The 57671-nt window shown below is 72.3% G+C and carries 36 protein-coding genes and 2 pseudogenes (1 of these 38 running past the window's edge); 16 read left to right on the forward strand and 22 right to left on the reverse strand.

The genetic code is table 11. The features are described from left to right. Positions 1-326: 326 nt before the first annotated feature. Complete coding sequence (locus ACIGO8_RS30655) at positions 327-716, reverse strand: hypothetical protein (protein ID WP_399737447.1); 390 nt, start codon at positions 714-716, stop codon at positions 327-329. Between the two features lie 404 nt (positions 717-1120). Next, the gene (locus ACIGO8_RS30660) at positions 1121-1558 is read right to left on the reverse strand and encodes a hypothetical protein (RefSeq protein ID WP_399737449.1); all 438 of its coding nucleotides are present in this window, start codon (positions 1556-1558) and stop codon (positions 1121-1123) included. 323 nt (positions 1559-1881) lie between these two features. Here ACIGO8_RS30660 and ACIGO8_RS30665 point away from each other — a divergent pair, with 323 nt between their 5' ends. From ACIGO8_RS30665 to ACIGO8_RS30675, 3 genes are read left to right on the forward strand one after another with little or no spacing between them, the layout of a single operon-like run. Next, entirely contained in the window at positions 1882-4392 is a 2511-nt protein-coding gene (locus tag ACIGO8_RS30665; protein WP_399737451.1) for a Helicase associated domain protein, read from the forward strand. Then, a complete protein-coding gene (locus tag ACIGO8_RS30670) occupies positions 4383-4697 on the forward strand; it encodes a hypothetical protein (RefSeq protein ID WP_399737453.1) in 315 nt (104 codons plus the stop codon). The genes ACIGO8_RS30665 and ACIGO8_RS30670 overlap by 10 nt, the downstream gene beginning before the upstream one ends. A gap of 26 nt (positions 4698-4723) precedes the next feature. Next, positions 4724-4966 carry a hypothetical protein gene (locus ACIGO8_RS30675; protein ID WP_399737455.1) on the forward strand — a complete coding sequence of 81 codons (243 nt, stop codon included), beginning with the start codon at positions 4724-4726 and terminating at the stop codon, positions 4964-4966. A gap of 168 nt (positions 4967-5134) precedes the next feature. Here ACIGO8_RS30675 and ACIGO8_RS30680 read toward each other — a convergent pair whose 3' ends face one another. Next, positions 5135-5629 (reverse strand): MarR family winged helix-turn-helix transcriptional regulator, encoded by a 495-nt coding sequence (locus ACIGO8_RS30680; RefSeq protein WP_399737457.1) that lies wholly within the window; start codon positions 5627-5629, stop codon positions 5135-5137. A gap of 106 nt (positions 5630-5735) precedes the next feature. Here ACIGO8_RS30680 and ACIGO8_RS30685 point away from each other — a divergent pair, with 106 nt between their 5' ends. Then, entirely contained in the window at positions 5736-7811 is a 2076-nt protein-coding gene (locus ACIGO8_RS30685) for an MMPL family transporter (protein ID WP_399737605.1), read from the forward strand. Between the two features lie 464 nt (positions 7812-8275). Continuing rightward, positions 8276-8830 (forward strand): annotated as a pseudogene (locus tag ACIGO8_RS30690) (transposase); the annotation flags it as partial. Positions 8831-8857: 27 nt separating this feature from the next. Here the strand turns inward: ACIGO8_RS30690 and ACIGO8_RS30695 are convergent. Then, entirely contained in the window at positions 8858-9310 is a 453-nt protein-coding gene (locus ACIGO8_RS30695; protein WP_399737459.1) for a GNAT family N-acetyltransferase, read from the reverse strand. Between the two features lie 343 nt (positions 9311-9653). Between ACIGO8_RS30695 and ACIGO8_RS30700 the strand changes: the two genes are divergently transcribed. Then, positions 9654-9821: a hypothetical protein gene (locus tag ACIGO8_RS30700; RefSeq protein WP_399737461.1), complete on the forward strand. Its 168-nt coding sequence runs from the start codon at positions 9654-9656 to the stop codon at positions 9819-9821. Positions 9822-9941: 120 nt separating this feature from the next. On the opposite strand, the gene ACIGO8_RS30705 is transcribed toward ACIGO8_RS30700, so the two are convergent. Beyond that, positions 9942-10904, reverse strand: a complete 963-nt coding sequence (locus ACIGO8_RS30705; RefSeq protein WP_399737463.1) for a quinone oxidoreductase family protein — start codon at positions 10902-10904, stop codon at positions 9942-9944. Between the two features lie 790 nt (positions 10905-11694). On the opposite strand from ACIGO8_RS30705, the pseudogene ACIGO8_RS30710 reads away from it, so the two are divergent. Both ACIGO8_RS30710 and ACIGO8_RS30715 read left to right on the forward strand, forming a co-directional pair. Beyond that, positions 11695-11873, forward strand: a pseudogene (locus tag ACIGO8_RS30710) (N-acyl homoserine lactonase family protein); the annotation flags it as partial. 57 nt (positions 11874-11930) lie between these two features. After that, on the forward strand, positions 11931-12242 hold the full coding sequence (locus ACIGO8_RS30715; RefSeq protein ID WP_399737607.1) for a nuclear transport factor 2 family protein: 312 nt from the start codon (positions 11931-11933) through the stop codon (positions 12240-12242). A 589-nt stretch (positions 12243-12831) separates the two neighbouring features. On the opposite strand, the gene ACIGO8_RS30720 is transcribed toward ACIGO8_RS30715, so the two are convergent. The 4 genes from ACIGO8_RS30720 to ACIGO8_RS30735 form a co-directional block, all read right to left on the reverse strand. After that, positions 12832-13281 carry an SUKH-3 domain-containing protein gene (locus ACIGO8_RS30720; protein WP_399737465.1) on the reverse strand — a complete coding sequence of 150 codons (450 nt, stop codon included), beginning with the start codon at positions 13279-13281 and terminating at the stop codon, positions 12832-12834. Positions 13282-13654: 373 nt separating this feature from the next. Then, a complete protein-coding gene (locus ACIGO8_RS30725; RefSeq protein ID WP_399737468.1) occupies positions 13655-14002 on the reverse strand; it encodes a PRC-barrel domain-containing protein in 348 nt (115 codons plus the stop codon). A gap of 497 nt (positions 14003-14499) precedes the next feature. Further along, positions 14500-14703 carry a hypothetical protein gene (locus tag ACIGO8_RS30730; RefSeq protein ID WP_399737470.1) on the reverse strand — a complete coding sequence of 68 codons (204 nt, stop codon included), beginning with the start codon at positions 14701-14703 and terminating at the stop codon, positions 14500-14502. Between the two features lie 59 nt (positions 14704-14762). Next, positions 14763-14918 (reverse strand): hypothetical protein, encoded by a 156-nt coding sequence (locus tag ACIGO8_RS30735; RefSeq protein WP_399737472.1) that lies wholly within the window; start codon positions 14916-14918, stop codon positions 14763-14765. A 194-nt stretch (positions 14919-15112) separates the two neighbouring features. Here ACIGO8_RS30735 and ACIGO8_RS30740 point away from each other — a divergent pair, with 194 nt between their 5' ends. Together ACIGO8_RS30740 and ACIGO8_RS30745 are read left to right on the forward strand one after the other, a co-directional pair. Next, positions 15113-15829, forward strand: a complete 717-nt coding sequence (locus tag ACIGO8_RS30740) for a DsbA family protein (RefSeq protein WP_399737474.1) — start codon at positions 15113-15115, stop codon at positions 15827-15829. A gap of 287 nt (positions 15830-16116) precedes the next feature. Beyond that, on the forward strand, positions 16117-20070 hold the full coding sequence (locus tag ACIGO8_RS30745) for a hypothetical protein (protein ID WP_399737476.1): 3954 nt from the start codon (positions 16117-16119) through the stop codon (positions 20068-20070). Between the two features lie 57 nt (positions 20071-20127). Here ACIGO8_RS30745 and ACIGO8_RS30750 read toward each other — a convergent pair whose 3' ends face one another. The 3 genes from ACIGO8_RS30750 to ACIGO8_RS30760 form a co-directional block, all read right to left on the reverse strand. Then, a complete protein-coding gene (locus ACIGO8_RS30750; RefSeq protein ID WP_399737478.1) occupies positions 20128-21414 on the reverse strand; it encodes a hypothetical protein in 1287 nt (428 codons plus the stop codon). Positions 21415-21794: 380 nt separating this feature from the next. Continuing rightward, complete coding sequence (locus ACIGO8_RS30755; protein WP_399737480.1) at positions 21795-22103, reverse strand: hypothetical protein; 309 nt, start codon at positions 22101-22103, stop codon at positions 21795-21797. Positions 22104-22420: 317 nt separating this feature from the next. Beyond that, a complete protein-coding gene (locus ACIGO8_RS30760) occupies positions 22421-23026 on the reverse strand; it encodes a DUF6461 domain-containing protein (RefSeq protein ID WP_399737482.1) in 606 nt (201 codons plus the stop codon). Positions 23027-23148: 122 nt separating this feature from the next. Between ACIGO8_RS30760 and ACIGO8_RS30765 the strand changes: the two genes are divergently transcribed. From ACIGO8_RS30765 to ACIGO8_RS30790, 6 genes are all read left to right on the forward strand, one after another. Beyond that, a complete protein-coding gene (locus ACIGO8_RS30765; RefSeq protein ID WP_399737484.1) occupies positions 23149-23418 on the forward strand; it encodes a hypothetical protein in 270 nt (89 codons plus the stop codon). Positions 23419-23473: 55 nt separating this feature from the next. After that, positions 23474-23689, forward strand: a complete 216-nt coding sequence (locus ACIGO8_RS30770; RefSeq protein ID WP_399737485.1) for a hypothetical protein — start codon at positions 23474-23476, stop codon at positions 23687-23689. A gap of 1403 nt (positions 23690-25092) precedes the next feature. Continuing rightward, positions 25093-25311 carry an MbtH family protein gene (locus ACIGO8_RS30775; protein ID WP_399737487.1) on the forward strand — a complete coding sequence of 73 codons (219 nt, stop codon included), beginning with the start codon at positions 25093-25095 and terminating at the stop codon, positions 25309-25311. Positions 25312-25695: 384 nt separating this feature from the next. Further along, positions 25696-40734 (forward strand): amino acid adenylation domain-containing protein, encoded by a 15039-nt coding sequence (locus ACIGO8_RS30780; RefSeq protein WP_399737489.1) that lies wholly within the window; start codon positions 25696-25698, stop codon positions 40732-40734. Then, a complete protein-coding gene (locus ACIGO8_RS30785; RefSeq protein WP_399737491.1) occupies positions 40731-48545 on the forward strand; it encodes an amino acid adenylation domain-containing protein in 7815 nt (2604 codons plus the stop codon). Before ACIGO8_RS30780 ends, ACIGO8_RS30785 begins: the two co-directional genes overlap by 4 nt. Before the next feature lie 125 nt (positions 48546-48670). After that, the gene (locus ACIGO8_RS30790; RefSeq protein ID WP_010358257.1) at positions 48671-48952 is read left to right on the forward strand and encodes a metal-sensitive transcriptional regulator; all 282 of its coding nucleotides are present in this window, start codon (positions 48671-48673) and stop codon (positions 48950-48952) included. 114 nt (positions 48953-49066) lie between these two features. Here the strand turns inward: ACIGO8_RS30790 and ACIGO8_RS30795 are convergent, their stop codons facing one another. The 10 genes from ACIGO8_RS30795 to ACIGO8_RS30840 form a co-directional block, all read right to left on the reverse strand. Then, positions 49067-49642, reverse strand: coding sequence for a rhodanese-like domain-containing protein (locus ACIGO8_RS30795; RefSeq protein ID WP_399737494.1), 576 nt, complete (start codon positions 49640-49642; stop codon positions 49067-49069). Between the two features lie 136 nt (positions 49643-49778). Beyond that, entirely contained in the window at positions 49779-50522 is a 744-nt protein-coding gene (locus ACIGO8_RS30800) for a sulfite exporter TauE/SafE family protein (protein ID WP_399737496.1), read from the reverse strand. Then, positions 50519-50884, reverse strand: coding sequence for a rhodanese-like domain-containing protein (locus tag ACIGO8_RS30805; RefSeq protein ID WP_399737498.1), 366 nt, complete (start codon positions 50882-50884; stop codon positions 50519-50521). The genes ACIGO8_RS30800 and ACIGO8_RS30805 overlap by 4 nt, the downstream gene beginning before the upstream one ends. 38 nt (positions 50885-50922) lie before the next feature. Further along, a complete protein-coding gene (locus ACIGO8_RS30810; RefSeq protein WP_399737500.1) occupies positions 50923-52287 on the reverse strand; it encodes a rhodanese-like domain-containing protein in 1365 nt (454 codons plus the stop codon). A gap of 624 nt (positions 52288-52911) precedes the next feature. After that, entirely contained in the window at positions 52912-54159 is a 1248-nt protein-coding gene (locus ACIGO8_RS30815; RefSeq protein ID WP_399737502.1) for an MFS transporter, read from the reverse strand. Then, the gene (locus ACIGO8_RS30820; RefSeq protein WP_399737504.1) at positions 54156-54695 is read right to left on the reverse strand and encodes an ArsR/SmtB family transcription factor; all 540 of its coding nucleotides are present in this window, start codon (positions 54693-54695) and stop codon (positions 54156-54158) included. Before ACIGO8_RS30820 ends, ACIGO8_RS30815 begins: the two co-directional genes overlap by 4 nt. Positions 54696-54848: 153 nt before the next feature. Further along, a complete protein-coding gene (locus tag ACIGO8_RS30825) occupies positions 54849-55160 on the reverse strand; it encodes a hypothetical protein (RefSeq protein ID WP_399737609.1) in 312 nt (103 codons plus the stop codon). A 106-nt stretch (positions 55161-55266) separates the two neighbouring features. Beyond that, on the reverse strand, positions 55267-56517 hold the full coding sequence (locus ACIGO8_RS30830) for an MFS transporter (RefSeq protein ID WP_399737506.1): 1251 nt from the start codon (positions 56515-56517) through the stop codon (positions 55267-55269). Positions 56518-56665: 148 nt separating this feature from the next. Beyond that, on the reverse strand, positions 56666-57034 hold the full coding sequence (locus tag ACIGO8_RS30835) for an STAS domain-containing protein (protein WP_399737508.1): 369 nt from the start codon (positions 57032-57034) through the stop codon (positions 56666-56668). Next, positions 57031-57671, reverse strand: partial view of a PP2C family protein-serine/threonine phosphatase gene (locus tag ACIGO8_RS30840; protein WP_399737510.1) — the final stretch only. 736 nt of this gene lie beyond the right edge of the window; 641 of the gene's 1377 nt are visible here — the last part of the coding sequence; the start codon falls outside the window, past its right edge — the gene reads right to left on this strand; the stop codon is at positions 57031-57033. Before ACIGO8_RS30840 ends, ACIGO8_RS30835 begins: the two co-directional genes overlap by 4 nt.

A 57671-nucleotide genomic window follows, 5' to 3' on the forward strand; every position in this document is an offset into this window, starting at 1 on the left:
CCCGCGGAGCGGGTACCACATCGCTGCGCGATGTGCAAGCGAACCACCGCGCTGCGCGCGGTGGTTGCGCTCCCGCTCCGCGGGAGCGGAGCTGCAGGCTGCGCCTGCAGCTCACCCGGCCTGCGCAGCAGGCCGGGTGACGCTCCGTCCGCTGCGCTCCCGGAGCGGCTCAGTTGCGCCTCGCAGGCCCTGCTTCCGCTTCGCTCCAGCTGGGCCTGGGCGAGTCCGCTGCGCTCCCTCGCCCTGACGGGCCTTCCGGCTTCGCCTTCAGTCCCCTGAGGCCCGCTAGCGCGGGCCGGGCTGGCTGTGAGGGAGGCCAGCGGGGGCTATTCGGGCTGGGTGACCGTCAGGGCCCAGCGGATGGTGTCATCGGAGGCGTCGACCCCGATGCTGAAGGACCCGGGCCGTACGACGCCCGGTTCCATGGTCACCGAACCCGTACCTGCGGTACCGGTGGGACAGTCCACGGTGAAATCGGCGACCTGATAGCCCTGCGAGTCCATCGTCACATGCACAGTGCCGTCACCCTCGCACGCCACCGTCAGCACCGTCGGCAGGCCATCCCACGCCCCACCGGAAGCCACTCCCCCATCCCCGACCATCTCCTCCACCCACACCAGACCGTCCGGACCCGGATGCGGAAGCAGACCACCAGCCGCCACTGCCGGACCGGCACCCACCGCAGCCATCACGCCGGCAGCCAACAACGCGATCATGGACACACTCCTCGTACGCATTGCGTACTCCCTCCCCTATGAACACCTGTCACGACAACACCACCCTGCCCGCGAACAGACACACGCGCATGAGTACGCCTACTCACGGCCTCCTGAGTGAGGGCCCGGCGTAGGCCGGACCGGCAGGGTGGGTGGCCGGTGTCGACCTCTTCCTCACTGAGCACGCACGAGACCAGTGACAATCCACCGCGACCAGGGATGACGATCGAGCCGGCTATCGGACCACCGAGGCCGCCAGCTTGGGTCGAGGCCGGGCAGATAGGCGCGGTCGGACGGTTTTCCAGCCGAAGGCCAGGTACGCAAGAGATGTGGAACGGAGTCGGAGCCGGCGTCTTGGGTGCGGCTGGGTCTGACGGCTCCGACGCCGACGAAATGCGGGACAGTCAGATTCGATCGGTCTTGCCTTCGGGTGTCCAGGACCAGGGCTTCGGTGCAGGCACTGGGCCCTCCATGGCGCTGCGGAGCTTTTCCTTCAGGCTCTTCGACGGTGCTTCCTTCTCTTCTCGCGTGTGCACGAGCCGGGCCGTGGTCACCCGTATGTGGCATTCGCGGTGACGTTGCTTCACGAGCACTATCCACGCCCCGTCTTGAGTGAGCAGGACATGGCGGGCGGGTTCGTCTCCTGGGCGCGCGTGCCGGGCCAGAATGCCTGGCAGATGGTTGAGGGCCGCATCCTCGGCGGCCGCGACCGCCTCCGCCCGGTCCGGGCCGACGCGGTGCGTGCCGGTGAGCATCCACCGATGCAGCTTGAGGTCCGTGCCGTCGGCACGCTGGGTGGTGCGGGTGTCCTCTTCGATGAGGACGTACCAGTCATCGGTCACAGTCGGCGTCTGCCTGTCTTCCGGAGCCTCGCATGCCCGCTGTCCTGCAGCAGGTGTGCGGAGAGCGGAAGCCCCCCGTCGGGAAAATATCATGACTCCGCTTACAGACCCACAGTGCTTCATTTTTTACCCCTGATAGAGTCTGGAATGAACACCGACTGCCGGCATTTTTCGCCCCGCGGATTCTACGGCCGTCCGTTTCACTGGGCCGGCACCACCCAGTGGGTGGTTTGGTGCCGTCAGATGTACGCGAAACCGCTGGTGGTAAGGGTACTTCGACTCATGTCCTTCGCAGGCTGACAGACAGCAGGAGGCCGAACGGCATGGCATTGAAACACCTCCGCCCGCACCAGCGGGAGGCCGTCGATTCGGCACTTCGGACACTCAAATTGCCTGCAAGATCCACTGTGCCCGAGCAAGGGCTGCGGACGCAGGTGGTCATGGCCACCGGGTCGGGCAAAACCCTGGTCGCCGTGCGCAGCGCGGAGGAGCTGCAGGCAGGCCGTGTGCTGGTGCTCGTGCCCTCGCTGGACCTGCTCGCACAGACCGAGGCCGCCTGGCAGGAAGGAGGCCGAACGGGCCCGATGATCGGAATCTCGTCCCTGCGGGGCGAGGAGGCGGGTTTCCCGAACACCACGGACGTGGCAGAGCTGGTCAACTGGGTTCGGCCGTTCGACAAGGTCACCGTGTTCGCCACGTACGCCTCCCTCGGGCTCGGCACCCTGGAACGCGCGCACCAGGACGGCCTGCCGGGCTGGGACCTGATCGTGGTCGATGAGGCGCACCGGACCTCCGGCCGGATCGGAAAGCCGTGGGCGGTCGTCCACGACAACACCCGCATCCCAGCCCTGCGCCGCCTCTACATGACCGCCACGCCCCGCCTGTGGCAGCTGGACGAGGACTCCGAGGGTGCGCCGGGCGAGCTGGTCGCCTCGATGGAAGACGACCCCGAGGGCCCCTTCGGCAGCAGGGCGTTCACCCTGACTCTGTCGGAGGCGATCGACCGGGGAATCTGTGCCCCCTACCAGGTGGTGTGCGTGGACATCACCGACACCCAGCTCCAGGCCGCTCAGCTCCTGGGCGCCGAGAACCGCTCGGACGAGGTCCGCGGGGCCCGACTCGCAGCCCTCCAGACCGCGCTGCTCAAGGCGTCGGCCGAGGAAGGCTTCCGCCGCACGCTCGTCTTCCACCACGTGGTAAAAGAGGCCGAGGCGTTCGCGGCCGGCCTGCCCGACGTCGCCGCGCAGCTGCACGCCGCCGACCCCGAGCTGTACCCGCGCACGATCTGGGCGGACTGGCTCTGCGGCGACCACAAGCCGGGCCACCGGCGCCGGGTTCTCGGGGAGTTCGCCGACGGCATCGCCACGGACGGCACGGTCGTGGAAAAAGGCTGCCTGGGCTCGGTGAAGGTCCTAGGCGAGGGCGTCGACACCAAGAACTGCGACTCCGTCTACTGGGCCGACGTCCGCGGCTCCATGCCCGACCTCGTCCAGGCCGTCGGCCGCGCACTGCGGATGCACCCCGGCGAAGGCAAGGTCGCCTCCCTCGTAGTGCCGGTCCTGCTCGGGCCCGGCGAGACACCGGACAACATGCTCACCAGCCGGGCCTACGGCGGGCTGGCGAAGCTACTGGAAGCTCTCCGGGCGCACGACACCCGGGTCGTGGAGCAGCTCGCCGAGCAGCAGGCCCAGAGCCGTGTCAGAGGCGTCCAGAGCCGCAGTGGGGACCTGGAGAGCCGGGGCGAAGGGAACGAGTCCGGCGGCCCGTCGAAGCCCGCCCGGCAGCTGCTGAAGTTCTCCACACCGCGCGACCCGACGCAGCTGGCGACGTTCATCAACCTGCGCGTCCTCAACCCCGAACACGAACACTGGCGACGCGGAGTGGAGGCCGCCGCCATCTACGCCCGAGAGCACGACGACCTCCGCGTGCCGTTCACCTACCGCGTGCCCGCCGCCGACGACCAGGAGGCGGAGGAGATCGGGTGGCCGGCCTCGCTCGCAAACTTCCCCCTCGGGCAGTGGATCGCCGACAACCGCCGCTTCTACGCCCGCGGCGACATGGACACCGGCCGCATCGCCCAGCTGGAGAAGCTCGGCATGATCTGGTCGCACTACGACGTCGCGTGGGAGGAAGGACTCGCGGCCGCGCGCGGGTGGGCCGAGGTGAACGGGCACCTCCTGGCCCCGCTCGACGCCACCCACCAGGGCTACCGGGTGGGCATCTGGCTGAAGAACGCCCGCGCCGCCGCCCGGCGCGCTCTGGAGCTCGAGCAGCGCCAGGCCGAAGGGCTGCCGGTGGAGTCGTCGGCCGGTGCCCTGTCGCCGGAGCGGCGCGAGCAGCTGGAGGACATCGACCCCTCCTGGTGCCCGGCCTGGCCGGTGGAGTGGCAGCGCGCCTTCCACCTCGTCCGGCTCCACCTCGATGAGGCCGGCGGCACGCTGCCGACCCAGCCCGGCAAGGTCATGCACCAGGGCGAAGACCTCGGACGATGGGTACGGGCCCAGCGCCTCGGCTGGGACAAACTCACCACCGTGCAGCAATGGATGTGCGAGCAGGTCCTCGGCATCACACCCGCCACCGAGGAAGAGAAGCCGCCCCCGCGCCGTACACAGGCCGACAAATGGGCACTGAACTACCAGGCCGCCCGCCAATACTACGAACGCGAGGGCCACCTCCAGGTCCCCAGGAAGCACGTCGAACGGATCGCCGGCGAGGACCAGAAGGAGCGGGAGCTCCGACTCGGGGCGTGGATCAGCAACCAACGCAGCAGGGCCGCGACACTGACGCCGGAACGGGTGGAGCTGCTCTCCGCCATCGGAATGCGATGGTCCTGATCGCGGGCGTCGTCGCCACCGCGGCCGCCGCGCTCGCGGCCAGCGACCAGCCCGGGCGACTGCGCCCGTGGCGACGCCTGGGCGACTGGGCAGCCGATCAGCTCCGCCACGCCGTCACCGCGCCGCGCACCAGCTGGCGCACCATGCACGCCCCGGCCACCGACACCACGGTGCCGGTACCAGAGAAGGCCGACAGTCGATCCGCCCGCCTACGCAAAAGCTCACGCGGCGGGCGACCACCGGGCTTCGATGAACAGCGGTACAAGAAGCGCAACACCGTCGAACGGGCTCGCGACCCGGTATGACAAACGCGGATATCCTCCGCGGTTTCGTGGGGCAGTTGTCGACCTCGATGAACAGCAGCGGCACCCGGTCGTGCGGGGCGGTCAGGACGATGTCGGCCTGGGCGCCGCCCTTGCCGGGCGCGTTCCACGTGCCGGTGGCGGGCAGCGGGACTTCGGTCCAGTACGAGGCGATGGTGCCCACCCCGCGCGGTCCGTCGATGGCGGCCTGGACGTGCGGCGGGTCGACGGCGAGGCTGCTCGACGGCTGCGGTGCCCGCAGCTGCCGGTAGGCACCCTCTCCACGTCCGCGAACAGCGGCTGCAGGTAGGCGGACTTGAACTCAGACCGTGTCATCACGCCAGGGTAAAAACGACCCTGAGGTTGATCCCTGGGAGTGGACACCGGGTTTCTTTCCGTACCCGGCGAGCGCGCACCGACCGGTGGTGGCTGGTGGGTGATCAGCGGTGTACGCGGGCGAGCTGGGTGTTCATCTCGGTCAGGAACCGCACCACGGTGTGCAGCTCGTCCGGGCTGAAGTGGGCGCGTGCGGCATCGGTGGACTGGGCCAGCGGCCGGAAGTACTCGCGTGCGGCCTGGCGGCCGGCGGGTGCGTAGTGGAGGTTGACCACGCGCCGGTCGTCGGCGGCTCGGACCCGGTGGATGTGGCCGGCCTTCTCCAGCCGGTCCAGGCAGGCGGTCACCGCACCGGTGGTGAGGTTCATGTGGGTGGCCAGCCGCCCGGGGGTCATAGGGCCGTCGCCGTGTCCAGGGTCGGCGTCCAGGATGGCGATCAGAGCTTGGACGTCGGTCAGGTGCAGGCCCTGCGCCTGGGCGAATTCCTGGGCGATCCGGTTGAACTCCGCGTTCATCGCCCGTAGGAGCACGGCGAAGGACTGCATCCCGATCGGGTCGTCGGACGGAAGAACGGTGGGATCGGTGTCATCGCTGCGCATGCACACAGCATATTATCTCTCAATCATTGAGATACTTTTCTATTGAGTGAATAAAGGGGTGTCCGTGAGAGGCGCAAGTCGATGGATCCGCTGGCTGGTGCCCGTGATGCTGCTGGTGGTCTGGCTGGGGATCGGCGGGACGCTCGGTCCCTACGCGGGAAAGCTGGGCGAGGTCTCAACGAACGACCAGGCGGCCTTCCTGCCGCGGGGTGCAGAGTCCACTGAGGTCCTCAGGGCAGGCAGGGCCTTCCAACAGTCCGCATCGGTGCCCGCGATCATCGTCTGGCAGGCCACGGACGGCCGACAGGTCACCGAAGGCCAGCAGCAGGAGGTGACGCGGGCCGTCACGGCCCTGGCCGGGCAGCGCGGCATCCAGGCCCCGCCGTCGCCAGCCGTCCGCTCTGAGGACGGCCTGGCCCTGCAGGTGGTCGTCCCACTGGCCCCCGACCTTGGCGAACAGCTGCCGACCGTCCTCAATGAGGTGCGTTCGAGGACGGCCTCGGTGGCGGGGCTGAGCGTGCAGATCGCCGGTCCCGCAGCCACGCAGGCCGATCTCACGGATGCCTTTTCCGGCATCGACGGGCTCCTGCTGGGCGTCGCACTCGGAGCGGTGCTGCTGATCCTGCTGCTGGTCTACCGCAGCCTGCTGCTTCCTCTTGTGATCATCATCAGTGCGGTGTTCGCCCTGGGGCTCGCGTGCGCGGTCGTCTACGTGCTGGCCGACCGCGGCCTCGTGCGGGTCGACGGCCAGGTCCAGGGGATCTTGTCCATCCTGGTCATCGGCGCGTCGACGGACTACGCACTGCTGCTGGCCGCACGGTTCAGGGAGGAACTCGGAGCGCGGAGAGACCGGATGGCCGCAGCGCTCGCCGCCGTCCGCCGCTCGGCTGGCGCGATCACCGCCAGCGCCGCGACCGTCGCTCTGGGCCTGCTCGCCCTGCTCGCCAGCGATCTGACCAACAACAGGGCCCTGGGCCCGGTCGGCGCGATCGGCATCGCCGCCTCCGTCCTGAGCACCCTCACCTTCCTGCCCGCAGTCCTGGTCCTCCTCGGCCGCGCCGCGTTCTGGCCCGCAATACCCACGGCCGACGACGCCACGGTCCAGGGCCACACCGTGTGGCGCCGTATCGCGGCCGCCATCGACCGGGCACCGCGCCGCATCTGGGTCTCCACGACGCTACTCCTCCTCGTCCTGGCCGCGTTCTCGCCGAGCCTCTCCTCCAAAGGGGTGCCGCTGGAGGAGATCTTCGTCAAGGAAGCCCCCTCCGTCGCCGCACAGGAAATCCTCGGCCGGCACTTCCCCGGCGGATCCGGACAACCAGTGGTGATCATCGCGAGCGCCGCGAAGGCCTCCGAGGTCCAGACCGCAGCCCGGGCAGCGAACGGTGTCGCCGCAACAGCGGTCACCGACGCAGGATCGCCTGGCGGCGGCGAGCCGACGGCCGTCGACGGCCGGGTACGTATAGATGCCACTCTCGAGGCCGCCGCCGACAGCGACGCCGCGAAGAACACGGTCGCCGAACTGCGCGAACGCCTGCACGCCGTTGCGGGCGCGGAGGCGATCGTGGGCGGCTACACGGCCCAGCAGTACGACACCGAGCAGACCGCGGCTCGCGACCGCATGGTCATCGTCCCGGTCGTCCTCGCCATCATCTTGCTCATCCTCGTCCTGCTCCTGCGCTCGATCCTGGTGCCGGTGCTGCTCGTGGCCACCGTCGCCCTGAACTTCCTCGCAACTCTGGGCGTGTCCGCTCTCGTATTCGAGCATCTGCTCGGATTCAGCGGCACCGACGCCTCCGTTCCTCTCTACGGATTCGTCTTCCTAGTGGCGCTCGGCGTCGACTACAACATCTTCCTCATGTCCCGCGTCCGCGAGGAGTCCCTCATCCATGGCGTCCGCCGCGGTGTACTGCGCGGACTGACGACGACCGGCGGGGTCATCACCTCAGCCGGGGTGGTCTTGGCGGCCACCTTCGCCGCGCTGATGGTCATCCCCCTCGCCTTCCTCGTCCAGATCGCCTTCATCGTCGCCTTCGGCGTCCTCCTCGACACCCTCGTCGTACGGTCCCTCCTCGTTCCTGCACTCGTCATCGACATCGGCCCCCGCAGCTGGTGGCCCAGCAGTCTGGCCCGTGGACGGCAGCTGGACCCGGAGGCCGGCGAACCTCACCGCAAGCCGTAGCCGTCGGGCCCGGTTCCGGACGGGGCCGCTTGCCGGGCTGTTGTGGCCCGCGGGCGCCCAAGGCCGCGCCTGATCGTGAAGGCGCGGCCCTGGAACAGCCATGGGGTGTCCTGCCGTGGCAGCGGTGACGGATGTGCCGGACCGGCTTGCCGCCGGTCTCAGTTCTTGGTGAGGGTGCAGGTGTAGGCGGCGGCGCCAGAGCCGCTGTAGGCCTCGAGTTCACTGACCACCGCGGGCTGCGCGCCTCATCCACACCTCCGAGCACATCAACACCCACCGGCCAGCGCATCAGAACTCACGAAACTGAGACAGCCTCACCCCTCACGCGATAACGCTCCACGACAACGATGCCCCGCGGATCTCTCACCCCTAAGACAGTGACCTCTCAGCGCGAAAACAACCCGTGACCAGCATCAACACCTCTAAACATCGCTGTCCCTCACTCCACTGTCACCAAACCGAGAGATCGCAACAAGCCCTACCTGGAACGACGCTTCGCCGAGGGATGTACCAGCGTCACCCGACTGCACGGCCAGCTGGTCTCCGAGCACGCTCCAGTCACCTACGGAATGGTCCGGGCCCACATCGCTACCTTGCGCGGGGCTCCGTCCGCCACATCGCCGCGGCCGCCGACGGTACGGCAGGTGACCGGCTGGCTCACCCGCCACCCTGCCGCACTGACCGAGGAGGACCGGGCCGGTCTGAAAGACGTCCTGGCCCGCTGCCCCGAACTGGACACGGCAGCCGGACACGTCCGCGACTTCGGCGAGATGCTCGCCGGCCGCCTCGGCTCCACACTTCCCACCTGGATCGACGCCGTCGACGCCAGCCAGCTGCCCGGCCTCACCGGCTTCGCACTGCACCTGCTTCGAGACCTCGACGCCGTGACCGCCGGCCTCACTCTCGACTGGAGCTCCGGCAGAATCGAGGGCGCCGTCAACCGCATCAAGAAGATCAAGAGACAGCTCTACGGCCGAGCCGGATTCGATCTACTCCGCAAGATGATCCTGCTCCAGTAGCCTTCCGTAGCTCCCAAGATCTTTTGCCTATGGAGCCGTATCGCGCAGGTCAGGGCGGTTCCTTGGCAGTCCGAAGCCTGCCATCTTCTTTTCCTCGTAGGACAGGAAGCCCAGGCTCCGGTAGAACGCGTGGTTGCGGCTGCCCTCTGGTGACGCCTCGTGGTCTGTGGACAGGAGGAAGAATCGGCAGTGGGAGTAGCGCCGCATCAAGTGCTCGACCAGTGCCCGGCCAACCCCCTGCCTGTGGTTCGCCGGATTGACCACGACGTCCTGGACGTAACAGATGTGCTCGTCGTCGGAGACGGTCCGGGCCAGTCCCAGGAGGGATCCCGATCCGTCCCGTGCCGTGATGACGAGGTGAGAGTTCACGAGACCGCGACAGAGCTTGTCGACGTCGCTGGTGTAGCCCTCCCAACCGACCGAGTCGTAGAGCTTCAGCACCTCAACAGGATCGAAAACGCCCTCTTCCGCTATGAACATGTCGATCCCCTATGCGCTGGTGCCACTTCTCACCGTCAACTCGACATCACACACGTCGGGCACGTCAAGATCGATCACTGTCGGCCTGGTCGCCCCTCGCGGGCTCCCCGGCTCGTGGACAGGTACTGGGGAGACTGACAGGGCGCGCGCCCGTCTCATGAGACCCTCGCAATCGAACGCTGGGATGACGCTCCGAGACCGCTCCCCAAGATCCTTTGTTTGCGAGTTACGGGTTCTGGCACAGTGGACCGCGAGGACCCTGCGGACCCCGCCGGGCCGGCGGAAGGTTCGCGGGCCGCTGGAGGCCGCGCTGGCGGGCGGAGACCGTCTGTACGGCCAGCGCGTGGCGGGCTTCGACCTCGCCATCGTGGACGAGGCACACGCCACCGCCGGCGACCTCGGTCGGTCATGGGAAGCGACCCACGACAACGCCCAGATCCCCGCCGACTTCCGGCTCCACCTCGGCGACATGCCCGTCGCCCTCTCCGACGCCCAGCGGAGCACCCGATGATCGCGCCAAGTGGCGCCTTCGGAATCCGGGCTCGGGGAACATCGGTACAGCGACCATCGGTGAGAACGATCACGGCCGTCTAACACAGTCATCCAGCTCCGAGATCCTCGTCAGCCACGATCAGCTCTGCGTCTCTTCGCGGCGTCCCACAGCGGCCGCATCCGGTACGAGAAGCAGCTTGCCTGTGGTACGCCGAGCCTCCAGATCGCTGTGGGCCTGGGCGGCCTCGGACAATGCGTAGTGGCCCGTTACGGTGACCTCAAGCGCCTTGGAGCGCACCCACTCGAACACATCGGCGGCCCGTCGGAGGAGTTCGGACCGGTCGGCGATGAAGTCCCCGAGGCTGGGCCGGATCAGGGTCAGCGAACCGCCGTGGGCGAGCCGAATCGGATCAAAGGGCGGCACGGCACCACTTGCCGCGCCGAAGAGCACGAGATGGCCGCGGGTTCGCAGGCTGGCGAGGCTCGCATCGAAGGTGTGCGCGCCGACGCCGTCGAAGACAACCGGCAGTCCCTGACCGCCGTTGAGCCGCCTCACCTCGGCTGCGAGATCGTCGACGGCGGAGGAAAGGATCACTTCAGCGGCCCCGGCACGCTTCGCCAGCTCGGCCTTCGCCGTGGTCGACGTCGTGCCGATCACCCTGCCGCCGAGATGGGTGATGAGCTGGGTCAAAAGCAGCCCCATGCCACCAGCAGCCGCATGCACGAGCACCGTGTCGCCTCCCTGAACCGGGTAGGCGTCCTTGACGAGATAGTGCGCGGTCATGCCTTGGAGTAGCACGGCGGCGGTGGTCTCGAAGCCGATGTCGTCGGGCAGCGGCACCAGTCGGGTGGAGTCCACGACCGCCAGCGCGGCATACGTGCCGGGAATCTCCACCCAACCGACCCGGTCCCCGACTGCGACGTCAGCCACGCCGGGCCCGACTTCGACGACCGTCCCGGCGCCCTCAGCGCCCGGAGTGAAGGGCAGCGGGAGGGTGTACCGGCCTTCGCGGTGGTAGACGCCGAGGAAGTTGACCCCGGATGCGGCGACCTCCACGACGGCCCCGCCCGGACCCGGCCGCGGCTGGTCCACCTCGGCCACCTGCAGTACACCTGAATCGCTCGCATGACCCCTCCAATGATCGGCTCGTCCCCACCAACCTCGTTGATGGCGATCCGATTCCCGGCAAGCAGACCACTCCGCAGCCCACGCCGCTCGACGGCAGCCAGGGCCTTCCCGCGGTCCCGGCTCAGCGCAAAGCCCGCCGCGAGTACGATCGTTCTCACCGATACCGCTGTACCGGCGGTCCCCTAGGCCGGATCACCCCTTGTCAACGATCTGGTGACCGTAGGCGTCGACCTGTAGGGCGCCGTCACGCACGTCGCGCGGCCGGGAAGTGGCCCGTGTATGCCCTGCCCTATCACCGAGGGGCGGGGACTCGAGCGCCTCGGCGAGGAAGACCTCGTTACGGGTGCTGCAGCCGTCGGCCGGGGCTTGAACTTCCTCCGCGCGTACCCGGCCCACTCGTCGGCGACAGGGATCTGCTGCATCACGGCCGCCAAGGTCAGCACGTCGGCTGCGGCGGGCGTCGAGGGTGCGGCGAGTGCGGTGTGCGGGACGGCGAGCGGCGCCAGAGCGAGAGATGTTCTTTGACCACGGTCATACGCGTACCGGCTGGCGCCTAGTCGCGGCTGGAAAACACCGGCCACGGATCGTCCGCCCGCGGTTCGGGCGGGTCCTCGTGGCCACCCTGCGCAACGGTCGGTGCCCGGGCCGTGCACCGCGGAAGGCATCGCCCGCGCAGTCATCGGCTTCGCCGCGCACATCCTCACCGATGACGACCGTGAGGACGGCTCCGACGTACTGCGCGAGCTGGAGGCCGTCGAGGTGGGTCCTCGCCGGCCAGGCACACGACTTCCCCTCCGCCTCGGACCACCTGGCCCGCGAGGCCCCCTCGACGGCGTGGAGCCACCCCTGCCCCCGTACCGCCCCTGACTGGACCGCCTGGCCGCCTTCGACCCCCGCCGCGTCCTCTTCGCCCACGACGCCTCGGTCTGGGAGCCGCCCCGGGTCTCTGACCTATGCTCGAAGGAGCGGACCCGACCAGCCCCGAGAGGGGAGAACGGTATGGAGAGCACCCGGATGCGCCGCCTGTTCGAGCAGCACCGCGAGGCGGAGGCGGCGCGGGACATCGACGGCATCCTCGGCACGTTCACCGAGGACTGCTTTCTGGAGACCAAGGCCCTCGGCCTGCGCAGCCAGGGCCGCGACGCGGTACGGGCCGCCTACCGGCAGCAGTACTTCACCGCGTTCCCGGACCTCAGCCCCGAGGACGAGGGCATCGGCTTCGGCAACGACGTGATCGCCGTCTGGGGCACCCTGCGGGGCACCAGCCTGGGCGAGTGGCTGGGCGTACCGCCCGGCGGCGGCACCTTCTAGGTCCCGTTCACGAACATCGTCCCGTTCCGCGAGGGCCTCATGGCGGGCGAGGCCATCTACTTCGACCTCGCGACCCTGTGCGAACAGGCGAAGATCCCGCTGGAGGACGTACGCGCAGCAGCGGCGGCACGCCGAGTGCCTTGAAGCCCGGCGGAGGCGGTGCGCCCCGTAAGGGGCGCGGGACTGCGCGAGCAGCCACAACGAACCGGCAAACGCCGAACAAGGCAGAAGTTCAACGGCGCTGACGCGGGCCCCGCCCAGCCGTCACCGCTCAAGAAGCATCCGCAGCAACTCCCGCGCGGCCCGCGGCGGCGCCACGTCACTGCGGTGCGCCAACGCGATCGTCCCGAATGGATCGCATCGGCGACCGCCACAGATCTGCCGAGCCTTCAGAGATTTGCCCGGCACCTCGAACGCGACCTGGATGCTGTCACCGCCGGCATCTCCCATCGTGGAACTCAGACGTCGTTGAAGGACACGTGAACCGGATCAAGATGCTGAAGCGACAGATGTTCGGCCGCGCGGGATTCAAGCTCCTCCGCACGCGCGTCCTGCTCGCCAAGTGACCCTGTCACCCAACTTGATCCGGCTACCTTTGCCCCTCGTCGATCCTTCGGGGCATCACGCCGAGGATGAGATTCTCAAGGGCGTGCGGCATTGCCCCGAAGCTGGCGACCCAGCCCTCGACCAGGTAGATCTCACTGTGCTCATCGATGCCGAGAAAGAACCGGCCGTGATCGAGCTCACCGAGGGGGAAGAGCTTTCTCTCCATCTCCGCGCTCCACTCGGAGAACCGGTCATCCTCTCCCCACGCCAGCGCCGGGTCTAGTGCGAATGACTCGCGGGCGCGGTCGATTCCCGGGCCACCGACGCTGACGGTCAGCCCGCCGAACTCTTGGAGGAACGTCTCCGCAGCATCGTGCATGACGATGCCGACACTTTCGAACATGGACCGCCAGCCAGTCGTATCGACGCGCCTGCCAGGCGTCCATCCCGAGGACTCCAGGACCTCAAGCACCTCCGGCATCCATTCGCTCACGACAGACCCAGCTCCCGCCAACTTGAAGTAGGAAGCGATCATCTCACCAGACGAACCGAGCGAGTACAGCGTGTCCGATCACAAGAAGTGGACCAGAGCCCACGAGCCGACAGCACTTGCTCGCCACTTCGGGAGGAACCCGGGATTCGAACAGCCCGTGACCCGCGACCGGTCTCTGCGGCGGACGGAGCATCACAGGCCCCGGGCGGTCGTCGCCTCCGGACGCGGGACACGGCGGAGGCAATAGCACCCAGGCCCTGCACTTCATCGACATCGCCCACAGCAGAGGCACCACCGAGTCACCGATGCGCCGCGTGCGACTGGACACCGCCCATGGCCACATCCTGCCGAGTCGGTGAGGCTTTGAATGGGCTCAGTGGCCCGAACTGTAGTACCCGCCGAGCTGATCGCGATAGGCGGGGTCGCCCAGGTGCTTCTCCTTGTCGAACTCCGGCGCGTTCTTGATCTGCTCCTTGGTAAGCGAGACCCAGATTCGCCGCTCCTCGTTGTCGATGGCCGTCACGGTGCTGGCGGGCAGCAGAACTTCCTTGCCGAAGATCCATACGCCGGTGTCGACGACGATGTACTGGTTGGCGACCTCGTTGGAATGCTTGTCGACCTTGCCGATGTGCCCGTCGGCGGCTGCGACCTCGTACCCCGTGAGGTCATCGTCCGGGCCGTGACCGGCGGTCGGAACGTAGCTCCACATGTCATTACTCATTCAGGACTCCTTGGTCGATACCTGCAGTGCGGACTGTGAGGTCCCGCTTGAGCAGCGTGCCCACCACCAAGCCCTCCAATCGAAGGAAATAGTCTCCGTCGAATCTAGAGGTGGCCGGTTCCTGGAGAGGGGAAGCGGGCCCGCGCGGCGTCCGGATCGCAGTGGCCCCCGGGAAGGGGCGCAGCGGCGGTCGCGTTCGTCGCCCACCGCCGGGCGCGGGCCTGTCGTTCGGCTCTTCCGCGACTCCTAAGGAAAATGTGACTCTTCAACATGCGGGCCTACCAGTCCTGATACCGATATCGAACGGAGCTGGAAGCAGGTGCCTCCCAAAGTGGTGAATATCTGCTGTCCGTTTCTCGTGGACAAAGCCAGGCGTCTCTCGCCCGTGGCGGCGCATTTGCAGCGGGTCGCCGCCGGCGTCATGGGCGCAATGGAGGCGCAAGGGGCAGCAGGACGACGCAGTAGGCTGCCAGATGTCCGCACAGCGCCCCTAAGGCCTACTGCGTAGCGGTGTTCGCCCCGTCGCCGAGGGTGCGGCGCGCAGCCGGTGCCGAGGTGGAGCGGGCGCCGAGGAATCCCCTGTCGCGCAGCTCGGCAAGGTCGGGAAGTCGACGGCCCGGCAGTTCGGCGATCAGGTCGGCCTGGGCGGCCTTGATCGGCGCAGGCTGGGGCCCGGGGCCGAGGGTGCGGCGTGCAGTCACGCGGGCATCGTACGACCGCGCACGCCGTGTCCCGGTCTCATGGAGGCCACCGCAGCCGGCTAAGCCTGTTGGTCAGACCAGGTGGCCGACGACGTCGCCGCCCGGGTCTCGGCGAGCACCACCGCCGCCTTGACCCGCCTGCCCACCGGCTCTCGGTGCACCTCGATGCTGCGGCAGACGGCCATCACGATCTCCAGCCCGAGAGCGCGAGGCACCACCACGAACCTATGCGTGCAGGCCCGCCGCCACCCATCAGGACAAAAAACCGAGGCCGCACGTAACAAACCGTCTCCAGCGCCCCATAACTAACTCAGTTCAGAGAGGAGGGGAGGTGCGAGGGGCTGATGGCCTCTCGGGTGAGGTAACCGTCGCGATCTAGGTCATCTAATGTGAGGCTGAGCGTCAGGCTGTGTCCGGGCCGGCGCCGATGGCGCCGGCCGAGCGCCGGTCGGCCGGCATCACTTACACGACCGCGGAGCAGTTGCCCGAGCGGGCGGCGCCGGACGGTACGACGATCGTGGTCGGGAACCCCGCGGCCCGCTCGACGGTGCAGGTCTTCGAGGACCCGCGCTGCCCCGTTGTTGAGGAGTTCGAGCGTACGGGCGCGGCCGCACTCAACCGGCTGCTCCTCGACGGGGAGATCAAGGCCGAGTACACCTTTGCGTCGTTCAAGGACCGCCGGCTGGGCGGCGACGGCTCGAAGCGGGCCGTGAACGCGCTGCGGGCTGCTCTGGACCGGGGAAAGTTCGTCGAATACCACGCGGTGCTGTTCGAGAACCAGGTCGAGGTCGAAGAGAGCGGCGGGTTCACCACGCAGCGGCTCCTGGAGCTCGCCGAGCAGGTGCCTGGACTGCGTGACAAGGGCTTCGACCAGGCCGTGAAGACGATGAAGTACCGCTCCTTCGTCACCGCGTCCGAGCAGGGCTACGAGCACACCGGCGACGACCCGGTCGGGCCCGGCACACCGACGGTCATCGTCAACGACCACACGATCGACGGCGGGCTGTACGGCGCCAACTTCGACACGCGGTACTTCTACCGCATGGTGAAGGACCTTCACGACTTCCCGCACACCTGGGACACGGTCTATAAGCGAGCACTGGGGCCACAGCGGAAGTCGTCGTAGCATCCGGCCCCCTTCTGCAGCATTCCGGCAAGCCGCCGCAAGGGTACGGCGACGCAGCGGTGTGTCCCCTTGTGAGTGCGCTACGTGACCGAGTCCGCCAGGTGCGTGTCCGCCCGTGCGCTCCCAGGGTGGCGCCGTCGCGGCGCGCCTGGGCTTCGTCCCGTACGCCGTCAGCGACGGCTTCCGGACCTGGCAACTCGTCCGCGCGGGCCGGGAATAGACTCTGCCTGCTTGCGAACAGCTTTCGCATTTTCCGACCCTCGTGAACCGTCCCTGGGGGGGACTACTTGCAAACCGCCCATGCCGGGAGAAGACCGGCAGGCCCGCCGCGCGTCCTCGCGCTCCTCGCACTGATCGTCGCGGTCATCGCGTCCGTGCTCGGCCCGGTCGCCACCGCGTCCGCCGCCGCGTCGCCGACGCCGACGCCGTCGAAGGCCGCACCCAAGGCCGCGGCGCCGAAGGCCGTCGCGTCCAAGACCACCGAGCCCCGGCTCCTCGCCGCCCGCGAGATCGCCGGGGGCGGCCTCACGGACACGTGTTCCGGGGCCATCGCGCCGAACACGGTCCACACCTGCTCCGCCTGGCCCGAGAACCACACCACGAGCTTCACGCTCGACGTGCCGCGGGCGAAGGACGTCGTGTTCGCGCAGGCCGTGGACACCCAGGGCGACGACGTCAACGTCTCGCTGACCGCTCCCGACGGCTCCGCCGTCACCTGCGACCGGCCCGACGACTTCGGCGCGCACCGCTGTCCGACCACGCAGGCGGGCGCGTACACGCTGAAGGTGTCGGACTCGTGGGGCAGCAGCGGCGGGTTCTCCGTGTCGTACAAGGCGCTCCTGTCCGACGTCTCGTGCGCCCATGTGACGGACGCCGACACCGCCCTCGGCAGGCCCGCCGCCCTGGCGACGAGCCTCGTGGCCGGGTCGACGGGCAACTGCTTCGCGCTGCCGACGGGCACCGGTGAGGTGCTGCGCCTGTACGGCACCGACTACCGCGTGTCGCACACGGTGTACGACGCCGAGGGCGCCCAGATCTGCTCGACGCGCGTCTCCGGCAACCAGTACATGGACTGCGCGCTGACCGGCACCGCGCCCTACCGCGTGCTCGCGGCCGAGCGGGACGCGGCGAGCGCGGACCTCACGCTCACGCTGGCGCGACTCTCGAACCCCGGCGGCTGCCCCGTCGTCACGCCGCAGGCGTACGGCACCGTGCCGGACGCGACCGGCACCGAGCGCTGCCGCACGCTGCACGCCCCGGCGGACGGCTCGTACCTCTTCGACGCCGTGGCCCCGGACCTCGACGGGCGCCTGTACAACGCCGCCGGCACCCCGGTCTGCACTCCGGAGCCGACCGCGCCGTGCCAGCTGACCGCCGGTGTCTACACCTGGGCCCGCGACGCCCGCAGCAGCACCGGCACCGACGCCTACGGCGTCTGGTTCCTCGCGACCGCGCAGGCGCAGGGCTGCACGCCGGTCAAGGACGACGGCTTCGCCTCCGGCCCGGTCACCGGCACCTTCACGGGCGCCGGTCAGGCCCTGTGTCTGGGGCTGCCGACGGCCTCCGGCCGCGGTCTCTACTTCCTCGACCAGGCAACCGGCGAGGGCGCCGCCCACCCGACGATCCGGGTCTTCGACGCCAAGGGCGCCTCGCAGTGCGCGAACGAGAACGCGCCGGGGGTCTGCAAGCTGACCGGCACCGCCCCGTTCCACGCCGTGCTGTCCGCTTCGGCCGCCGGTGACTACAAGGTCGCCGTCCAGCGCACGGCCGAGGCCGCGGGCTGCACGCCGTGGGCCCAGTCGGCGTTCGGCAACACGTGGGGCGCCGAGGTCGCGCTCGACCGCGGGCAGACCGCGTGCCTGTCCCTCGCGGGCGGTGCGCATGCGACGGCCGAGATGCTCGACTACACCAACAACACCAACCAGGTGAACGCCTGGCTGCGGATCCACGACGCCGCCGGCAACGAGGTGTGCAGCACCCTCGGCGGCTCGACGACGACCTGCCGGTTCACGGCGGGCGCCCCGTACACGGCGCTCCTGACGAACAGCGGCCGCGTCGCCGACACGTACAAGCTGGTCCGGCGTGACATCTCGGCGACGGCCCCGTGCGCGGCGCCGAAGTCGCTGGCCGTCGGCGGGCCCTCCACCCCGTACACCTTCCGCGGGGACCTCGACAGCACCTGCCTGCGGGTGACGGCGGCGGCCACGGACAAGCTGTGGCTGTCCGTGCGGACGCCCGGCGCGGCCTACAGGACCGGCGCGGTCCTGGGCGTCGTCGACGCCACCGGCACGATCAAGTGCCGCACGTACGGCACCGCCGGCACCTGCCGGGTCAGCGGCTCCACCTCGTACGTGGTGTACGTCATCGCCTCCGGCTACGGCGAGACGCCGATCGCCTCGTCGGTGGACACCTGGCGGATCGCCACGGCGGCCGGCTGGGCCCCGGAGTGCACGGCGAACAAGGTGTCGGCGGCCGGCTTCGCCCCGCGGAGCGCGGTCCTGACCGAGACGTCCACGGCGTACTGCGCGGTGCTCGACCTCAAGCCGAGCCTGAACTTCGCCGTGTACGGCGTGGACAGCACGACGAACGGGGAGTCCCCGACCGTCAGCCTGCTGGCGGGCAACGCCTTCGGCGCGACGACGGACTATTCGTACCAGTGCAACGGCAGCGGCTTCCGCTTCGACTGCCTGACCACGGGCTCCGCGCCCACCGGGCAGTACGCGCTCGTGGTGACGCCGGGCAAGGCGCCGACGCCGTACGAGTTCACGATGCAGGGCGTCTGCCGCCTGGGCTGCGGCGGCTACCCCGCCCAGGCCGACGTGTCCTGGCTGAGCAGCACGACCGGCCCCGCCGGGACCTCGCACCCGGTGGAGCTGCGCGGCTCCGGCCTGACCCTCGGCACGCCGGTCAAGCTCCGCAACGACTCCACGAGCGGCGAGACCTGGCAGAACCAGGTCGTCTCCGTCGCCCCGGACGGCACCTCGATGAAGGTCCTGCTGGGCACCCGTGACCTGCCCCCCGGCCGCTACGACCTCCTCGTCGGCGACGGCGGCTACACCTCCGGCACCCGTTCCCCCGGCTACCTGCCGAACGCGTTCACCGTGACGGAGGCCCAGGCGACCACGCCCGGCCGTTTCGTCCCCGTCGCGCCGAAGCGGTTCCTGGACACGCGGTACGGCACGGGCGCGCCCAAGGCGAAGGTCGGCGCGGGCGGCACCGTGAAGCTCAAGGTCGCGGGCGTGAACGGCGTTCCGGCGACGGGTGTCACGGCGGTCGTCATGAACGTCACCGCGGTCGCCCCGGGCACGAACGGCTTCCTCACCGTCTACCCGGACGGCCGTCCGGTCCCGTCGGCGTCCAGCCTCAACTACACGGCGAACCGCACGCTCTCCAACCTGGTGACGGTCGCCGTCACCAACGGCACCGTGAACCTGCGCAACACCGGCGGCGCGCTCGACATCGTCGCCGACGTGGCGGGCTACTACACGTCGGCGCAGGGCACGGGCTCCTCGCTGACGTCGATCGACCCGACCCGCTTCCTCGACACCCGCTACGGCACGGGCGCGCCCAAGGCCCGGGTCGGTGCGGGCGGCTCGGTGAAGCTCAAGGTCGCGGGCGTCAAGGGCATCCCGTCGACGGGTGTCACGGCGGTCGTCATGAACGTCACCGCGGTCGCCCCGGCCTCGTACGGCTTCGTGACGGTCTACCCGGACGGCCAGTCCGTCCCGACCGCCTCGAACATCAACTATTCGGCCGGGGAGACCCTCCCCAACCTGGTGGTCGTGCCGGTGGTGAACGGCTCGGTGGTGCTGCGCAACAGCGCGGGCTCGGTCGATCTGCTCGCCGACGTGACGGGCTACTTCTCCGCCACGGGCGCGTCGTTCACCGCCGCGGAGCCCGTGCGGCTCCTGGACACCCGCAGCGGTCTCGGCGCGCGGGCCGGGGTCGTCGGCCCCGGCGGCGTGGTGAGCATGCGGGTCTCCGGCGTGGCCGGGGTCCCGGCCGAGGGCGTCACGGCGGTCGTCCTGAACGTGACCGTCGCCGCCCCGACCGCCGGCAGCTTCCTGACCGTGCACCCGCACGGCCGGCCGCGTCCGGCGGTGTCGAACCTCAACTACACGGCGGGCAGGACGATCTCCAACCTGGTGGTCGTGCCGGTGGTGGACGGGCGCATCACGTTCACCAACCACTCGGGGAACGTGCAGGTCATCGCCGACCTGAACGGCTGGTTCAGCAGCTGATCCCAGCCGCTGCCCGTGGGTGACGAGGGCCGGACCGCCGACGCGGTCCGGCCCTGGTCAGTGGCCGGGCCGCAGGGAGACGACGATGTCCCTGTCCGTGTTGCGGGTGATGAAGAGGCCGGAGTTGTCCGGCAGCGTCAGGTAGGGGACCTCTGTGCCGACACTGAGGACCTTCGGGTCGCCGGTGACTGTCCGGAGGTTGAGCTGGGCGGGGACGGGTTGGGTGTCGCTGCCGATCGAGTCGTCGCGGACCGCGCCGTAGGCGGTGCCGTCGTCGCGGATGGAGGCCACGACGATGGTCTTGCGGTTGCCGTCGCCCTGGAGGCAGATGCCTCGCTTGGTCTGCAGGTCGAACGCGAGGGGACCTGCGGCCAGATAGCGTCCGTCGGGTGAGGTGATGATGGAAAAGTCGCGGCTGGCGCTGGTCTCGTCGGGGATGTCGTAGTCGCAGACGACCTGGGCGGTGAGCGTGCCGGTGGCCAGATCGTGCACGGACCACACGGCGTTGTCGTCCCGGCCGTACCTGCCGCCGGTGTCCCAGCCGGCCAGCACGTGCCCGCGGGCGGCGGCGTAGACGGTGCCGTTCCAGGAGTCGAGGATGCCGGTGGTGGCGTTGACCTGCTTGGGCTTGATGGAGTCGCTGAACCACTTCCCCGGGATGCCGAAGCCCCCGCCGCCCATGCCGACCAGCGGCCCATCGGGCGTGGCGGCCATGACGCGGCTGCTGTTGCACGCGGCCGCCTTCTCGCACTGTGGCAGCAGCTTGTTGGCGTCCTCGTAGACGGTGGTTTTGCCCGTGGCGGCATCCACCGCGGCCGAGGTACGCGGGAACGCCCCCGCCTCGCCCCAGGCCACGAGCAGCCGGCCGCCCGATGCCTGCACGCGGATCTTGCCGGGACCGGCGGAGACGGGCACGTCGATCTCCCGCACCGGCTTGACCGCGGACCCGGAAGCATCCGCCGGGTAGAGGGCCAGGCGTACCACCTCGACGCCCTCATGGAGATCGTCCTTGCCGCGCATGCCGTGCGCGTACGCGACCACGTACGCCTGGCCGTCCTGCTCGAAGCCCATCACGTCGGGGATCTCGGCGGTCTCGCCGGTCGTGCTGTCGCCCTGGGCGCCGTCGACGGGCGTGGGCGGGTTCCACGGCGCGGACCTCCAGGTGGCCTTGCCGCTGCTGCCCGACCGCGCGGTGATCGTGTATCCGTTGGACGCCGCCTGCATCACCGCGACCGTCTCCGTGCCCGGCACGGTCGTCACCGGCAGCGTCGTCACCGCCGGCGGAACCCAGCCCAGCTTCTCGTCCCAGCCCTCCGCCACGTCGAAGGCGGTAGGCACACTCAACTTGAGGAGTGGCTCGGAGCGATCGGCCGGGCCCGCACCGGGCTTGGACGAGCCGGAGTCCGACGCCGAGCCCGAACAGCCGGTCAGCACCGTCAGCACCGTCAGCACCAGTGCCCCAGCCACCGCCGCACGCGCTCGCATGATCCCCCGCCCTTCGCAACTGCCATGATCCGGTCAGGACCGAACCCTAACAACGCGCCTCGAGCCCTCCCGCCGTCCGGCGCGCATATCAGCCAGATCACCAGTGCGTTGTGGCTGTGGCGCGTGCGCTTCGCTCCGCTCGTCGAGCGACGGAACACTACGTAGCCCCGCCGCCGGGGTCGGGGCGCCCTTCGGCCCTACTGATCGGTCATGACCAGTTAAGACAGAAGTGGCCTTGCTCAGCCTTCTGCCTCAGGTGCAACTGCCGCTGGGAAACCCAAGCGATCCAGCAAGGTGGCGAAGAGCTCTTCCACGAAGGTCTCATCAGACCGCAAGACCTCCTCGATCGTGGTCGCGGCCACGTCGTCGCCAGCTCCCGCGGACCGAGCCCAGGCCAGGGCGCGGCGGGCGTCGCCGGGTACGCAGGCGTCCAGCTCGAAGAGGGGACGGTCCGAGATTTCTGCCGCGATCTGGAGATTCAGCCACGCGTCCCACCGATCGCCACCGGGTTCCATACCCCACACCAATGCGACGTCGCTGTCATGCACGGATGCCACGGAGGCCGGAGCCCCTGTCCACTCGACCACGGCTCGCAGGACGTCCTCGGTCCTGCCGGGAAGGGTCCCGTGGAACTGCCACGTCTGCCATCCACCGGGCCGTGGCCACCAGGCGGCTATGCCACCCTCGTCATCCTCTTGCGCACCGCTGAAGACTGGGGCCTCAATGAGCGGACGCTCACTGCGTCCGAAGACCAACTCACCCGAAAAACCCATCGCTGCTCCTCTCCAGCACCGTTTCCCGCACGATAGGGGCGACCTCTGACAACGGAGATTCGTCGACCTCGTGCTGGGCTCAGGGGGTGCGGTCAGCGGATCTTCAGTGTGGCGCAGGTGAACGTCGTGGCCTGGAGCAGCGCGGGAGTGATGGCGACGCCGGTCAGGTGCTCGGCCAGAGCGAAGGCTGCTGGTGAGGACAGATCCGTTTCCGGATCGTCATCGTCGAAGTGGAAGCTGATCCGGTGCATGACGCTGAGGAGTTCGTCGGGTGTGGTGCCCCAGCGGTCCTCCGGGAACATGGGGTCGAAGCACAGGCGCAGGACCTGGTTTTCGGCCCAAAGGAACGTGCCGACGCCGTTGATGTTGACGAAATGGGAGACCCAGCTCGCCTCCGCGGAGGCCGGCAGCGCTCGTTCTTCGGTGACCCCGAGGTAGCCGTTCGGCTCGATCAGCAGCGTCCACGCGCCCACAGTCGTCATGGCGACAAGCTGCCGGTTCCCCTCCTCCAGGTCGTACTGGGCGAAGGCGGCGTCAACGACTGCGGCTATGCCCTGCAGGGGTGCCTCCGGGCGTCCTTCGAGCCGGGACATCAGCTCAGCAGGCGACAGACCCCGCACCAGGGTGAGGCAATATGCCTCAGCGATGTCTGGAAAGTCGTCCTCGAACCATGAGTAGTCCGCTGCTGTCTTCGTCATGCCGCCCATCCTCGCCCCCGCGTCTGACAGTGGAGTGATCGCCCTTGAGCGAGACGCCCGCGAGGTTCCCGCTGAGCCCCAGCCGGCGCAAGTTGTCGGTCCTTGCCACTACGGTGCGACGCATGGGATCACTGATCACCACCATCCGTGGGAACGATGCCGCCGCCCGCTTCCTGGCATGGCCGGGCGACTTCGACCTGGACCGAGGCGACCACGTCGAGGACGTCCACCTGGCATCCGGCGCGACGTTGGAAGGCTTCGCGGGCGATGGCGCTGGGGGCACGTACTTCTTCTGGGGCGACGGCGGCGAAGAACGCCCGGTGCTCTACGCGGATTCCGAAGGTGGGGCGGCCCTGAGGCGGGGCGGCCCTGATCGCGATCGGCCTGCCTGAGCTTCTACGGCTGCTGCTGGTCACCCCGTGGTGGCGCGACTGCCGAACGTTCACGGTGCAGGAGAGTCGCGAGCTGGCCGCCGAATACCTGGAAGACATGCCCGACCTTGCCGCGCGCCGGGACCGAGCGGCTGTTGCTCTTGACCTCGACCTTCCTCCCGAGGCCGACGTTCTGGTCCGCTTGCGTGAGGTCGCCAGTGGGGCCGGCGAAGACTTCGTCCTGATCTACACGCCGGAGGGCGAGCCCTACGATTCGCTGATCAAGGGCTGAGCGGCGGCGCGGTCAGACGTGCGGTGGTCGTAGCAGAACTACTCCTCAAAGGCGATGTCGATCCCCCGCGGAAAACTCCTCGTACCTGGCCAGCCGACGACCCAGTGCGGATGCCGCCGCCGGTGCTCGGCATTCCAACTCGGTCCAGTGAACGAAGCGCAGCTCGCTCGGCATCTCGACGAGTCCGGTAATCGCGTCCCAAAAGGCGGCCCAGTTCATGCCGCAGAACGACGGAAACAGCCCCCAGGAAGCCGTTGCCGCCCATGATCAGCGCAGTCATGCAGCCTCACGGCGCCCGCGGCGACCGTCCTCCGTAGGGCACGGAGGCATTCGAACATGGTCTGACCCGTTCCCGCGATCCGGGCGCTGGCGTCAAGGAAGAGGCGTTCGCGCACCTCGTAGATGCGGGCGTCCGTCAGCGCCAGGCGGCTCGCCTCCTCCAGGTCGTCGCCTCGGCGCCGCTCTGCGCGAGGCGGCGCAGTTCGGTGTGGGCCGCGCCCGCCGCCGTGATGAACTCCGTGTAGACGTCCGCGGTCGCGGTCTACCGCGACGGCGCGAAGGTCGTCGACCTGTGTCGGCGTGCCTGAAGGCCGCGGTGGTGTTCCTGACGGGTGCGCAGGCGGTCGGCGAGCACCGTGCCGGCTATCGCGATCAGACCGCCGCCCAGTGTGGCGACCAGCGTTCCCCACTCCATAACGCGTCCCCCCAGTCGGTGCGGAAGGGCGCGCCCCGCGCCGTCCCGTCCAGCAGATCATGCCCGGCCGCCGGGGCCGACCGAGCACGTCTCGGCTCCGATCTTCCACCGGGCCAGCTCCGGCCCTTACTTCACGCTCAGTCAGCCCCCTCCACGGAAGGCGAGCGAGAACCGGAGCCCGTTCCGGCCACTCCGGAGATTCGGGACGGTGGCGTGCCCGCCCAGGTTCCTTCGGAGACGGGGCGCACACCCGGCGCACGGGGGCTTGCGGCGCGCTCAGGGGGCGCGGAGCGGGGGGCCGCAGGGGCGAAACTCGGTATGGCGGAAACACTCGGACGATAACGGGCAACTTCCCCGCAAAAGGAACAGTCGGTGGCTGAATATGTGAGAGGTTCCCTGTTTTGCATATGCCCGCCGCTCGGTCCCGGCGGATTGATCTTCCGCATTACCCGCAAGTAGGAGGCGGATTAAAACTCTTGGTCTGCATGAATCCTTTAGTGTGAGAGGTGTGAGCGCTGCTTGCGGGGGAAGCTGGTCGGAGGCCGCGGCGCGTGCCGTGAGGCGTGCGGGCCGAGGGAGGCCGGGCCGAATGCCGGGCGCTTCCGGCGGACGTGTCACGCGCACTCCTCGCAAGCAAGAAGGGCGCGGATATCCACGGCGCACGCATGCGAAAAAGAGCAGGAAGACATCCGAGAACAGGTAGGGGAACGTGAGTAATCCTTTCGACGACGAGTCAGGACGCTTCCTCGTCCTCGTGAACCACGAGCGCCAGTACTCGCTGTGGCCCGCGCACCTCGACATCCCCGGGGGTTGGGAACCGGCGGGGCCCGAGGGGTCACGCCAGGAGTGTGTGGACCGGATCGAGAGCGTCTGGACCGACATGCGGCCCGCGAGCCTGGTGCGGGCGATGGACGCCGGCACCGGCTGACGCCCGGCCGAAAGGAGGAGGCGCCTCGCAGGTCAGGTGGCGCTTCCGCCGGCCCTCAGCGACTCCCGGCACCGGTTTCACACGAGGGCGGTGCGGTCCGCGCCGGCCGGTGAGCGCTCTCAACGGCCGCGCGACGGCAGCGTGTCGCCGCCTTCCGACGGCTTCGCCCGCGCCGCCCCCCTCCGCGCGTCGACGAGGTGCTCCACGCCCGGTGAGCTCCGCTTCGCGCGTACACGGACGTGTCCAGGCCCGCTCGCACGCCCGTTCACCGCTCCGCGTCGCCGTGCGGGGCCGTCCGTGCTTCCCATGCGCGGCTGTTCGTGCTGCCCTCGCGCTTTCTTTCCGTCACCGTCCCTTTATCTCTCCCCGAAGGTGTGGACCGGCATGCAGGAAAACATCCCCCGCCCGGACTCGAATTCCTCGGAACTCCTCGAACTGACCACCGCGCAGCAGGGTGTGTGGTATGGCCAGCTGATGAATCCGGACAGCCCTCAGTACAACATCGGGGAATGCTTCGAGATACGCGGCGGGCTCGACGAGAGATTATTCGCCGCCGCTCTCAACCGGGCGGTTCACCTCTGCGACAGCCTCCACACCGTGTTCGTGTCCGTGGACGGGACGGTCCGCCAGCGCGTCGACCGCCCGGCCGCCGTGCGGGACCGGCTGCACCGGGTCGATCTCACGGGCGCCGACGATCCCGTCGCCGCGGCGGAGCGGTACATGGCGGACGACATGGCCACCGTGGACCGGCTCGACGCCCCGCGGCACCACTTCGCCCTGCTGCGGCTCGGCCCCCGCCTGCACTACTGGTACGTCCGCTACCACCACATAGCCGTCGACGGTCTCGGCGGAGCCCTGTTCGCCCGGACCGTCGCGGACCTCTACACGCGGGCGACGCGCGGCGAGGACCTGGCGGCCGTGGTCCCGCCCACCGGTCCGCTGCGCGAACTGGTCGCCGACGAGGTGGCCTACCGTGCGTCCGACCGGCTCGAAGCCGACCGCGCCTACTGGACCGGACGGTTCACCGAACCGGCCTCCGGCCACGGCGACGACGACGGCCCCGCCGCGAGCGGGGCCGGAGCGCTCGTACGGCGGCGGACCGACAATCCCGCGCCCGGCGCGCGCACGGCCGCGGGCGGTCTCGCCCTGCACACCGGCGAGACCCTTCCCCCCGGCGTCCTCGACGGACTGCGGCGCCTCGGCGCGGCCGCCCGCACCACCTGGAGCGCCGTCCTCGTCGCGGCGGTCGCCGCTCACACGGCCCGCGCCACCGGCCGTCGCGAGGTCTGCGTCGGGCTGGCCTCGCACGGCCGCCCGGGGGCGCTCCAGCACATCGTCGGCATGACGTCCACGATCCTGCCGCTGCGGCTGACCGTCGACCCCGCCATGTCCGTCGCCGAACTCGTCCGGGCGGTCGCCACCGAGATGCGCGGAGCCCTGCGGCACCGCAGGTTCTCCCGTGAGCAGCTGGCCCGCGAGCTGAAGCGGACCGGTGACGCGCCGCGGCTGACCGACGTCGTCGTCAACGTCATGGGCTACGACTACGGCCTGGACTTCGCCGGCAGCCCCGCGACCTCGCGGCTGCTGTCCATCGGCCCCGTCGACGACGTGTCCCTCTTCGTCTCCGAACGGGACGAGGGCAAGGGGCCGTTGATCGGCTTCGACACCAACCCCGAGCTCTACCACCCGGACGACGTGCGGTTGCACCAGCAGGCTGCGGTGTCCTTCCTGGCGGCCCTTTCGGCCGCCGCCCCCGACACTCCGCTGAGCGCCGTGCGCTCCCTCGGGCCGGACACCGCCGAGGCGCTGCTCGACCAGGGCCGTGGAGCCGCCCTTCCCACGGGTGCGGCGGCGACGAGCCTTCCGGAGGCGTTCGCCGCCCAGGCGCGCCGCACGCCCGACGCGCCCGCCGTCGTCACCACGGGCGCCACCCTCTCGTACCGCCGGCTCGCGGGCGCCGCCGAGGACCTGAGTCACGCCCTGACCGGCTGGGGCCTGGCCCCGGAGGACGGGGTGGGGGTGCTGCTCGGGCGTTCGGCAGCCGTGGTGGTGGCCTCGCTCGGCGTCGTGGGCGCGGGTGCCGCGTACGTGCCGATGGACGCCTCCTGGCCGGCGGAACGGCTCGACCGCGTGGCCGGCATCGCACGGGTACGCGCCCTGGTCGTCGACGAGGAGACTGCGGCGGTCGCTTGGGTCGAGCGGGCGGCGGCCACCCTGCCGGTGCTGGTGGTCGACGCGCGGGGCGCGATCGTGCGCGGCGGCCCCCGCCGGCCGGGTGGCCTGCCCGCGGCCGTCCACTCCGACCGGCTTGCATATGTCATGTTCACCTCAGGCTCCACGGGTCTGCCGAAGGGCGTCGGCGTCCGGCACGCCGACGTGCTGGCGCTCGCGGCCGACAGCGCCTGGTCCGACGGGGCCTGCGACGCGGTCCTGATGCACTCGGCGTACGTCTTCGACGCCTCCACCTTCGAGATCTGGGTGCCGCTCCTGCGCGGCGGCCGGGTGGTCGTCGCGCCCCCGGGAGTCCTGGAGGCGCGGACACTCCGTGAGGTGACGGCCCGCGAAGGCGTCACGGCACTGTTCCTGACCACCGCCCTGTTCAACCTCCTGGCCGAGACCGACCCCGCGGCCTTCGCCGGACTGCGCCTGGTCGCGGCGGGCGGCGAGGCGGCGGCCCCCGGCCTCATGGGCCGCGTCGCCGCCGGCGCGCCCGGCACCCGCGTCCTGCACGTCTACGGACCCACCGAGACCACCACGTTCGCCGCCCGGCACCCCGTCCCCGCCGGAGCCGGCGGCGTCCCGCCCGTCGGCAGGCCCCTCGACGGCACCCGGCTGTACGTGCTCGACGCCTCCCTCGCCCTCGTGCCGCCCGGCGCGGTGGGCGAGCTGTACGTGAGCGGTGCCGGTGTGGCCCGCGGCTACCAGGGCCGCCCGGCGGCGACCGCGTCCCGCTTCGTCGCGGACCCCTTCGACCCGGCCGGCGGCCGGATGTACCGCACCGGCGACCTGGTGCGCTGGACGGCGGACGGCGACATCGAGTACGTCGGACGCGCCGACGGGCAGATCAAGCTCCGCGGCTTCCGCATCGAACCGGCCGAGACCGAGAACGTGCTCCTCGGCGACCCTGCCGTCCGCGACGCGCGGGTCCTGGTGCGCGAGGACGTCCCCGGCGACCGGCGGCTGGTCGCCTACGTCGTGCCTACGGTCGGCGCCCGCCCGGACGAGGCGGCCCTCGCCCAGCGTGTGGGCCGCGCCCTGCCCGCGTACATGGTGCCGTCCGCGTTCGTCGTCCTCGACGCTCTGCCGTTGAACGCCAACGGCAAGGTGGACCGGGCGGCGCTGCCCGCGCCACGCGTCCGCGTCACCGACACCAGGCCGCCGCGCACCCCGCACGAGGAACTCCTCGCGGGCCTCTTCGCCGACGTCCTCGCCGTGCCCGAGGTCGGCGTCGACGACAACTTCTTCGCCCTCGGCGGGCATTCGCTGCTCGCCGCGCGCCTCCTCGCCCGCGTCCGGACGGCGACCGGCGCGGAACTCGGGCTGCGGGAACTGTTCGAGCACCCCACCGTCGCCACTCTCGCCGGGGTCCTCGCCTCCGCCGGGACCGCCCGGCCGCCCGTGCTGCCACGCCGTCGGCCCGACCCCGTTCCCACGTCCTTCGCCCAGCGACGGCTGTGGTTCCTCAACCGGACCGAGGCAGCGGGCGACGCCTACAACGTGCCGCTCGTCCTCGACCTCGAAGGCCCCCTGGACACCGAGGCGCTGCGCGGCGCCCTGGCGGACGTGGTGGCCCGCCACGAGAGCCTGCGCACCGTGCTCGCCGACCACGACGGCGTGCCCCACCAGGTGATCCGTCCCGCCACGGCGGCCGCCGCCCTCGTCCCCCTGCCGGTCGAACGGCCGCCGGCCGGCGAGCCGGCCGCGGCGTGGGCGGAACGCACGGCGGGCGAGCTGGCCGCCGCGCCCTTCGACCTCGCCACCGACGTCCCCGTCCGGGCGCGCCTGCTCGTGACCGGCCCCGACCGGCACGTCCTGGTCCTCGTCCTGCACCACGTGGCCGCCGACGGCTGGTCGCTCGCCCCTCTCTGCCGCGACCTCGGCGCCGCCTACCGCGCCCGGACGTCCGGCGGCACCCCCGACTGGCCCGAACTGCGCGTCCAGTACGCCGACTACGCGCTGTGGGAGCGGGAGTTGCTCGGCGGTGAATCCGGCGGTGGATCCGGGGGCGGCGACGGTGACGGCCACGTGCCGGACGGTCTCGAGGCGCGGCTCGACCACTGGAGGAAGGCGCTGCACGGCGCCCCCGGGCAGCTCGACCTGCCGTACGACCGGCCGCGCCCGGCGATGCCCAGCCACCGCGGCGCCGCCGTTCCCTTCGCGCTGGACGGCGACACGTACGGGCGTGTGCGACGGCTGGCCCGGGACGCGGGGTGCACCCCGTTCATGGTGCTCCAGGCCGCCCTGGCGGTGACCCTCCGGACGCACGGAGCCGGCGACGACATCCCGCTGGGTACCGCCGTGGCAGGCCGGAGCGACGAGGCCCTGGACGACCTCGTCGGCTTCTTCGTCAACACCGTGGTGCTGCGCACGGACCTGTCGGGCGACCCCACCTTCCGCGACCTGCTCGCCCGGGTCGCGGCCTTCGACCTGGCGGCGTTCGACCACGCCGACCTGCCGTTCGAACGGCTGGTGGAGGAGCTGAACCCCGAGCGGTCCGGCGGTCACCATCCGCTGTTCCAGACCATGCTGGTGGTGCAGAACCAGGGGCGGGCGGAGCTCTCCCTGCCCGGCATCACCGTCCGGGACCGGTCCCGGCACACCGGGATCAGCAAGTTCGACCTGACGTTCTCGCTGGTCGAGGTCCCGGACGGCTCAGGGGCCGGGGACGGGCTCGGAGCCGGAACCGGGGAAGCCGGAACCGGAGCCGGGGAAGAGGCCGGAGCCGGGGGCGGAGCCGCAGTCAGGAGCGGAGAGCGACGTGGTGACGTCCGGCTGGGCGGTCATCTGGAGTACGCCACCGACCTGTTCGACGAGACGACCGCCCGTGCCCTGGCCGAGCGGTTCGCCCGGATCGTCGCGCGGGCCGTCGACGCACCCGACCGGCACATCGGCGACCTCGACGCCCTCATGTCCGCCGAACGGGCGGAGTTGCTGGACCACGGCCGCGGTGCCCCGCTCACGCGTCCGGTCCCGCCCGTCTCCGAAGCGGTACGGGAATGGGCCGCCCGCACGCCCGACGCGGTGGCCGTGCGCGACGGACGGACCGCCCTCACGTACGCCGGTCTCGACGCCCGCGCCGAAGCCCTGGCCGCCGTCCTGCGGGCGCACGGTGCCGGCCCCGGCACCCGGGTGGCCCTGGCGGTGCCGGCCTCGGCCGACACCGCGGTCGCCTTCCTCGCGGTGCTGCGGGCCGGCGCCGCCTACGTCCCGGTCGACCCGGACTACCCGCCCGCCCGCGTCCGGCAGATGCTCGAAGACGCGCGGCCCGTCCTGCTGCTGACCGGCACCGGCCTCCCCGACGGCCTGCCCGACGCCGGTGTTCCGCGGCTCGCCGTCGACGCCGCCCTCCCGCGGGTGCCGGCCGGCACCCGGGCCGGGGCCGCGGAGAGCGCTCACCGGACGCCGCTTCCCGCGGAGGCCGCGTACGTCGTCTACACCTCCGGGTCCACCGGCCGTCCCAAGGGCGTGGTGGTCCCGCACGGCGCCCTGGCCGGGCACACGGACTGGATGGCCCGCCACCTGGACCTCACCTCCGAGGACCGGGTGCTGGCGCGCACGTCGACCAGCTTCGACGCCTCGGTGTGGGAGTGGTGGCTGCCGCTGACCCGCGGAGCCCAGGTCTGCGTCCTGCCGCCCGACGCCAACCGCGATCCTCGCGCCCTGGTGTCCTGGATGCGCCGCTTCGACGTCACGGTCGCCCAGTTCGTCCCCTCGCACCTGGCGCTCGTCCTCGCCGAGGAGTCGGACGCCGCGCCGCCGGCCGCCCTCCGTGCCGTCCTGTGCGGAGGCGAGGCGCTGCCGCGCGATCTCGCCGACGAGGCGGCCGTACGGTGGCACGCCGAGGTCCACAACCTGTACGGGCCCACCGAGGCCACCATCGACGTGACGGCCCACCGGGTGCGCGGGCCCGAAGGCGGGGCCGCGACCGGCAGCGGCGGTTCCGTACCGATCGGGCGGCCCGTCGACGGCATGCGCGTCTACGTCCTCGACGACCGGCTGCGGCCGGTGCCGCCGGGCGTGACGGGCGAGCTGTACCTGTCGGGAGCCAATGTGGCCCACGGCTACCTCGACCGCCCCGGCCTCACCGCCGAGCGCTTCGTCGCCGATCCGTTCGACGTGCCCGGCACCCGCATGTACCGCACCGGTGACCTGGTCCGCCAGGATCGTGAAGGACTGCTCACCCACGTCGCCCGGGCCGACGACCAGGTCAAGCTCCGTGGCTTCCGCGTCGAACCCGGTGAGGTCGCGGCGGCGCTCCGAGCCCTGCCGGGCGTCACGGCGGCGTGCGCCGTGGTCCGCGAGGACGCGCCCGGACGGCGCCGGCTCGTGGCGTACGCCGTCACGGGCGGACCCGTGTCCGGGGCGGCCGCGACCGGCCCGCTCGGGACGGGCGGGCTCGGAGCGGGTACGCCGGCGCCCGGAACGTCTGTGTCCGGTGCGCCCGCTTCCGGTGTGTCCGCTTCCGATGCGTCCGCTTCCGGTGCTTCTGTGCACCGTGCGCCGGGGGCCGGTGCGCCCGCGTCCGGCGTACCCGTGTCCGATGCGTCCGCTTCCGATGCGCCTGAGCCCCGTGCGCCCGGGGCCGGTGCGCCCGCGTCCGGCGCTTCCGAAGGGCCCGCGCCGGTCAGCGCCGCGCTGCGCGACGCGCTCGCGCGCACGCTCCCGCACCATCTCGTGCCCGACGCGGTCGTCGTCCTCGACGCCCTCCCGCTGCTGCCCAACGGCAAGGTGGACCGTCGCGCCCTGCCCGCGCCGCCGGCCGGGGCCGGTCCGGTGCGCGGCGCGGCCGCGCCGCGCGACGCCCGCGAGGAGGTCGTCGCCGGGATCCTCGCCGACGTCCTGGGACTTCCCGAAGTCGGCCCGCACGACAGTTTCTTCGACCTGGGCGGTCACTCGCTGCTCGCCATGCGCGTGATCAGCCGCGTCCGCGCCGTGCTGGGCGCCGACCTCTCCGTACGCACCCTCTTCGAGCACCCGACCCCCGCCGGGCTCGCGCGGGCGCTGGACCCCGCGGCCCGGACGCGGCCGCCGGTGACCCGCGCCGCCCGGCGGCCCGATCCGCTGCCGCTGTCCTTCGCGCAGCGGCGCCTGTGGTTCCTCAACCGGCTGGAGGGGCCCAGCTCCTCGTACAACATCCCGCTCGTCCTCGAACTGCGCGGACCGCTGGAGCCGGACGTCCTGGTCACGGCCCTGGCGGACGTCGTGGCGCGGCACGAGGCCCTGCGCACCGTGTTCCCCGAGCGCGACGGCGTCCCGCACCAGGTCGTGCTGCCGACGGGGGCCGCCGTGCCCCGCCCGTCGGTCGAGAGCACCGCGCCGGCGGACCTGGAGGCCGCCGTCCTGGCCGCGGTCCGCGAGCCGTTCGACGTGCTCACCGATCCGCCGCTGCGGGCCCGGCTGCTGCGCTGCGCCCCCGAGCACCACGTCCTGGTCCTGGTCCTGCACCACATCGCCGGGGACGGCTGGTCGCTGGGGCCACTGGCCCGGCACCTCGGCGAGGCGTACCGGGCCCGGCTCGCCGGGCGGGCCCCCGCGGCGGGCGGCGGTCTCCAGTACGCCGACTACGCCCTGTGGCAGCACGCGCTCCTCGGCGAAGCCGGTGAAAGCGGCGAAAGCAGTGAAGGCAGTGAAAGCGGCGAAGGGAGCGGTCTGGTACGCGAGCAGCTGGACCACTGGCGCACCGCGCTCGCCGGTCTGCCCGGTCTGATCGACCTGCCGCTGGACCGGCCGCGCCCGGCCGTCGCCGACCCGCGCGGCGCGGTGGTCCCCTTCGACCTGCCGCCCGCCCTGCACGCCCGGCTCGTGGAGCTGGCCCGCGCGTCCGGCTGCAGTCTGTTCATGGTCCTCCAGGCGGCCGTGGCCGCCCTGCTGCACCGGCACGGCGCCGGCGACGACATTCCGCTGGGCACGCCCGTCGCCGGCCGCACGGACGAGGCGCTGGAGGACCTGGTCGGCTTCTTCGTCAACACGCTCGTGCTGCGCACCGACCTCTCCGGCAACCCCACCTTCCGCGAACTGCTGCGCCGGGTACGCGACTTCGACCTCGCCGCCTACGCCCACCAGGATGTGCCCTTCGAACGGCTGGTGGAGGTCCTGAACCCCTCCCGGGCCCGGGACCACCACCCGCTGTTCCAGACCATGGTGGTGCTGCAGAACCAGGAGCCCGCCCGCCCCGACCTCCCGGGCCTCCAGGTCGAGGACCGGCTCGTGCACAACGGACTGAGCAAGTTCGACCTGACCTTCGCCTTCACCGAGGAGCGGGCCGGCGGTGGCCTGTCCGCCGGCATCGAGTACGCCACCGCGCTCTTCGACCGCGGCACCGTCGAGGCCCTCGCGACCCGGCTCCTCCGGCTGCTCGACCGGGTGGCAGCCGAGCCCGACCGGCCCGTGGGCGGCCACGACCTGCTGGCCGCCGGCGAACACGCCCTCGTACGACACTGGGGGACGGGCGGGCCCCTGCCGGCGGACGGGGCGTCCGAGGACCGCACGCTGCCCGCCCTCTTCGCCCGGCAGGTCGGGCGCGCCCCGGACGCGGTGGCCGTCACCGACGGCGGCACGGACCTGTCGTACGCCGAGCTCGACCGTCTCTCGGCCGGCCTCGCCGAAGCCCTCGCGGGCCTCGGCGCCGGGCCGGAACGCGCCGTCGGGGTCCTGCTGAGCCGCGCCCCCGCGGTCGTCACCGCCTCCCTCGGCACCGTGCGCGCGGCGGCCGCCTACGTGCCGCTCGACCCGCGCTGGCCCGCGGAGCGGCTGGACCAGGTCGCCGCCGTGGCGGACCTCCGCCTGCTGGTCGTCGACGAGGCCGCCCTCGCCACCTCCTGGGTCACCGAACGGGCCGGGCGGATGCCCGTCCTGGTGGTGGACCGTCTCGGGCGGCTGCTGCGGCGGATGCCGGCGGGAGCGGACGCCGGCGAGGACGCGGGCACGGCCGTCGGCCCCGGTCGCGCGGAGAGCCCCTCCGGTGGCCCCGGCAGCCCGGCGCGGTCCGGGCGGACCGCCCTCGACCGCGTCCCCGGTCCGAGCTCCCTCGCGTACGTCATGTTCACCTCGGGCTCCACCGGTCTGCCCAAGGGCGTCGGCGTCAGCCACGCCGACGTGGCCGCCCTCGCGGCGGACTCCGCCTGGGCGGACGGCGCGGTCGACGCGGTGCTCCTGCACTCCGCGTACGTCTTCGACGCCTCCACCTTCGAGATGTGGGCGCCGCTGTTGGGCGGCGGACGCGTCGTCGTCGCCCCCGGCGGGGTCCTGGAGGCACGCACCCTCGCCGAGGCCGTGCGCCGGCACGGGGTGACCGCCGTGTTCCTGACGACCGCGCTGTTCAACGTGATCGCCGAGACCGGAGCGGAGGCCTTCGCCGGGCTGCGCCTGGTGTGCGCGGGCGGCGAACTGGCCTCGCCCGACGCCATGCAGCGGGTCGCCGCCCACGCGCCCGGCACGCGGGTCCTGCACGTCTACGGCCCCACCGAGACCACCACCTTCGCGACCCGCCACCTCGTCACCGCCGAGCTCTCGGCCGGCCCGCCGCCGATCGGGCGCCCCCTGGACGGCATGCGGGCCCAGGTCCTCGACGAGGCGCTGAACCCGGTGCCGCCCGGCGTGGTCGGCGAGCTCTACCTGGCGGGGCGCGGCGTCGCCCGCGGCTACACGGGGCGCCCCGGGGCGACCGCCACCCGGTTCGTCGCCGACCCCTCCGATCCGGCCGGCGGGCGGATGTACCGCACCGGCGACCTCGTGCGCTGGACGCCCGACGGACACCTCGCCTACGTCGGACGCGCCGACGGGCAGGTCAAGTTGCGCGGCTACCGCATCGAACTCGGCGAGATCGAGGGCGTCCTCGCGGGCTGCGCCGGAGTGTCGGACGCCTTCGCCATGGTCCGCGAGGACGTGCCCGGCGACCGGCGGCTCGTCGCGTACGTGGTGCCGAGCGCCGGCGCCGTTCCCGATCCCGCCGAACTGGCCGGCGCCGTCGGACGGGTGCTTCCCGCGTACATGGTGCCCGCCGCGGTGGTGCCGCTGGAGGCGCTGCCGCTGAACCCGAACGGGAAGGTGGACCGGGCGGCGCTGCCGCTGCCCGCGTACGACGCCCCGGGGTCCGGCCGGGCCCCGCGCACCATCCGCGAGGAGATCGTCTGCGGCCTGTTCGCCGACCTCCTCGGCCGGGAGACCGTGGCCACGGACGACGACTTCTTCGCACTGGGCGGGCACTCCCTGCTCGCCACCCGGCTCGCGGCCCGGCTGCGCACCGCACTCGGCGTGGAGGCGGAGGTCCGGCTCGTCTTCGAGCACCCGACACCGGCCGCGCTCGCGGCCGTGCTGGACGGAGCCGGGACCGCCCGGCCCCGGCCGGCACGGGTGGAACGGCGTCCCGACCCGCTGCCGCTGTCCCCGGCGCAGCAGCGCCTGTGGTTCCTGAACCGCTTCGACGGGCCCTCGGCCACGTACAACGTCCCGCTGGTGCTGCGGCTGGACGGCCCGCTCGACACCGAGGCCCTCGCCCGCGCCCTCGCGGACGTCGTGGAGCGCCACGAAAGCCTGCGCACCGTGTTCCCCGACAGCGGAGGCGTGCCCCGGCAGCTGGTGCTGGACACGGCGGGCGCCGACCTCGACCTCACGCCGCGGGACGTCGCACCGGACCGCCTCGACGCCGTGCTCACCTCCGAGACCGCGTACGCCTTCGACGTGAGCAGCGAACGGCCCGTCCGGGCCCGGCTGCTGCGCCTCGCGGCCGAGTCCCACGTCCTGGTGCTGCTCGTGCACCACATCGCGGGCGACGGCTGGTCCCTGGCGCCGCTCGCCCGCGACCTCGGCGAGGCCTACCGGGCGCGGACGGCCGGCGAGGAACCCGGCTGGACCGCCCTTCCCGTCCAGTACGCGGACTACACCCTGTGGCAGCGCGCGCTGCTCGGCGACGAGGACGATCCGGCCGGTACGGCGGCCCGGCAGCTGGAGTTCTGGAGGACCGCCCTCGCCGGGCTGCCCGATCTGCTGGACCTGCCGTCGGACCGGCCGCGGCCGGCGGCGGCCACCCACCGGGGCGACGCCTTCGCCTTCCCGGTGGACGCCGGGACGCACCGGGCGCTGGCCGATCTGGCCCGGGCCCGCGGGTGCAGCCTGTTCATGGTCCTGCAGGCCGGGCTCGCGGTGCTGCTGGCCGCGCACGGCGCGGGCGAGGACATCCCGCTCGGCACGCCCGTCGCCGGCCGCACCGACGAGGCCCTGGACGACCTGGTCGGCTTCTTCGTCAACACCCTGGTCCTGCGCACCGATCTGAGCGGAAACCCCGCCTTCACGGAGGTCCTCGACCGGGTGCGGGACTTCGACCTGGCGGCGTACGCGCACCAGGACGTGCCGTTCGAGCGGCTCGTCGATGCGCTGGACCCGGCCCGGACGCAGAACCGCCACCCGCTGTTCCAGACCATGCTGGTGCTCCAGAACCAGGCCGAGGCGTCCGTCGAGCTGCCCGGTCTCACCGTCCACCACGTGCCGGTGCGCACCGGCATCAGCAAGTTCGACCTCACCTTCACGTTCACGGAGCGCCGCGACGGGACAGGACGGCCCGACGGCCTCGACGGCGTCCTCGAGTTCTCCACCGACCTGTTCGAGCCCGCCACCGCGCAGGCGCTCGCGGCGCGGCTGAGCCGGCTGCTCGGCACGCTCGCCGCCGATCCCGGCCGGCGCGTCCGCGACGTGCAGGTCCTGACGGCCGCCGAGCGGACGGCACTGCTCCGGGCCGGCCACGGACCCGAACGGCCGCTGCCCGCCCGGACCCTGCCCGAGGCGTTCCGCGCGCAGCGCGACCGCTCCCCCGACGCCGTCGCCGTCCGGACGGCCGAGCGGGACCTGACCTTCGCGGAACTCGACCGTCTGTCCGACGCGCTGGCCGGTGAGCTGCGGGCCCGCGCCGTGGGACGCGGGGACGTGGTGGCCCTCGCCCTGCCGGGCACGGCCGCGCAGGTCGTGGCGATGCTGGCCGTGACCAAGACGGGGGCGGCCTGGCTCCCGGTCGACCCGGAATACCCGGCGGCCCGCCTCGCCCTCGTCCTGGCCGACGCCCGCCCCGTCCTGCTGGTCGCGCCCGAGGCGAGCCCGCTCACGCCGCCGCAGCCGGCGCCCGCGGTCCCGGTGCTCCTCGTCGGAGCGGCCGGGGAGCCGGTGGAGGGGACGGCGTCCACGGACGTGGTGGCCGATGCCGCCCGCGCCGAGGCCGCCGGTTCCGGCGGAGCCGTGACCACCGTCGACGGCGCGCACCCGCTCGACGCCGCGTACGTGCTCCACACCTCCGGCTCCACCGGCCGCCCGAAAGGCGTCGTCGTCACCCACGCCGCCCTCACCAACCACATGGCCTGGCTGGCGGACCACCTCGCGCTCACCGGTGCGGACCGGATCCTGGCCCGGACCTCGCCGAGCTTCGACGCCTCTGTGTGGGAGACCTGGCTGCCGCTGCTGCACGGCGGCGCCACCTGCCCCGTGCCGCCGGCCCTCCACCAGGACCCGGTGGAGCTGCTGGCCCGGATGCGGCGGGCGGGCGTGACCGTCGCCCAGTTCGTGCCGTCGCTGCTCTCCCTCGTCCTCACCGAGACCGAGGGGCAGCAGCCGCCGGCCGGGCTGCGCGCCGTCCTGTGCGGCGGGGAGCCGCTCACCGCCGCGCTGGCCGAACGGACGGCCCGGGCCTGGGGCGTGGAGGTGCACAACCTGTACGGGCCGACCGAGGCGACCATCGACGCCACCGGCCACCGCGTGTGCGGTCCCGACGGCGCGGGCGCGTCCTCCGACGAAGCCTCCGTGCCGATCGGCCGGACCGTCGACAACCTCCGCGCCTACGTCCTCGACTCGGCGCTCCGGCCCGTGCCGCCGGGCGTGACGGGGGAGCTGTACCTGGCGGGGAAGGGCCTGGCCCGCGGCTACCTGGGCCTCCCCGGGCTCACGGCCGGCCGGTTCGTCGCCGACCCCTTCGGGCCCCCGGGCGCGCGCATGTACCGTACGGGCGACCTCGTCCGGCAGCGCGCCGACGGGCTGCTGCGGTACGTGGCCCGCGCCGACGACCAGGTGAAGCTGCACGGTCTGCGCATCGAGCCGGGCGAGATCGAGGCCGCGCTCGCCGGCCTCGACGGCGTCGGCGCCGCCTGCGTGCTCGTCCGCGAGGACCGCCCGGGCGAGCAGCGGCTCGTCGCCTACCTCACGGCCGGCCCCGGCGCCGCCGCCGTGCCGGACGACGCCACGCTGCGGGAACGGCTGACGGCGCTGCTGCCCGCCTTCATGGTGCCCGCCGTCCTCGTCCGCCTGGACGCGCTGCCGCTGCTGCCCAACGGCAAGACGGACCGGCGCGCCCTGCCCGCCCCGGCCCGGCCGTCCGGCGCCCGTGCCGGGGACGGGGCGCCGCGCACCGCGCGGGAGCGGATCCTGTGCGACCTGTACGGGGCCGTGCTGCGCGGGCCGGCGGCCCGGCGCGACGACGACTTCTTCGCGCTCGGCGGCGACAGCATCCTGTCCATCCAACTGGTGAGCCGGGCGCGCGAGAAGGGCCTCGGCATCACTCCCAAGGACGTCTTCCTGCACCGTACGCCCGAGGCGGTCGCCGCGGCGGCCACCGAGCTCGACGGACAGGCCGCCGCCCCGGCCGACGACGGCGTGGGCCCCCTGCCGCTCACCCCCATCGCGGCCTGGTTCCTCGACCGCCCCGGTCCCACCGACGGCTACCACCAGTCCGGAGTGCTGCGCACGCCCCTCAGCGCCGCGCGGGACGACCTCGTGGCCGCGCTCCAGCTGCTCGTCGACCACCACGACACGCTGCGGCTGCGCGTCGGCCGCGCGGCGGGAGGCGAGGTGGTCCCGGAAACACTGCCGCCGGGCGCGGTGGACGTCCGTGCGTGCTTCACGCGGATCGACGTCGCCGGACTGGACGCGCAGCGCGTCCGGGCCGCCCTCACCGAGGCGGGGGAACGGGCGCGGGACCGGCTGCGGCCCGCGCACGGCCGGGTGTTCGAGGCCGTGTGGGCGGACGCCGGCCCGGGGACGCGAGGGCGGCTGCTGCTGCTCGTGCACCATCTCGCGGTCGACGCCGTGTCCTGGCGGATCCTCGCCGAGGACCTGGCGACGGCCTGGAACGCCACGACGGGCCCACGGTCCGCCGGCGCGGATCCCGCCGCCCCCGCGGCTGCCGTCCTGCCGCCGGTCCGCACCTCCTACCGGGGCTGGGCGAGGCTCCTCGCCGCGCAGGGCCGGGACGGCGCCCGCGCGGCCGAACTGCCGCTGTGGGAGGACATGGCGGCGGGCACGGTGCCGCCGCTCGGGCGCCGGCCGCTCGACCCGGAACGGGACACCGCCGGCCGCTGCCGCACCCTCACCACCCGCCTGGACGCCACCTGGACCCAGGCGCTGCTCACCACCGCTCCCCGGGCATTCCACGCCGGAGTGGACGACGTCCTGCTCACCGGGCTTGCCCTGGCCGTCCGCAGCCGGCGCGACCGGCCCGCCGCCGGGGCACCCGGCGCGCCCGGCCCCGAGGACGCCGGGGTGCGGATCGACCTGGAGAGCCACGGCCGCGAGCAGATCGCCGGGAACGTCGACCTGTCCCGGACGGTCGGCTGGTTCACCAGCCTGTATCCGGTGCTCCTCGACCCCGGGCCGCTCGACCCGCGGGACCCGGGCCGCTTCGACGGCGGGCTGGTGGACCGGGCCGTCAAGCGGGTCAAGGAGCAGCTGCGGGCGGTGCCGGACCACGGCATCGGCTACGGCGTGCTGCGGTGGCTCGACCCCGCGGCCCGCGTCCGCCTCCAGGAGACCGCGCCCCCAGAGATCGGCTTCAACTACCTCGGGCGGTACGCCGCCCCCGCGGAGCACGCCGGCCCGGACGGCGGCCCCGGCGGTGACGCCGGAGCCGACTGGGAAGTGCTCCTGGACGGCGGGGCGCCCGCCGCCCAGGACCCGGGCATGCCCGTCCACCACGTCCTCGACGTCAACGCCCACACGGAGGACCGGCCCGGCGGACCGTGCCTCGTGACGCGCTGGACCTGGCCCGCGGAACTGCTCCCCGAGACGGAGGTCACGGCGCTCGCCGAGGCGTTCGGCCGGGCCCTGCGGGCGATCGCCGAACACGCCGAACAGCCCGACGCGGGCGGCTGGACGCCGTCCGACCTTCCCCTGGTCTCCGTCGACCAGGCCCAGATCGACCGACTGAAGACCAAGTGGGGTGGACGCAAGTGACCGGGTTCCAGCTGGAGGACGTACTGCCGCTGACGCCGTTGCAGGAGGGCATGCTCTTCCACGCCCTGTACGACTCCGCGGCCGTGGACGTCTACACCACGCAGTTCGTCTTCGCGCTCGAAGGCACCGTGGACGTGCCGGCCCTGCGTGCCGCCGTGGCGGCCCTGCTGCGACGGCACGCCAACCTGCGGGCCGGATTCCTCCACGAGGAGCTGGACCAGCCGGTGCAGGTGGTGGCCGCCGAGGTCCCCGTACCCCTGGTGGAGCACGACCTGACCCTGCCGTCCGGCACCGGCGCCGACATCACCCCCGGCGCCACGGCCGAGGAGCGGTTCCGGGACTTCCTCGCCGAGGACCGCCTGAGGCGCTTCGACCTGACCACGCCGCCGCTGATGCGTTTCACCCTGCTGCGCACCGGCCCGGCCCGCTACCGGCTGGTGATGACGTGCCACCACATCCTGCTCGACGGGTGGTCGATGCCGCTGCTGGTACGTGAGCTCTTCACGCTGTACGCCCACCGGGGCGACGACGTGGCCCTGCCGAGGGTCACCCCCTACCGCGACTACCTGGCCTGGCTGGCCGGACAGGACCGGACGGCCGCGCTGGACGTCTGGCGCGCCGCCCTCGCGGGGGTGGAGGCGCCGACGCTGCTCGCCGGGCGCGGCGGGCCCGTGGCCGTCCGGCCGGACCCGCGGGACCCGGCCGGACGAGGGGACGCGGAGGACCCACGGTCCGGGGGCGGTGCGCGGGCCGACGCGCTGCCGGAGACCCTGGTCCTGGAGCTGGACGAGACCGTCACCCGGCGGTTACGGGACACCGCCCGCGACCACCGGCTCACGCTGAACACCCTGCTGCAGGGCGCCTGGGGGCTCCTCCTCGCCCGGCTCACCGGCCGCGCGGACGTGGTGTTCGGCACGACCGTGTCCGGCCGTCCGCCGGAGCTGCCCGGGGCCGAGGCGATGGTGGGCCTGTTCATCAACACCGTCCCGGTCCGGGTCAGGACCCTGCCCGGCCAGACCAGGGCGGAACTGCTCACCCGGCTCCAGGACGAACAAGGGCGGCTGCTCGGCAGCCAGTTCGTGGGGCTGACCGAACTGCGCGAGGTCACGGACCTGGACGAACTCTTCGACAGCCTGCTCGTCTTCGAGAACTACCCGCTGGACGCGGAAGCCCTCGGCACCGCCCGCCAAGGGCTTCCCGGCCTCACCGTCACCGGGGTCGAGGGGACGGACGCGGCGCACTACCCGCTCACCCTGACCGTCGCACCCGGCGACCGGTTACGGGTCACGTTCGGCTTCCGGACCGCCGTCCTGGACCGGGCCGAGGTGGCCCGTACCGTCGAGCGGCTGCGCCGGCTGCTGGTCACCCTCTCCGAGGGCCGGCTGAACCGGCCGACGGACAGCCTGTCGGTCCTGCTGGACGGGGAGGGGCAAGAGCTCCTGACGCGCGGGCGTGGCGCCGCGCTCCCGCCCGCCTCGGCCACCACCGATCTGGCCGCGGCCGTCGCCCGGCAGGCCGCCGAGCGGCCGGACGCGGTGGCGGTGTCCGGCGGCGGAGAGCGGCTGACGTACGCGGAACTCTGCCGCCTCGCCGAAGCGGTGGCCGGCACCCTGACCGGCCTCGGCGTGGCCGCCGAGGAGGGCGTGGGCGTCCTCCTGGGCCGCTCGGCCGCCCAGGTCACGACCGCGCTGGGAGTGCTGCGGGCCGGCGCCGCCTATGTGCCGCTCGACCCCCGCTGGCCCGCCGAGCGACTGGCCGCGGCGGCCGCCGTCGCCGCGCCGCGGCTGCTGATCGTCGACGAGGGCACCCGGACGCATCCATGGCTGCGGGAGCTGGGCGGCGAGGTGCGGGTGGTGACCGTGGACGGCGCGGGGCGGGTCCGGGACGGCGCGGCCGCTCCGGGCGCCCTGCCCGCGCCCGCCGGCGGCGCCCGTCTCGCGTACGTGATGTTCACCTCCGGATCGACCGGGCTGCCCAAGGCCGTCGGCGTCTGCCACCGCGACGTCGCGGCACTCGCGGCGGACCGGACGTGGGACGGCGGTGTCGCGGACGTCGTGCTGATGCACTCGGCGTACGTCTTCGACGCGGCCACCTTCGAGATGTGGGTGCCGCTGCTGCGCGGCGGACGCATCGTGGTGGCGCCGGAGGGGACGCTGCAGCCGGCGGTGCTCCGGGACCTGGTGGACCGTGAGGGCGTGACGGCGGCGTTCCTCACCACGGCCCTGTTCAACGTGTTCGCCGAGACCGATCCCGGCGCCCTGGGCGCCCTGCGGCTGGCCGCCGCGGGCGGCGAGGCCGCCGCTCCCGGCGTGCTGCAACGCCTCGCGGCCGCCTGCCCGGACACCCGGGTGCTCAACGCGTACGGACCCACCGAGGCCACCACCTTCGCCACGCTGCACCGGGTGCGGCCGGACGACGTCCCGGGCGGGGTGCCGCCGATCGGCCGCCCGCTCGACGGTACGCGCGTGCTCGTCCTGGACGCCGCGCTGCGCCCCGTACCGGAGGGCGCCGAAGGGGAGCTGTACCTGGCCGGGCCGGGAGTGGCGCGCGGGTACCTGGGCCGGCCGGGGCTGACGGCGGCCAGGTTCGTCGCCGACCCCACGGACCCCTCCGGCGGGCGGATGTACCGCACCGGCGACCTGGTGCGCTGGGGCGACGACGGGCGCCTGGTGTACGTGGCGCGCGCCGACCAGCAGATCAAGCTGCGCGGCCACCGCATCGAGCCCGGCGAGATCGAGGCCGTGCTGCGCGACCATCCGTCGGTGCGGGCCGCGTGCGTCCTGGTCCGCGAGGACCTGCCCGGCGACCGGACGCTCACGGCCTACGTCGTACCGGCCGCCGGCCGCACGGCCGACCCGGGCGTCCTCACCGCGCACGTGGGCCGCCGGCTCCCCGCGTACATGGTCCCCTCGGTCGTACAGCCGCTGGCGGCGCTGCCGTTGACCCCGAACGGCAAGCTGGACCGGACGGCACTGCCGGTGCCCGAGGCGCCGTCCGGCGCACGGGGCCGGGCGCCGCGCGGAGCCCGGGAGGAGATCCTCGCCGGCCTGTTCGCCGATGTCCTCGGCGTGCCGCGGGTCACCGCCGACGACAGCTTCTTCGCCCTGGGCGGGCACTCCCTGCTGGCGACCCTGCTGGTGGGACGGATCCGGGCGCTCCTGTACGCGGAGGTGGAGATCCGCACCCTGTTCGAGAACCCGACCGTCGCCGCGCTGGCCGCCGCGCTCGAAGGAACGGGGCGGCCGGTCCGGCCGCCCCTGGCGCCCCGGCACCGCACGGACGCGCTGCCGCTGTCGTACGCCCAGCGCCGCCTGTGGTTCCTGCACCGGCTCGACGGTCCGTCCGCGACCTACAACATCCCCTTCGCGGTGCGGCTCGACGGGTCTCTCGACCCGGAGGCCCTGCGGCGGGCCCTCACCGACGTCGTCGACCGGCACACGGCGCTGCGCACCGTCTTCCCGGCCGGCCCCGAAGGCCCGGTGCAGCAGGTCCTCGCAGCCGGGGAGGTACGTCCGCCGTTCCTGATCGACACCGTCGACGAGGACAAGCTGGCGGACCGCATCGCCGCCGCGGCCGCCGAACCCCTCGACATCGAACGGACGCCGCCGCTGCGGGCGACGCTGCTGCGGATCACCGACGCCTCCCACGTCCTCGTCCTCGTCGTGCACCACATCGCCGCCGACGGCTCCTCGCTGGCACCGCTCGCCCGCGACCTCGGGGCCGCCTACCGGGCCCGCGTCGCCGGGACGGCGCCCACCTGGGCGCCCCTGCCGGCGGACTACGGCGACTACACCCTGTGGCAGCACGAGCTGCTCGGCGACGAGCACGACCCCGACAGCCTGATGGCGCGACAGCTCTCCTTCTGGCAGCAGGCGTTGACCGGGCTGCCGGAGCGGATCGAGCTGCCCTGGGACCGCCCCCGGCCCGCGGCGCCCCGGCACCACGGCGCCACCCACTCCTTCACGCTGGACGCGGAGACGGCCCGCGGGATCACCGCCCTGGCCCGGGCCCAGGGATGCAGCGTCTTCATGGTGCTGCAGGCCGCGCTGTCGCTGCTGCTCTCCCGGCACGGAGCCGGCGACGACATCCCGTTGGGCACCGCCGTCGCGGGCCGCACCGACGAGGCCACGACCGACCTGGTCGGGTTCTTCGTGAACACCCTGGTGCTGCGGACCGACCTCAGCGGCGACCCGACCTTCACCGAACTCCTCGGCCGCGTCCGCGACTTCGACCTGGGCGCGTACGCCCACCAGGACGTGCCGTTCGAGCGTCTGGTGGAACTCCTCAACCCGGCACGGTCACATAACCACCACCCGCTGTTCCAGACCATGCTGGTGCTCCAGAACCACACCCCGGCCGCGCCCGTCGACCTCCCGGGGCTCACCGCGCACGCGCTGCCCGTCGACCTCGGGGTCAGCAAGTTCGACCTGTCGTTCACCTTCACCGAGTCGTCCGCCCCCGACGGAACGCCCGACGTCCTGCACGCCTCGGTCGACTACGCGACCGAGCTGTTCGACGCGGAGACCGTGCGGGCCCTGGCGGAGCGGCTGCGGCGGCTGCTCGGCGCCGTCGTCGCCGACCCCGGGCTGCCGCTCCACGCGTACGACGTCCTCGGCGCCGAGGAGCGCACGCGGCTCTCCCGGTGGGAGACCGGCCCGGTGCCGGAAACGCCGGGGCGCGGCCTGCCGGAACTCTTCGCGCACCAGGTGCGGCGTGCCCCGGACGCCCCCGCCGTCCGCGACGCCACGACGACACTGACCTATCGCGAGCTGGACGCCCGCGCCGACGCCCTCGCCCGCCGGCTTGCCGCGCGCGGCATCGGACCCGAGGACCGGGTCGCCGTGGCGCTGCCGCGCGACCGCGAGCTGGTCGTCGCCCTGCTCGCGGTGATGAAGGCGGGAGCGGCCTACCTGCCGCTGGACCCGGACTACCCGGCGGAGCGCCTGGCCCACATGCTCACCGACGCCGCTCCCCGCCTGCTCCTGACCACCCCTCGGCTGCACGCCGCGCTGCCGGCGACACCCGTGCCCCACCTGTACCCCGGAGCGGACGAGGAGGGCGACGGGTCCTCGACGCGGGCCACGGCCGACGGCCGGCCGTCCGGCACGGCGGCACCGTCCGAACTCTTCCGGTCCGGCACGGCGGCACCGTCCGCACACTCCCGGTCCGGAAGCACCCCGGGCGGACAGGACGGCGAGCGCCGCGGCACGTCCCCGGACCCCGCCCACCCCGCGTACGTCATCTACACCTCGGGCTCCACCGGCCGGCCCAAGGGCGTCGTCGTCACCCACCGTGGTGTGGAGGCGATGGCCCGGACGCAGGCACGGCGGCTGCGCCTCACACCGGAAAGCCGGGTGCTGCACCTGGCGTCCGTCAGTTTCGACGCGGCCTTCTGGGAGCTGTGCATGGCCCTGCTGTCCGGGGCCTGCCTGGAGATCGACGAGCGCGACGCGCTGCTGCCCGGCCCGGCACTCGCCGCGCGGGTCCGCGAGCGCGCCGTCACGCACCTGACCCTGCCGCCCGCAGCCCTGGCCGTGATGCCGCCGGACTCGCTGCCCGCCGGGACCACGATCGTGCTGGCGGGCGAGGCGTGCCCGCCGGCACTGGTCCGCGCATGGGCGGAGGACCGCTTCCTGGTCAACGCCTACGGGCCGACGGAGACCACCGTGTGCGCCACGATGAGCGGCTTCCTGCCCGCGCGGGGACCCCACGCGCCGGACCGTACGGTCCCCGTCGGGACGCCCGTCGACGGCACGCGGGTCCGCGTCCTCGACGACCGCCTACGGCCCGTCCCGCCCGGCGTGACCGGTGAGTTGTACGTCTCGGGCGAGGGAGTGGCACGCGGCTACCACGGCCGGCCGGGGCTGACGGCGTCCCGCTTCGTCGCCGACCCCGCCGACCCGGCCGGCGGCCGCATGTACCGCACCGGCGACCTGGTCCGGTGGACCCGTGACGGACAGCTCGAGTACGTCGGCCGGGTGGACGACCAGGTCAAGCTGCGCGGCTTCCGGATCGAGCTGGGGGAGGTCGAGGCGGCGCTGACCGCGCTGCCCGGGGTGGCGGCGGCCTGCGCGACGGTCCGGGAGGACCGGCCGGGCGACCGGAGGCTGGTCGCGTACACGGTGCCGGCGCCCGGCACGGCGGGGCCGGACGGCGCCGAGGTGCGCTCCCGGCTCTCCGCCGTACTGCCCGCGTACATGGTGCCCTCCGCCCACGTGCCGCTCGCCGCGCTGCCGTTGACCCCGAACGGCAAGACCGACCGACGGGCCCTGCCCGCACCGGGTACCGCCCCCGGCACCGGTCAGGACACCGGAACCGGCACCGGCACCGGCACCGGCACCGGGGGCCGTGAGCCGCGCACGGCGCGCGAACGGCAGGTGTGCGCCGTGTTCGCGGAGACGCTGGGGGTGGCGCACGTGGGCGTCACCGACGACTTCTTCGCGCTCGGCGGACACTCGCTGCTGGCCGTGACGCTCGCGCAGCGGATCGAGGAGCGGTGCGGCAGGCGCCTGTCGCTGCGGGCCCTGTTCGCCGCCCCGACGCCCGAGGGCGTGGCCGCGCTGCTGGCCGCACCCGCGGACGCCCCCGCAGACGTGCCGGAACCGGTGGACCTCGTGGCCGAGGTACGGCTCGCCGCCGACATCACGGCCGCCGGACGTGCCGCGTCGGGAACGGGCGCCGCCCGGCGCCCGTCCCGTCCGTCCGCCCGGCCGCTGCTGACCGGAGCGTCGGGCTTCCTCGGGGCCTTCCTCCTGCGCGACCTGATCGAGACGACGGACGGCCCGGTCGACTGCCTGGTGCGCGCCTCCGGCGAGCGGGAGGCGGGAGAGCGGCTGCGCGCCAACCTGGAGCGGTACGGGCTGTGGCGGGAGCGCTACGAGCACCTGATCCGGCCCGTGCCCGGCGATCTGGCGGCCCCCGGCCTCGGGCTCGCCCCGGAGGTCCGGTCCGCCCTGGTGCGCCGCCTGGGCCCGGTGCTGCACAACGGCGCCTCCGTCAACTTCGCCGCCGGGTACGGCGACCTGCGGGCGGCCAACGTCGCCGGCACCGAGGAACTGCTGCGCCTGCTCGCCGACTCCGACGCCCCGGGCCTGCACTACGTGTCGACGACGAGCGTGTACGCGCCGGCCGACGCTCCGTCCACGGTCACCGAGTCGACGCCCACCGGACCGGCGGACCGCCTTCCCGACGGGTACGCGCGGAGCAAGTGGGTGGCCGAGGGCCTGGTGGGCCTGGCGCGGGAACGGGGCCTGCCGGTGACCGTCCACCGCCCGGCCCGGATCAGCGGCGACACGTCCACCGGGGCCTGCCAGGACCGCGACCTGCTGTGGCGGCTGATCAAGGGCTGCCTCCAGGCGGAGGCGGTGCCGGACCTGCCGCCCGGCTCGACGGACTGGGTGCCGGTGGATTACGTCAGTGCCGCGGTGGTGGCCCTGGCGACGACCGTTCCGGACACGGCGGGCCGGGGGCCCGACGTGTACCACCTGACCCATCCGGACGCGCCGGGCCTGGACCGGGTGTTCGCCGCGGCGCGGAGCATGGGGTACGCGCTCAGGACGGTGTCGGCGGAGGACTGGACGTCCCTCGTGGCGGCCCGCCACGACAACGCCGCCCAACTGTTCCTCGGCGCCGCCCATCCCACCGCGCACGGCGCTCCCCGGCGCTTCGACTCCCGCGCCTCGGCCACGGCCCTCGCGGCCCTCGGGGTCGCCCTGCCGCCCCTGACGGACGAGGTGCTGCTCCGCTACCTGGCGTACTTCAGGAAGACGGGTTTCCTGCCCGCTCCCGGCGGCACGAGGAGCGGCGCATAGCGGGGCGGACGTCGGGGGTCCTCCAGGACCAGGGGCGACCGCGGGCACGGTTCACGTTGCTTTACTCCGTTGGGGTCACCCCTTCGGTAGGGTACCCAAGGGGGTATTCGCGAGGAGTGTGGGTCGTGGAGCTGGCGATGGCGGCTGAGGAACTGAAGACGGTGGTCAACCGGCTGCGACGGGCGCAGGGCCAGATCGCCGGTGTGATCAAGATGATTGAGGAGGGGCGGGACTGCGAGGACGTGGTCACCCAGCTCGCCGCGGCGTCCAGGGCTCTGGACAAGGCCGGTTTTGCGATCATCGCCACCGGTTTGCAGCACTGCCTGACCGATGCGGACATGGCTGCTTCCGGTGACCGGGAGCAGATGCGTACTCGGCTGGAGAAGCTGTTCCTTTCGCTGGCCTGAGCTGTGGTGCCGCGAGGCCGGATCACCCGCCCGGCCGGGGCCGTCGGCCACGTGGCCCGGCACACGCCGAAGGGGAGGGATCCGGAGCCGGATCCCTCCCCTTCGGCGTGTGGTTCAGCGGTCGCGCAGTGCGGCCAGCGTGTTGTCGAGGTCGGCGGTGCGGGGACGGTTGTGGGGGAGCTTGGCGAGGACGGCGGCCATGCCGCAGGTGTTGGTCAGGGCGGAGAAGACCAGACCGGCCGCGATGCCGGCGGAGATGAGCTGGAAGGCGGGGTGGACGACGAGGCCGAGCAGCAGGCCGAGCAGCACGGTCACTCCTGCGCTGAGCCTCACCTGCCGCTCCATTCCCCAGGTGGCGCGGGAGGCGCCCTGGGGACGGTGGAGCTCGTGGCCGTCGGCCGCCCAGGCGCTGGTGCCTCCCGACAGGGTGGCGGCGGCGATGCCGTTCTCCGCGAGGATCTTGCAGGCGTTGAGGGAGCGTACGCCGGAGGCGCAGACGACCAGGACGTCGCCGCGGTCGGTGGCGTGACGGATGTCGGGCAGCGCGCGCCGGATCTGGTCGAGGGGGATGTTGAGCGCGCCGGGGAGATGGCCGCCGGCGTACTCGCCGGGGGTGCGCACGTCGATGACGGTCAGTTCGTGCAGGCGGGCACGCGCCTCGTCAGTGGCAAGGGCCGTGGGGGTGGTCATGGCAAGGTCCTTACGGGTTCAGAAGTGGTGGTGGAGCTTGATCTGACGAAAGCGGGCTGGAGGCGGTCCTGGGAGGCGCGGTGGCCTGGAGAAGTTCTCCTGGTCCCTTGGTCCGAGCCGTTGGCAGCCGTCGTGCTCAGGCGATCACGTCGACGAGCATGAAGGCCGCCACCGCCAGCAGGACACCGGCAAAGATCTTCTGAAGGGTGGTGCCGGAGATCTTCGCCGCGAGGCGCTTGCCATCCCAGGCGCCGAGGACCGCGGCTCCGGTGAAGGGGCCGATGACCTCCCAGGGGAGCCCGCCGGTGGTGCCGGTGCGAGCGGCGAGCGCGGCGAGTGAGTTCACCGTGATGACGAGCAGGCTGGTGCCCACCGCCCGCCGCATGGTCAGTCCCAGGACGCCCACCAGAGCGGGCACGGCGAGGAATCCCCCGCCGACCCCGAGAAAACCCGTCACGGCGCCGAGTCCGGCACCGGCACCGGCCGCCTTGCCGGGACGGATCCGGTCCGGCGGCCCGGACGCGGACGGCCGCAGCATACGCAGGGCCGCCAGCGCGGCGATGACCGCGAACGCCGCCGTCAGTACGGCTTCGGGCAGGTGCCCGGCGGCAGCACCGGCGAGGAAGGCGGGGACGATGCCCGCCGCGGCGAACAGGGCCCCTGTCTTCCCTGCCACGTTGCCGTCGCGGGTGTGGGCGTACAGGGCGGTGGCGGAGGTGGCGGTGACGATGATCAGGCTTGCGGTGGTGGCGGCGGCCGGGGTGAAACCGAGCAGGTAGATCAGTGCCGGCACGGCAAGGACGCTGCCACCGCCGCCGAGGGCTCCCAGGGCGAGACCGATGACGGCCCCGGCAATGAGGGCGAGAACGAGTACGGTCACGCTGTCTGGCCGCTGTTCCCGCGTTCGTCGACGACGGGGTGCCCGGCGGCGGCCCACGCGTTCATGCCGCCCTCGACGTCCACCGCCCGCGCTCCGCGCTGGGTGAGGAGCTTCACGGCCTGCTGAGAGCGGTGACCACTGCGGCAGATCACCACCAGCGGACGGCCCTCGGCCTCGGCGGGCAGGGCGGTGCCGGCGACCAGTTTCGTCAGCGGTACGTGAAGGGCGCCCGGGGCGTGGCCCGAGTTCCATTCGGGCGTTTCACGGACGTCCAGCAGGACCGCGTCAGGCCGGTCGCCGCTGGTACGGCCGCGTGCCTCGTCGGCCGTGACACGGGGCCCGTTTCGGCGAAAGAGCAACATCACACGTTTCCTTCCGTGCGAGAGGGGACGGCCGGTATTCAGCCAGAGGTCAGGGACAGCCCGGCCTGCGCCGCGGCGCCGAAGCCGTCGTCGACGGCGACCACGTCGCGGCCGGCGGCATCGAGCAGGGAGGCGGCGATCGCCGCGCGCATCCCGCCGGCGCAGTGCACCCACACCGTGCCGTGCGGCACCTCGCCGATACGGCCATGCAGCTCGTGAATCGGGATGTGGACCGAGCCGTCGATGTAGCCGCCCGCCCGCTCGGAGTCCCGGCGCACGTCCAGGACGACCACGTCATCGCCGCGGTCGCATGCCCGGGCGAGGTCGGCGAAGCGGGCCCGCGGGAACGAAGCGAGCTGCTCGCCCTCAGCGACCCAGGTGGCCGGGTCGCCGGTGGCGGCGGCGGCCGGGCGGTCGATGCCGACCCGGGCCAGCTCGCGCTGCGCGTCGGCGATCTGCGCGGCGGTGTCGGCGAGCAGGGTGACGGGCTTCCCCCACGGGATCAGCCAGGCCAGGTAGGTGGCGAGCTTGCCCTCGCCCTCGAAGTTGAACGACCCGGCCACATGCCCCTCGGCGAAGGCCAGACGGCTGCGCAGGTCCACCACCCACTCACCCGCCGCCAGCCGGGAGGCGATCTCGCCTGCGTCCGCACGCCGCGGCGGGGTCAGGTCGACGGGGGCGGGGCCCGCGGCGTTGGCCGGGCCCATGTGCGCGTAGTAGGCAGGCACGTCCTCCAGCCCGGCAAGCATCCGCTGAACGAAGGTGTCCACGTCCAGCGTGAGCGCGTCGTTGTGGGTGCGTTCCCTGCCGATCGTGGTCGCGACCCCCTCGGTCTGGGCGGAGGAGCAGAAGCTGCCGAACCCGTGGGTGGGCAGTACCGGCACCTCGTCGTCCAACTCGGCCGCCAGGCGGTGGGCGGAGGCGTGCTGGGCCCGGGCCAGCTGCTCGGTCAGCCTTGGTTCGACCAGGTCGGGACGGCCCACCGTGCCGATCAGCAGCGATCCGCCGGTGAACGCCGCCACGCCACGCCCGTCCTCTTCCAGGACGTAGGAGGTGTGGTGCGGGGTGTGCCCGGGGGTCGCGATCGCCCGCAGCACCAGATGCTGGTCCACGTCCGCGGTGTCGCCGTCGGCGACCGGGGTGCGGGCGAAGGACACGTGCGCCGCCGCGGGCACCAGGTACTGAGCGCCGGTGAGGCGGGCCAGCTCCAGGCCGCCGGTGACGTAGTCGTTGTGCACGTGGGTCTCCGCCACGTACGCGATGCGCACCCCCCGCCGTGCGGCGGCGGCGATCACCTGGTCGATGTCGCGCGGCGGATCGACGACGACCGCGGCCGCGGCTCCCCCGGCCAGGTAGCTGCGATTGCCGAGCCCCTCGAACTCCAGGGTGTCAACGAAGAACACGACTACGACTCCTCTCGAACGATGTACCCCGGGGGGTATCTGGTACCCACCCTAACAGGAGTACCCCCGGGGGTATTTCTGTGGTCCGGGGCACGCCGCGACCTCGGCGGGGAGCTCGCGGCTGCCACGGGGCGGGGGCTGCCGCGCCTGGGACAACCTCCTGGGACGACGGCAAGAACACCGCCGGCTTCCGGGTGATCGGCTACAAGTTCAGCTCCTTCACCCTGCGGGCCGGCCTGCTCCGCTGGCAAAGACGTGGACAGCCCGCGAACCTGACGCCCCCTCCGGCCGTCAGGTCCAGGACGAGGGTCTGGTCGTCCTCCTCGACCCCCACCCGCCCCGGGAACATCACACGGCGGCGGCCCTGGCCGTCGTCGGCGTCGGCGGCGGCGGTGACCGTGATGGCCGAGGCCGGGCAGAGGCCGGCGGCCGGTCGACGCGGACGTCCACGGGGCGACTTCGCTGAGGGCCTCATCGGCGGCTCGGCGGTCGGCGAGGCGGTTGAGTGGCTCTGTTCACGGGAACCGACAGCAGATGCTCACCGCTTGGGGAGTCACCTGGGCGGGAGCCCCGGATTCGAACTGTGAGCCTCGTGACATCGTTGCGACGCCTTCGCGGCAGGCGTCACAACAAGTCGGGTGCAGCCACCTGGGTCAGCGCCGCTTCGACCCGGCGGTTGCTCGTCATGGATGCCGTGACAGCCGTCATCGCCAAGAGGAGGCCTGCGGCGGCGTAGAGCGGGGTGCGGATGTCGTAGGTGGTGGCCAGCCAGCCGCCGAGGAAGGCGCCGATGGGGGCGGCACACATGGCGAGCATGCGGGAGGTGGAGGCGACCCGGCCCATGAGGTGGGCGGGGACGATGGCCTGTCGGAGGGAGGGCGCGAGCACCATGGTGGCGCCCATGCCGGCCCCGCAGACGGCGAGCGTCAGCCCGGCCAGGTACGGGTTCGGGGTGGCGGCAAGGCCCAGGATGGCAAGCCCTTCGACGGCGGCGGTGCAGGTGAGTGCGGTTCCGGTGCCGAGCCGGCGGCCGAGGTAGGAGGCGATGCCTGCACCGAGCAGGCCGCCGGTGGCCTCCGCCGCAAGGAGCAGGCCGAAGCCGTAGGAGTCGATGCCGAGGCGTTCGTGTGCGAAGAGGGCGAGTACGGTCTCCACGGCGAGGAAGGCGACGTTCCCGACCGCCGGGCGGAGCGCGAGGCCGAGCAGCACCCGGTCTCGGAACACGTACGAGGCCCCAGCCCGCGCCTGCCGGAGCAGCGACTCGCGGGCCGCCTCCGGCAGGGGCCGGGGCATGGCGGGCAACGTACGTACGAGCAGTGCGGAGAGCATGAAGGACACCGCGTCGGCGAGTAGGGGAACCGACCGACCGAGCGCGAGCAGGGCGCTGCCCGCGGGCGGTCCCGCGAAGCCGGACATGGCGGTCTGTGCTCCGCGCAGGCGGGAGTTGGCGCGCTCCAGGAGCGCGGGGTTCCGGTCGAGTAGATCCGGGAGATAGGCCGTGGCGGCCGTGTCGAAGAAGAGCCCGCCGAGACCGAGCAGGAAGGCGACGGCCGCGAGCAGTGGAATGCTCAGCACGTCGAGCACGGCCGCCGCGGCCGGTACCCCGAGCAGTGCCGCACGGGCCGCGTCCGCGACCCACATCGTGCGCCGGCGGTCCCAGCGGTCCACCAGCGCACCGCCCAGCACCCCGAACAGCAGCCACGGCAGCGTGCCCGCGGCCGTGACGACGGCGAGCGCCATCGGATCCCGCGTCAGCGTCAGCGCGACCAGCGGCAGCGCGGCGTGCGTCACCCCGTCGCCGAGCGAGGAGACCGTCTGCGCGGTCCACAGCCGCACGAACCCGGCAGGCAACTTCCCTATATCAGAGGTCACTTGGCGCCCCCTTCGGACCGCTCGCCCTGCGCCGGGTGGAACAGCGCGAAGACGAACGACGCGTCAGGAAGCGAAGGATCGGAAAGCTCCCGGTACTCGTCCGCCAGCGCCTGCAGCCGCGCCCCCAGTTCGGCGAACTGCTCCTCGGTGAGCCGCAGATGCGCCATCCGCACGTGTCGCTCGGCGCCCGAGGGCGACGCTTCCAGGTCCGCCACCGCGTGCCGCATCAGCAGGTCGGGGCCTCCCTCGCCCGGGTCCGGCAGCACGACCGACCGGGCAGCCATCGCGTAGTACCGCTCGGTGACTCCGCGGACCTTCCGCGTCCGCACCACCTTCACCAGGCCGGCCCGCTCCAGCAACCGCACGTGATAACTGGAACTTCCCTTGGCAAGACCAACCCGTTCGGCGATCTGCGTGATCGTCGCCGGCTCGAAGCGGAGCACGGCCATGATCCGGTGACGCGTGAGGTTGGAGACGGCGCGCAGCTGCTCGTCAGTGGTGACGTGAAACGTCTCGGGAACGTCGGCGGTAGGCATGGGAGCAATGGTCAACAGTTCTTGACCATTGCGCAAGGGGATTTCGCCCGGACCTTCTGGTGTCCGCACGCGAGACTTCTGCCAAACCGGCACGCACGGGGGCATATGCCCGCCGCGCCCAAGGCGCCAGACGTCGGTCTCGGTGGCCGGTGGTCAGCAGGCTGGGCAGAGCCCGTTCGCCCTTGGAGGGACGGCCGGTGTCACGACGGCCAGTTGGTGGGCTCCGGCGCACGGCACGGTGCGGGCTGCGCGGCCGGCGACATCACCGTGACGGTGAACGTGCCCACGTAGCAGCGTGATGTCGGTCAGATCGACCGGGAGTTCTTGGGCGCGGCGGCCGTAGTCGCGGAAGCAGACCTCGCCGAGTGCGTTGGCGGTGGCCTGCTGGAGCTCGATGTCGGTGGCGCCGGCGTCCCGGGCTTCGAGGAGGCGCGCGGCCTGGGCCGACCAGGCGTACCGTAACAAGACGGAGGATCAGCTCGGCGCACTCGGCCTGGTACTCAATGCCCTCGTGCTCTGGACCACGAAGTGCATCGAGCCACCGTCGCCCGGTTGAAGGCCGAGGGCCAGGTCATCCCATCGCTTCTGCGGTAACACCTGGTTGCGGTCGGGTCCGCATGCCCCAGCGGGCGAGAGACGGGCCAACAGCACCCAGTGCCGCGAAGAACACCGCCAGCAGCAACCAGCCTGTCGTGCCGAGGCCGAGTACCACCGTGGTGAGGATCGCGGGGGCGAGAGCCTGGCCCGCGCTGAAGCCGAGACCGAAGACACCTTGGTACTGGCCCTGTGCATGGTCGGGGGCGAGACCGAAGCCCAGGGCGAAGGCCGCCGATGACTCCCACACCTCTCCCAGACTGTGGACGAAGATCGCGGCCAGTACGAGTCCCGCCGCCGCCCAGACAGGGGTGTACGCCGCCAGCGCCATCATCGGGCAGCTGACGAGGAAGAGCAGCCCCGCCGTGCGAAACGCCAGGCCGCCGTCGTGCGGGGTCTCGATCCGCGAGCCGATCCTGGTCTGCATCAGTACACAGAACAGAGAGTTGACGGCGAACAGCGCGGCCACCGTCCAGCGTGGCGCCTCGGTGTGCTCGGAGATCCAGATCGGCAGGAGGAGCGAGACCACCGGGTACTGCAGTCCCATGGCCCCGTAGAAGGCAGTGAACGCCAGGAAGGGACGATCCGCGAAGACGAGCCAGCGACGCCGGCGTGGCGGCGCCGCCAGCACGGGATAGCGGGGCAGCAGGAGCAACAGCACCGCGCACAAGGCGAAGCTCGCCGCGTTGCCGAGGATCAGCGTGACATAGGCACCGCGGGTGCCCGCGGCCAGCGCCAACCCTGCGCCCACCGTTCCCAGAACGACGCCCAGGTTGACGAACGTACGCAGCTTGGCCCGGAACAGTGCCGGGCGCTCACCCCCGACCCGGACCACCAGCGCGCCCCACGCCGCTCCACCAGCCGCCGCGGCGATCTGGTCGGCCGTCGCGATGATCGTGAGCGCGGCCCAGCTCTCGACGAGGACGAGAGCCGCCATCGACACGGCCTGGACCGCGAGGGCCAGCATCATGACCGTGCGCGCCCCTCGCCGATCTGCGAGATGGCCGCCTGGTATGCCCGCGCAGAGACCGATCACTCCGGCGATGGTGAGCGCGGCACCGACCTGCACCGCAGGCAGGCCCACGACCAAGGTGAAATAGAGCGCCGACGCCGCGTTGAACAGACCATTGCCGACTCGGTTGACGAAACTGGCAGCGACCAGCACGCGTTCCGGCCCACTGTCCCCCGCCATCCGGCCTATTCGACCCGCCACGTCGCCCTTGATCATGGACGGCACGCTAGCAGCGTCCGCAGATTTGGCGGGGGTAGCACCATGAACCCCTGCGATCCGCGGGAGATAACCCGAAGATCACGGCAGGCCTCCCCCGGCAAGATTCGCCGGACAGGCCCTGGCTGTTGACGGCGAGCGAAAGGTCTCAGGCGGTGGTGCGGTGGTCTGGGTGTGCGGCGAGCGCGGCGTCGGCGCTGGGGTGGACGGACAGGAAGGAGTCCATCCCGGTGACGCTCAGCAAGCGGTTCAGCCGATCGGGAATGGCCGCCAGGGTGAGACTGCCGTCGGCGTCCTTGGCGCAGCGCCAGATGCCGATGAGGGCGCCCAGGCCTGAGGAGTCGCAGAAGGTGACGCCCGCCAGGTCGGCGACCAGGTCGGGGTGGCCGTCGGCGATGAGTTCCAGGGCGCGGGTCCGTACGGCGGGCGCGGTGGCGATGTCGAACTCGCCGGACAGTGCGATGACGGCGAGGGTGCCGTCGGTGTGGGGGACGTCGATGTGGAAAGCGTCGGTCATGGGCGTCGGTTCTCCTGCCCGACGGAGGTGTCGGTGGTCGGGGCTGCGGCGCTGTGGGCGGTCGTGGTGATGCCGGCGGGAGCGGCATCCGGGGTGGGGACGGACAGGGCCAGCAGGGCCACGTCGTCGCGTTCGGTGTCGGGGAGGGTGTCGAGGAGTGCGACGGTGTCGTCGATCAGGCAGCCGGCATTGACCGGCGCCGGCCGCTGGGCGAGGAAGTCGGTCAGGCCCGTGTCGTCGAGCATGCGGCCGTCGGCGGTGCGGGCCTCGGTCAGTCCGTCGGTGTACAGCAGCAGGCCCTGGCCGGGTGCCAGGTGCAGGGTGCGTGAGGCGAAGGCGGCTTCGGCGAACGCGCCGACCAGCATGCCGCCCTTGGCGCGGACCGCCTCCACCCGCACGCCGCCGCCTTCGGCGGGGCTGAGGTGGTAGGCGGGCGGGTGGCCGCCGGTGGCCAGCGTGACCGTGAAACCGCCGTCCGGTGCCGGATCGAGCAGGCCGAAGATGGCGGTGCAAAAGCGGGTGCCGACCGCCGCGTCCAGGATCAGCGCGGCGTTCAGTGCCTTGAGCGCGGCCGTGGGATCGGCGTCGACGAGGGCCGCGGCTCGCAGCGTGTAGCGGGTCAGTGAGGTGACCGAGG

The sequence above is a fragment of the Streptomyces sp. NPDC053493 genome (assembly GCF_044544825.1).
In the GTDB taxonomy this organism is placed as follows: domain Bacteria; phylum Actinomycetota; class Actinomycetes; order Streptomycetales; family Streptomycetaceae; genus Streptomyces.

Bases quoted from the DNA above. Each gene is read 5' to 3' on its own strand.
- ACIGO8_RS30655 (WP_399737447.1), bottom strand. From the start codon at position 716: ATGATCGCGTTGTTGGCTGCCGGCGTGATGGCTGCGGTGGGTGCCGGT.
- ACIGO8_RS30670 (WP_399737453.1), top strand. From the start codon at position 4,383: ATGGTCCTGATCGCGGGCGTCGTCGCCACCGCGGCCGCCGCGCTCGCG.
- ACIGO8_RS30760 (WP_399737482.1), bottom strand. From the start codon at position 23,026: ATGACGAAGACAGCAGCGGACTACTCATGGTTCGAGGACGACTTTCCA.
- ACIGO8_RS30695 (WP_399737459.1), bottom strand. From the start codon at position 9,310: ATGTTCATAGCGGAAGAGGGCGTTTTCGATCCTGTTGAGGTGCTGAAG.
- ACIGO8_RS30680 (WP_399737457.1), bottom strand. From the start codon at position 5,629: ATGCGCAGCGATGACACCGATCCCACCGTTCTTCCGTCCGACGACCCG.
- ACIGO8_RS30830 (WP_399737506.1), bottom strand. From the start codon at position 56,517: ATGATCAAGGGCGACGTGGCGGGTCGAATAGGCCGGATGGCGGGGGAC.
- ACIGO8_RS30725 (WP_399737468.1), bottom strand. From the start codon at position 14,002: ATGAGTAATGACATGTGGAGCTACGTTCCGACCGCCGGTCACGGCCCG.
- ACIGO8_RS30805 (WP_399737498.1), bottom strand. From the start codon at position 50,884: ATGTTGCTCTTTCGCCGAAACGGGCCCCGTGTCACGGCCGACGAGGCA.
- ACIGO8_RS30820 (WP_399737504.1), bottom strand. From the start codon at position 54,695: ATGCCTACCGCCGACGTTCCCGAGACGTTTCACGTCACCACTGACGAG.
- ACIGO8_RS30835 (WP_399737508.1), bottom strand. From the start codon at position 57,034: ATGACCGACGCTTTCCACATCGACGTCCCCCACACCGACGGCACCCTC.
- ACIGO8_RS30665 (WP_399737451.1), top strand. From the start codon at position 1,882: ATGGCATTGAAACACCTCCGCCCGCACCAGCGGGAGGCCGTCGATTCG.
- ACIGO8_RS30780 (WP_399737489.1), top strand. From the start codon at position 25,696: ATGCAGGAAAACATCCCCCGCCCGGACTCGAATTCCTCGGAACTCCTC.
- ACIGO8_RS30715 (WP_399737607.1), top strand. From the start codon at position 11,931: ATGGAGAGCACCCGGATGCGCCGCCTGTTCGAGCAGCACCGCGAGGCG.
- ACIGO8_RS30795 (WP_399737494.1), bottom strand. From the start codon at position 49,642: ATGACCACCCCCACGGCCCTTGCCACTGACGAGGCGCGTGCCCGCCTG.
- ACIGO8_RS30685 (WP_399737605.1), top strand. From the start codon at position 5,736: ATGCTGCTGGTGGTCTGGCTGGGGATCGGCGGGACGCTCGGTCCCTAC.
- ACIGO8_RS30765 (WP_399737484.1), top strand. From the start codon at position 23,149: ATGGGATCACTGATCACCACCATCCGTGGGAACGATGCCGCCGCCCGC.